This is a genomic window from Pseudoalteromonas sp. P1-8 (assembly GCF_001399985.1).
GTDB lineage: Bacteria > Pseudomonadota > Gammaproteobacteria > Enterobacterales > Alteromonadaceae > Pseudoalteromonas.
The window spans coordinates 230,686-288,356 of sequence record NZ_LJSO01000003.1 but is presented as its reverse complement, the minus strand read 5'-3'; the positions used below and the strand labels follow the sequence as shown (position 1 = coordinate 288,356).

53 protein-coding genes and 1 pseudogene (1 of these 54 running past the window's edge) are annotated in these 57,671 nt (G+C 41.6%); 20 read left to right on the top strand and 34 right to left on the bottom strand.

Annotated elements, in window-relative coordinates; translation table 11 throughout:
* Both smrB and AN213_RS06695 read left to right on the top strand, forming a co-directional pair.
* Window positions 1-491: the 3' portion of an endonuclease SmrB gene (gene smrB, locus AN213_RS06700; protein WP_054562116.1), read on the top strand. 67 nt of this gene lie to the left of the window's left edge; 491 of the gene's 558 nt are visible here — the last part of the coding sequence; its start codon lies beyond the left edge, outside the window; its stop codon occupies window positions 489-491.
* 24 nt (window positions 492-515) lie between these two features.
* Window positions 516-1,436, top strand: coding sequence for an AEC family transporter (locus AN213_RS06695; RefSeq protein ID WP_055198010.1), 921 nt, complete (start codon window positions 516-518; stop codon window positions 1,434-1,436).
* Here AN213_RS06695 and AN213_RS06690 read toward each other — a convergent pair.
* The 6 genes from AN213_RS06690 to sixA all read right to left on the bottom strand — a co-directional run bounded on the left by AN213_RS06690 (window position 1,428) and on the right by sixA (window position 9,065).
* Entirely contained in the window at window positions 1,428-4,670 is a 3,243-nt protein-coding gene (locus AN213_RS06690) for a toll/interleukin-1 receptor domain-containing protein (protein WP_055198008.1), read from the bottom strand. The two genes, AN213_RS06695 and AN213_RS06690, sit on opposite strands and share 9 nt — an antisense overlap.
* Window positions 4,671-4,673: 3 nt before the next feature.
* Window positions 4,674-6,920 carry an NAD-binding protein gene (locus AN213_RS06685; RefSeq protein ID WP_055198006.1) on the bottom strand — a complete coding sequence of 749 codons (2,247 nt, stop codon included), beginning with the start codon at window positions 6,918-6,920 and terminating at the stop codon, window positions 4,674-4,676.
* A gap of 77 nt (window positions 6,921-6,997) precedes the next feature.
* Window positions 6,998-7,732 carry an SDR family oxidoreductase gene (locus AN213_RS06680; protein WP_055198005.1) on the bottom strand — a complete coding sequence of 245 codons (735 nt, stop codon included), beginning with the start codon at window positions 7,730-7,732 and terminating at the stop codon, window positions 6,998-7,000.
* The gene (locus AN213_RS06675) at window positions 7,729-8,205 is read right to left on the bottom strand and encodes an ASCH domain-containing protein (protein WP_055198003.1); all 477 of its coding nucleotides are present in this window, start codon (window positions 8,203-8,205) and stop codon (window positions 7,729-7,731) included. The genes AN213_RS06680 and AN213_RS06675 overlap by 4 nt, the downstream gene beginning before the upstream one ends.
* The gene (locus AN213_RS06670; RefSeq protein ID WP_054562122.1) at window positions 8,189-8,539 is read right to left on the bottom strand and encodes a RidA family protein; all 351 of its coding nucleotides are present in this window, start codon (window positions 8,537-8,539) and stop codon (window positions 8,189-8,191) included. The genes AN213_RS06675 and AN213_RS06670 overlap by 17 nt, the downstream gene beginning before the upstream one ends.
* Before the next feature lie 49 nt (window positions 8,540-8,588).
* Window positions 8,589-9,065 carry a phosphohistidine phosphatase SixA gene (gene sixA, locus AN213_RS06665; protein ID WP_055020730.1) on the bottom strand — a complete coding sequence of 159 codons (477 nt, stop codon included), beginning with the start codon at window positions 9,063-9,065 and terminating at the stop codon, window positions 8,589-8,591.
* Between the two features lie 195 nt (window positions 9,066-9,260).
* On the opposite strand from sixA, the gene AN213_RS06660 reads away from it, so the two are divergent.
* Both AN213_RS06660 and AN213_RS06655 read left to right on the top strand, forming a co-directional pair.
* Window positions 9,261-11,981, top strand: coding sequence for an insulinase family protein (locus AN213_RS06660; RefSeq protein WP_055198001.1), 2,721 nt, complete (start codon window positions 9,261-9,263; stop codon window positions 11,979-11,981).
* Between the two features lie 176 nt (window positions 11,982-12,157).
* Complete coding sequence (locus AN213_RS06655; RefSeq protein WP_408002928.1) at window positions 12,158-14,272, top strand: EAL domain-containing protein; 2,115 nt, start codon at window positions 12,158-12,160, stop codon at window positions 14,270-14,272.
* Here the strand turns inward: AN213_RS06655 and AN213_RS06650 are convergent.
* Window positions 14,269-14,463: a hypothetical protein gene (locus tag AN213_RS06650; protein WP_055020727.1), complete on the bottom strand. Its 195-nt coding sequence runs from the start codon at window positions 14,461-14,463 to the stop codon at window positions 14,269-14,271. The genes AN213_RS06655 and AN213_RS06650 overlap by 4 nt on opposite strands.
* 221 nt (window positions 14,464-14,684) lie before the next feature.
* Between AN213_RS06650 and AN213_RS06645 the strand changes: the two genes are divergently transcribed.
* Window positions 14,685-15,161 (top strand): DUF4234 domain-containing protein, encoded by a 477-nt coding sequence (locus AN213_RS06645; protein ID WP_054562127.1) that lies wholly within the window; start codon window positions 14,685-14,687, stop codon window positions 15,159-15,161.
* 61 nt (window positions 15,162-15,222) lie between these two features.
* Here the strand turns inward: AN213_RS06645 and AN213_RS06640 are convergent, their stop codons facing one another.
* The 7 genes from AN213_RS06640 to yeiP form a co-directional block, all read right to left on the bottom strand.
* Complete coding sequence (locus AN213_RS06640; RefSeq protein WP_055197999.1) at window positions 15,223-16,542, bottom strand: DUF58 domain-containing protein; 1,320 nt, start codon at window positions 16,540-16,542, stop codon at window positions 15,223-15,225.
* Window positions 16,539-17,522: a MoxR family ATPase gene (locus AN213_RS06635; protein ID WP_054553208.1), complete on the bottom strand. Its 984-nt coding sequence runs from the start codon at window positions 17,520-17,522 to the stop codon at window positions 16,539-16,541. Before AN213_RS06635 ends, AN213_RS06640 begins: the two co-directional genes overlap by 4 nt.
* Window positions 17,519-18,667 (bottom strand): DUF4350 domain-containing protein, encoded by a 1,149-nt coding sequence (locus tag AN213_RS06630; RefSeq protein WP_055197996.1) that lies wholly within the window; start codon window positions 18,665-18,667, stop codon window positions 17,519-17,521. The genes AN213_RS06635 and AN213_RS06630 overlap by 4 nt, the downstream gene beginning before the upstream one ends.
* Window positions 18,657-20,117, bottom strand: coding sequence for a hypothetical protein (locus AN213_RS06625; RefSeq protein WP_055197994.1), 1,461 nt, complete (start codon window positions 20,115-20,117; stop codon window positions 18,657-18,659). The genes AN213_RS06630 and AN213_RS06625 overlap by 11 nt, the downstream gene beginning before the upstream one ends.
* Window positions 20,107-21,057, bottom strand: a complete 951-nt coding sequence (locus AN213_RS06620; protein ID WP_055197992.1) for a stage II sporulation protein M — start codon at window positions 21,055-21,057, stop codon at window positions 20,107-20,109. Before AN213_RS06620 ends, AN213_RS06625 begins: the two co-directional genes overlap by 11 nt.
* A complete protein-coding gene (locus AN213_RS06615; RefSeq protein ID WP_055197990.1) occupies window positions 21,054-21,782 on the bottom strand; it encodes an RDD family protein in 729 nt (242 codons plus the stop codon). The genes AN213_RS06620 and AN213_RS06615 overlap by 4 nt, the downstream gene beginning before the upstream one ends.
* Before the next feature lie 146 nt (window positions 21,783-21,928).
* A complete protein-coding gene (gene yeiP, locus AN213_RS06610; RefSeq protein ID WP_055020721.1) occupies window positions 21,929-22,501 on the bottom strand; it encodes an elongation factor P-like protein YeiP in 573 nt (190 codons plus the stop codon).
* Between the two features lie 190 nt (window positions 22,502-22,691).
* Between yeiP and AN213_RS06605 the strand changes: the two genes are divergently transcribed.
* On the top strand, window positions 22,692-23,078 hold the full coding sequence (locus tag AN213_RS06605) for an MmcQ/YjbR family DNA-binding protein (RefSeq protein WP_054553214.1): 387 nt from the start codon (window positions 22,692-22,694) through the stop codon (window positions 23,076-23,078).
* Between the two features lie 13 nt (window positions 23,079-23,091).
* Here the strand turns inward: AN213_RS06605 and AN213_RS06600 are convergent, their stop codons facing one another.
* The 3 genes from AN213_RS06600 to fadI all read right to left on the bottom strand — a co-directional run bounded on the left by AN213_RS06600 (window position 23,092) and on the right by fadI (window position 27,292).
* Window positions 23,092-23,622, bottom strand: coding sequence for a GNAT family N-acetyltransferase (locus AN213_RS06600; protein ID WP_054562135.1), 531 nt, complete (start codon window positions 23,620-23,622; stop codon window positions 23,092-23,094).
* Between the two features lie 134 nt (window positions 23,623-23,756).
* Window positions 23,757-25,982: a fatty acid oxidation complex subunit alpha FadJ gene (gene fadJ, locus AN213_RS06595; protein WP_055197988.1), complete on the bottom strand. Its 2,226-nt coding sequence runs from the start codon at window positions 25,980-25,982 to the stop codon at window positions 23,757-23,759.
* Entirely contained in the window at window positions 25,982-27,292 is a 1,311-nt protein-coding gene (fadI, locus tag AN213_RS06590) for an acetyl-CoA C-acyltransferase FadI (RefSeq protein ID WP_054553218.1), read from the bottom strand. Before fadI ends, fadJ begins: the two co-directional genes overlap by 1 nt.
* A 336-nt stretch (window positions 27,293-27,628) precedes the next feature.
* Here fadI and AN213_RS06585 point away from each other — a divergent pair, with 336 nt between their 5' ends.
* The 8 genes and pseudogenes from AN213_RS06585 to AN213_RS06550 all read left to right on the top strand — a co-directional run bounded on the left by AN213_RS06585 (window position 27,629) and on the right by AN213_RS06550 (window position 35,841).
* A complete protein-coding gene (locus AN213_RS06585; protein WP_055197986.1) occupies window positions 27,629-28,585 on the top strand; it encodes a MoxR family ATPase in 957 nt (318 codons plus the stop codon).
* A gap of 3 nt (window positions 28,586-28,588) precedes the next feature.
* On the top strand, window positions 28,589-29,533 hold the full coding sequence (locus tag AN213_RS06580; RefSeq protein WP_055197984.1) for a DUF58 domain-containing protein: 945 nt from the start codon (window positions 28,589-28,591) through the stop codon (window positions 29,531-29,533).
* A gap of 2 nt (window positions 29,534-29,535) precedes the next feature.
* Complete coding sequence (locus AN213_RS06575; protein ID WP_055197982.1) at window positions 29,536-29,976, top strand: DUF4381 domain-containing protein; 441 nt, start codon at window positions 29,536-29,538, stop codon at window positions 29,974-29,976.
* Complete coding sequence (locus AN213_RS06570; protein ID WP_055197980.1) at window positions 29,969-30,955, top strand: VWA domain-containing protein; 987 nt, start codon at window positions 29,969-29,971, stop codon at window positions 30,953-30,955. Before AN213_RS06575 ends, AN213_RS06570 begins: the two co-directional genes overlap by 8 nt.
* 1 nt (window position 30,956) lies before the next feature.
* A complete protein-coding gene (locus AN213_RS06565) occupies window positions 30,957-32,834 on the top strand; it encodes a VWA domain-containing protein (RefSeq protein WP_055197978.1) in 1,878 nt (625 codons plus the stop codon).
* Window positions 32,828-34,477, top strand: a complete 1,650-nt coding sequence (locus tag AN213_RS06560) for a BatD family protein (RefSeq protein ID WP_055197976.1) — start codon at window positions 32,828-32,830, stop codon at window positions 34,475-34,477. Before AN213_RS06565 ends, AN213_RS06560 begins: the two co-directional genes overlap by 7 nt.
* A gap of 66 nt (window positions 34,478-34,543) precedes the next feature.
* Window positions 34,544-35,092, top strand: a pseudogene (locus tag AN213_RS06555) (sigma-70 family RNA polymerase sigma factor); the annotation flags it as partial.
* On the top strand, window positions 35,092-35,841 hold the full coding sequence (locus AN213_RS06550; protein WP_055197974.1) for a DUF3379 family protein: 750 nt from the start codon (window positions 35,092-35,094) through the stop codon (window positions 35,839-35,841). The pseudogene AN213_RS06555 and the gene AN213_RS06550, both read left to right, overlap by 1 nt.
* Window positions 35,842-35,918: 77 nt before the next feature.
* On the opposite strand, the gene AN213_RS06545 is transcribed toward AN213_RS06550, so the two are convergent.
* The 4 genes from AN213_RS06545 to AN213_RS06530 all read right to left on the bottom strand — a co-directional run bounded on the left by AN213_RS06545 (window position 35,919) and on the right by AN213_RS06530 (window position 39,863).
* Window positions 35,919-37,109 (bottom strand): amino acid aminotransferase, encoded by a 1,191-nt coding sequence (locus AN213_RS06545; RefSeq protein WP_054553227.1) that lies wholly within the window; start codon window positions 37,107-37,109, stop codon window positions 35,919-35,921.
* A 73-nt stretch (window positions 37,110-37,182) separates the two neighbouring features.
* On the bottom strand, window positions 37,183-37,842 hold the full coding sequence (locus tag AN213_RS06540) for a GAF domain-containing protein (RefSeq protein ID WP_055197972.1): 660 nt from the start codon (window positions 37,840-37,842) through the stop codon (window positions 37,183-37,185).
* 45 nt (window positions 37,843-37,887) lie between these two features.
* Window positions 37,888-39,558 (bottom strand): fused response regulator/phosphatase, encoded by a 1,671-nt coding sequence (locus tag AN213_RS06535; RefSeq protein ID WP_055020715.1) that lies wholly within the window; start codon window positions 39,556-39,558, stop codon window positions 37,888-37,890.
* Window positions 39,558-39,863: an STAS domain-containing protein gene (locus AN213_RS06530; RefSeq protein ID WP_054562148.1), complete on the bottom strand. Its 306-nt coding sequence runs from the start codon at window positions 39,861-39,863 to the stop codon at window positions 39,558-39,560. Before AN213_RS06530 ends, AN213_RS06535 begins: the two co-directional genes overlap by 1 nt.
* A 133-nt stretch (window positions 39,864-39,996) precedes the next feature.
* On the opposite strand from AN213_RS06530, the gene AN213_RS06525 reads away from it, so the two are divergent.
* On the top strand, window positions 39,997-40,326 hold the full coding sequence (locus tag AN213_RS06525; RefSeq protein WP_055020714.1) for a translation initiation factor: 330 nt from the start codon (window positions 39,997-39,999) through the stop codon (window positions 40,324-40,326).
* A 30-nt stretch (window positions 40,327-40,356) separates the two neighbouring features.
* On the opposite strand, the gene AN213_RS06520 is transcribed toward AN213_RS06525, so the two are convergent.
* Window positions 40,357-43,356: an EAL domain-containing protein gene (locus AN213_RS06520; RefSeq protein ID WP_095209717.1), complete on the bottom strand. Its 3,000-nt coding sequence runs from the start codon at window positions 43,354-43,356 to the stop codon at window positions 40,357-40,359.
* Window positions 43,357-43,690: 334 nt separating this feature from the next.
* On the opposite strand from AN213_RS06520, the gene AN213_RS06515 reads away from it, so the two are divergent.
* The 3 genes from AN213_RS06515 (at window position 43,691) to AN213_RS06505 (ending at window position 45,792) form a co-directional block, all read left to right on the top strand.
* The gene (locus AN213_RS06515) at window positions 43,691-44,842 is read left to right on the top strand and encodes a chorismate mutase (RefSeq protein WP_054562150.1); all 1,152 of its coding nucleotides are present in this window, start codon (window positions 43,691-43,693) and stop codon (window positions 44,840-44,842) included.
* Between the two features lie 129 nt (window positions 44,843-44,971).
* A complete protein-coding gene (dsbB, locus tag AN213_RS06510) occupies window positions 44,972-45,490 on the top strand; it encodes a disulfide bond formation protein DsbB (RefSeq protein WP_054562151.1) in 519 nt (172 codons plus the stop codon).
* Entirely contained in the window at window positions 45,490-45,792 is a 303-nt protein-coding gene (locus tag AN213_RS06505) for a DUF6170 family protein (protein ID WP_055197970.1), read from the top strand. The genes dsbB and AN213_RS06505 overlap by 1 nt, the downstream gene beginning before the upstream one ends.
* Before the next feature lie 28 nt (window positions 45,793-45,820).
* Here AN213_RS06505 and AN213_RS06500 read toward each other — a convergent pair whose 3' ends face one another.
* Entirely contained in the window at window positions 45,821-46,114 is a 294-nt protein-coding gene (locus AN213_RS06500; RefSeq protein WP_054562153.1) for a helix-hairpin-helix domain-containing protein, read from the bottom strand.
* Window positions 46,115-46,360: 246 nt separating this feature from the next.
* On the opposite strand from AN213_RS06500, the gene AN213_RS06495 reads away from it, so the two are divergent.
* Window positions 46,361-46,663: a YebG family protein gene (locus AN213_RS06495; RefSeq protein ID WP_054553324.1), complete on the top strand. Its 303-nt coding sequence runs from the start codon at window positions 46,361-46,363 to the stop codon at window positions 46,661-46,663.
* A 62-nt stretch (window positions 46,664-46,725) separates the two neighbouring features.
* Here AN213_RS06495 and putP read toward each other — a convergent pair whose 3' ends face one another.
* A complete protein-coding gene (gene putP, locus AN213_RS06490) occupies window positions 46,726-48,237 on the bottom strand; it encodes a sodium/proline symporter PutP (RefSeq protein ID WP_054562154.1) in 1,512 nt (503 codons plus the stop codon).
* 371 nt (window positions 48,238-48,608) lie between these two features.
* On the opposite strand from putP, the gene AN213_RS06485 reads away from it, so the two are divergent.
* Complete coding sequence (locus AN213_RS06485; RefSeq protein ID WP_054562155.1) at window positions 48,609-49,832, top strand: EAL and HDOD domain-containing protein; 1,224 nt, start codon at window positions 48,609-48,611, stop codon at window positions 49,830-49,832.
* A gap of 65 nt (window positions 49,833-49,897) precedes the next feature.
* Here AN213_RS06485 and AN213_RS06480 read toward each other — a convergent pair whose 3' ends face one another.
* From AN213_RS06480 to ccmA, 10 genes are read right to left on the bottom strand one after another with little or no spacing between them, the layout of a single operon-like run.
* Window positions 49,898-50,629, bottom strand: a complete 732-nt coding sequence (locus tag AN213_RS06480) for a VacJ family lipoprotein (protein WP_054562156.1) — start codon at window positions 50,627-50,629, stop codon at window positions 49,898-49,900.
* 9 nt (window positions 50,630-50,638) lie between these two features.
* Window positions 50,639-51,901: a c-type cytochrome biogenesis protein CcmI gene (gene ccmI / locus AN213_RS06475; protein WP_054562157.1), complete on the bottom strand. Its 1,263-nt coding sequence runs from the start codon at window positions 51,899-51,901 to the stop codon at window positions 50,639-50,641.
* The gene (locus AN213_RS06470; RefSeq protein ID WP_054562158.1) at window positions 51,902-52,363 is read right to left on the bottom strand and encodes a cytochrome c-type biogenesis protein; all 462 of its coding nucleotides are present in this window, start codon (window positions 52,361-52,363) and stop codon (window positions 51,902-51,904) included.
* Window positions 52,363-52,932, bottom strand: coding sequence for a DsbE family thiol:disulfide interchange protein (locus tag AN213_RS06465; protein ID WP_054562159.1), 570 nt, complete (start codon window positions 52,930-52,932; stop codon window positions 52,363-52,365). Before AN213_RS06465 ends, AN213_RS06470 begins: the two co-directional genes overlap by 1 nt.
* The gene (locus AN213_RS06460; RefSeq protein ID WP_055020711.1) at window positions 52,929-54,884 is read right to left on the bottom strand and encodes a heme lyase CcmF/NrfE family subunit; all 1,956 of its coding nucleotides are present in this window, start codon (window positions 54,882-54,884) and stop codon (window positions 52,929-52,931) included. The genes AN213_RS06465 and AN213_RS06460 overlap by 4 nt, the downstream gene beginning before the upstream one ends.
* Before the next feature lies 1 nt (window position 54,885).
* The gene (gene ccmE, locus AN213_RS06455; protein WP_054562161.1) at window positions 54,886-55,365 is read right to left on the bottom strand and encodes a cytochrome c maturation protein CcmE; all 480 of its coding nucleotides are present in this window, start codon (window positions 55,363-55,365) and stop codon (window positions 54,886-54,888) included.
* Window positions 55,362-55,565, bottom strand: coding sequence for a heme exporter protein CcmD (gene ccmD, locus AN213_RS06450; RefSeq protein ID WP_054553244.1), 204 nt, complete (start codon window positions 55,563-55,565; stop codon window positions 55,362-55,364). Before ccmD ends, ccmE begins: the two co-directional genes overlap by 4 nt.
* Window positions 55,566-55,567: 2 nt before the next feature.
* Window positions 55,568-56,305 carry a heme ABC transporter permease gene (locus tag AN213_RS06445; protein WP_054553245.1) on the bottom strand — a complete coding sequence of 246 codons (738 nt, stop codon included), beginning with the start codon at window positions 56,303-56,305 and terminating at the stop codon, window positions 55,568-55,570.
* A gap of 1 nt (window position 56,306) precedes the next feature.
* Entirely contained in the window at window positions 56,307-56,993 is a 687-nt protein-coding gene (gene ccmB, locus AN213_RS06440; RefSeq protein WP_054553246.1) for a heme exporter protein CcmB, read from the bottom strand.
* Window positions 56,993-57,613 (bottom strand): cytochrome c biogenesis heme-transporting ATPase CcmA, encoded by a 621-nt coding sequence (gene ccmA / locus AN213_RS06435; protein ID WP_095209716.1) that lies wholly within the window; start codon window positions 57,611-57,613, stop codon window positions 56,993-56,995. Before ccmA ends, ccmB begins: the two co-directional genes overlap by 1 nt.
* Window positions 57,614-57,671: the final 58 nt, after the last annotated feature.

The following is a 57,671-nucleotide window of genomic DNA, read 5'->3' as shown; positions in this document are numbered from 1 at the left end:
TCAGTGGTGCCAAAGCATTTAAACAAGACACTATTCGATTCACCAATAAGCCTAAAGTGTCACAAGCGAAGCAATTTTCCCAGCAAAAAAAGCAACATCAGGCAGAATTTTTCTTTTCTGATGAATATGTACCAGACATCGACACTCATGGCACCGTAAGTTATGTCAAACCAGGTCACGATAGCTTTTTAGCAAAACAACTTCGCCGTGGAGATTACCCACCAGATTTAACCCTTGATTTACATGGCTTAAATAAAGAATTAGCCAAAGATGAGTTGGCAGGTTTAATTCATGAGTGTAAAAAACAGCATTACTATTGCGCTTGTGTTGTGCATGGCATTGGTGAGCGCATACTTAAACACAAGGTACCGCAATATTTAGTTCAACACCCTGATGTGATTGCTATGCACCAAGCGCCTCTTGAATTTGGTGGTAAAGGTGCAGTACTTATTTTAATTAATCTTCCACAAAGTGATGAGTTCAGACGATAACGTCTTCTTATCATAAGGCCTAAAGTGCATATTTTTTCGATTATCTTTCCACTGATTTTTATCGTGTTAAGTGGTTACATCAGCTCGCGAAGCAAGTTTTTATCGAAAGAGCATATAGCAGGTTTAAGTAAGTTTACTTTTTATATCAGTGTGCCTGCTTTTCTATTTTTAAATATGGCCCAAGCCGATTTACAAAATAGTGTGTCCATTGCGGGGTTTTTGAGCTTTTACATCCCGGTATTGGCCATTTACGCACTTGGCTATGTTCTTGACCGCTACCTTATTAGCAAGCAGTCTGCGCCGTCACGTCATGCTGTCTTTGCCCTTGGCAGTAGTTACTCAAATACGGTACTGGTAGGTTTACCTATAATTATTGCTGCACTTGGGCAACAGATGGTCGGCATTGTGTTTATGATCATCACTTTTCATAGCGCACTTTTGTTTACCCTTACCTTTTTGCTCAGTGCTAAGTCGCAGCAAACATTCTCTTGGCGAGCATTTGCTAAAAACATGCTGCTGAATCCAGTCGTGTTAAGCATCAGTACCGGCTTGGCTGTTAACTTACTTGGCTTTACACTTTTTGATAATTTAGCAAATGGCCTGAGTCTACTTGCCAAACCTGCCATTGCCTGTGCGTTGTTTGTATTAGGGGCGAACCTTGCGTTTTATAAAGTGGCCGACAACTTACAAGCCTCAATCATCGCAACCATCATCAAGCTAGTTGTATTACCGTGCGGGGTCTACTTTTTTGCAGGCAGCGTATTCAATCTAGAGCAATCATTACTGAACGTGTTAGTACTTTTAAGCGCCTCTCCTTTAGGGGTCAACGCTTATCTAATCGCCAATCAAATTAAGCAACACCAAGCGACACTGGCAAGTAGCGTCGTGCTTTCAACAGTATTGAGTGTGGTGAGCTTGAGCATCTGGTTAAGTATTTTACTTTAAACATCCTCGCACTTGTTTTTGCTGAACATTTAATGGCGAAATAAAGTTATCTTCACGCTGTTTTTGCGTTAAGCAGTTGCGTCTTTTTGGCAATGCATTTTTCGCAGCATCATTAATTTCACGACTCAATGCGGGTAAGCTAAACAACTTGCCTTGATTAGCTAATATAATTAAGCGGTCAGCATGCTCATCAAACGCTATTTTTTGCTGTTGATAATCATCAACCTGATAAAACAGCTGACCCGTGTCAAGATGATAAATACTAGGCTTGCCTTGATTAATTATTAAATATTCTGCTGATGCTGATAAGCTTAAATCCCCAGCTTCTTCAGTGGTGTTAAATCGATAAAGTTCTTGCAAGCTAACAGTGTCAACAACCACAACAGCTTTGTCTTTTAATCCAATAACCAGCTCACTCCCCTTAACAAGTAGGTCTGCAATATCAGACTGGAAGGTCAGTTGTTTTAAAACCTCACCGGTTTGCAAATCCAAGATACCCACTTTACGCTTGGCTGCTTTTATTACCAAACGGTTTGCTTGTGACACAAAGTAGGCATCAAGAACTCGGGCTATTTTAGTTGTATTAAACTGCGGCTTTTTCGCTTGTAAATCATAAAGCATCACCCCTTTTTTATTATTACCTAGCAATAAATAACGCCCATCAGCACTCAGCCTAGGCTCGGTCATTATGGTATCTTCACTAAGGGGGATTTCGGCGATGCTTTGTTCGCTCATCAAGTCAACTAAGTAAAGCGCTTTTTTGTTCCAAGAATCTTCAATAAATAAAACAAAATGCTGTGCTTCATTTAATAACACCACCGAAGACGAATCATATTTGTCACCAAACTCAATTAAGCTGTTCTTTTCTAGATCAAATACTTGGTGATTGCCATAACCACATTCCACACTTATAAAGCGTTTTGCATTGGCTACATCGGCGATATTAACACGATGTCGTTCACACAAATCTATGCGTCGAACAAGCTCACCACTCAAGCTACTAAACATATAAAGCTGGTTTTTATTATCAAGGCTCTGTGCTGTTAGAGTGTGCCCGTCAGTGCTAAATTCAGCGCCCCATAAATTAATTTTTTCGCTAAGTGCTATGCTAGGGCTATTTTTCAGTAATGACCAAATTGAAATACTTTTGTCATCACTCGAGGCGTTAACCAACTCACTGTTTGTTAAAACAAGCTTTGTGCGCTGATTAATTTTAAAGTTATTAACTTCAATACCAGTTGCGACATCCCACACACGCACATTTTTATACGCTAATGTGATCAAAAGCTTACCGTCTGGTGTAAATGCGCCATCTTCAACATTTGAAAAATGGCTAAGCTGACTACCTTGATTTGTTTTGATATTCCAAAGTGTCGGTGCCTTTTCTAAACTACGAATAAAATCAGCATTTTCGGTTGTCGATTGCACTTGGTTAACAGTGGCCATTGCATAAACGTATTCTCCATTTTTACTCATCAAGGTATGAATATGCGGAGTAACTCCTTGTTGCTCGCCACTTTCAACTGCTTCAACACGGGTACCATTTAGATCGTAAATAACTAAGCCTTGGCTATCATTGGTAAAGCCTGTTTGTCGAGCTAAGCTATTTTTAGCTGTAAAGTCATAAGCTAAATCCAATGAGCGTATTTCATTTCCATTTTGAGCGTTGAAGAGTTTAAGTGGCCCCACGAGCTCAGGAGTCGTTAAAATATAGTGACCATTTGGGCTAATTTGAATGTCTGCCAAGCCGTATTGTTGAGAATGTTTAACATCGTATAAAAGCGCATTATTAGTGACATCCCAAGCAATGAGCCGGTCAAAATGACTGCTCATATAAAGGGTTTTGTTATCAGGACTAAATACTAGGTTTTTTATCTCGGCTTTAATTTCGGTGCTTTGTTGTTTGGTTAAGGTATCACTATCCCAAACACTGACTTCGCCCTCTCGAGTCGCTATAGCAAGTTGTTTGTTATCACGGCTCAGACTAAAGCCTTGAACAAACTGTTCAGTTTTAAGCAGTTTATCTTCGTCACTGTCTGTTATTGATAAACGCTTAACTTTGCCATTTGAAAGTACAAACAGCTGTTCATTTTCAAAATATTGGTACTGTTCAATTTTTTCTTGTGCTTGATAATAAAAGTGTTTGTTATTGGCATAAATCGCCCGACGCAATTGCCCTATTCCACCGGGCATTGGACGCTCTCCGCCATATAAACCGGGTAGTGCATTGAGGCCTAATAGCAACGCAGTATCATGCTCTCCATCATCGTTAGCTTGACGGGCCCTATCAAGCAAAAAGCGACTTTGATTTAACAATGAAGCATCACGCTGCTCAGTTGCTATTTTAGTTTGCTGTTGCGCAAGCTGTTCATTTTTAATGGCTTGTTGCTGTTTAATATAAGCAAAAACACCCGCTACCACTGCAATAACAGCCAGCATAGCGACGGCGCTTAACCATTGGCGCAAACGCTTTGCCTTTTGCTTAGCAAGTTCTAATTGATAAGCTTGGTCGCGCTTAGTTAATGCCCCAAGTGGCACACCTAAAATGCCTGCGATAATTTTTAACAGCATCAATTTTTGTTGAGCTTGGTATTGCTCAACATATCGAGCTAAATCTTGGCTTGAAAATTCAGTGCGCGATTTTAAATACTGTTTATATGCTTCAATTGAGGTCCAGCCTTGTTCAAGCTTGCCATCATGATTAACCCGAAAATCAGCCGCTAGAGGCTCAGCTAATTGTGTTGTTGGGTTGCCCTGTGCGTCGTAAGCATATTGTAAGGGCTTTGGAAAACATTCATCCTCTGGCGCAACCCCTTGCGATTGCTTTGTTTTATCCCAGCTTGCATTTGGTTCCCCGTCGATCATCGCGGCAATAATTTGATCGCTTCGGCCTAACTTTTTGAAGTAATCGATTTCATCTGCAACATAAGTAGATGCCACTGCGTTAGGTGAACATAACACAATAAGCAGTTGAGTATTATCTAGTGCACGTGTAATTGCATTGCCAAGATCAGCATCGGCTGGGAGCTCTTCTTCATCGCGAAAAATGGGGAAAATACGCTCAGGGATCAACTCGCCACGGGCGTTTTTTTGACCCACTAAATCTTTTGGGATTTCATAGGTTTCGATTGCTTGATGCAACCAGGTTGCCCACTGCCGTCCAGTTTGCTTATTATCAGCGTGACGATATGAAATAAACGCCAAGTATTGATGCTTAACTAACTTCTCACTCATTAGCTAATCTCTCTTAAAGTCTACAATACGCACTTCACCATTAGCGCGCTGACTAGTAAACGGGGAACGGCACTTAAACTGTTCTGGCACACCATGCTGCCACCAGTTTACAACATCAGCTGTACCGCCAATTCCTCTACTAGGTTGAGAATCCCAGACAGCTATCAGCTCGTCGGCCATAGCAACCAAGTGCGCTGCTAAAGAGGCATATTGCAAAGCACGAGACTCATTAGCTGTATCTTCCATCTCGGCTAAACTTCGATAAACAGGGGGAATTTCTGCAAACCACTGTGCTTTGGCGAGCAACTGTTCAAACTCACTATCTTGTTTACTAAAATCCAATTTATACAGTTCGTAAGGCATGGGCAGTAGAGCAATAAAACTAGCGTCTAAACGGGTTAGCGCTCGCTCTATCACTAATCTATCAGCTCCTTCAGCAAGACCAGAAACAAACTGAAAATGACAATTTGGATGAGCCTGCTTAAGCGCATCTAACTGCTGATCAATATCTCGAACCAAAGTGTCATGTTGCTGGCTTTCAAGGTTTGTGAAGCGATGGCCTGTGACTGCCACGGTGACCACTTTTTCAATGCCAAAAGGTTGCGTTGTATCTTTTGCCAGTAACAGTAAATCGTTAACAGCTGCGGCAAAAAAATCACTATTACCTTGCTGCTGTTGTTGTGTTAAATCATGCCAAGGTTTTATCAGTGTATGTCGTTTTGCAATATTTGAGCGAGTACTAGAAAACTGCCAGCCATCAATTTTACGCTCAGCGCACCAGCGAGCATGTTCCATCGACGACATCATATTGAGCTCGTTATCTGATAATTCAATGCTGTTTGAGTGGCTGCTAAAACGTGCATTTACCATCGCCAGTTTTTCACGCCAACTCAGCGCAAAAGCTCTATTGGCTTCCTTTAAACTATAAGGTAGGTCTTGCCATGAAGTAACATTATCTTGATTTGCTTGATAGCTTTGTTCGTGAGCTCGCTTAGCTAACACTGAGCCACGAGGCTGAGTCACTGCGCTAATATTGATATCTTTACTGTTATCATTAAAAGCCACCAAGTTATCAGGTATTTGCCTTGTTTTAGCTTGTTGTTGTTCACTAAATTCGGTGTAGCTAGTCGCGTAGTAAATGGGTGCCATAAATAAGCATTCAACTAGCATCTTATTGCGAAGTGTCAAAGCGATTGAGAAACAGTTTAATTGCTGTGTATCGAAAATATAAATTTGCGTTGCATTAGAAATGATATCGAGCAGCAATTTATTATCTGCGAGTAACTCATGAACTTGCTTATTAATAACGTTAAGCTCAGCGGCAGCGTCAATAGCTGTAAGCTCTGCACTCAACTCTGCGTTAGATTCGGTAGTGATTAAAGTAATTTTTACCGGCTTTAAACTACTGTAGATAGCACTTTTCGCATAAGTTCTTGCTAAATCTAACGCCGCGTCATTACTACCAAAAATAACCAAATGAACTTGGTCTTTTCCTTGAATATTAAGCAGTGGTAACGGCGAATGCTTGGCAAAAAGCTGCTCTGCTAGTAACTGGCTTTTACGCCAAAAGCGTAGTTCGGTGCTGGTATTTTCAATAAATCGAGGGAGTTGTTTAAGTTGATCCGCTAATACCCGACTATGCAGATGTACAAAAACGGGCGCTTTCAAGTTGGGTAAGTTAGTAAGTACTTGCTGAGCAATAGTAATGTTATGGCTATCATCGCCACAACAGAAAAATACCGCCTCAGCATGCTGTAAGTGAAGCTTATCAGCAACTGATTGATTAATATCACCAACATGCACAATCGCACCTTTTTGTTTCAGTAAGGCAATATGACTATTTTCAGGGTTACTTTCGATTGCTATAACTGATTTATTCGCAGCCAATGCAGATAGAGCAATGGCAGAACCTTTATTTCCCAAACCCACAACAAGCTGAAAGTCAGAGCGAGGCCTCAGTAAATATACAATGAGCTGCTTTGCACCATCAAAAATTAGATAAAAGAAAATTAATGCTGTCGTTAAGGGGGCTGCAAATCGAGCAAATTCAATGAAAGGGTTCATTTGATTGGTTTTATAAAGCTCTTGTGTCCAATCACCACTAAAAGCAAACAGGCCCGCAATTGCATATATATTGTTAGCTAAAGGTTCACTCCAGCGTGTTGTTTGCGATACACCAAACAGCCCCACCAACATAATGAACATAAATAAGCCGAACAGAAATAAAGTCGATTTCTTTTGTGAATCCATGGGCTACCTTGGGTTATTTTTATGGTTTATATTAGGAAATAATAACCCCTCAAAGCAGTTACCACCAGCAAGGCTTACTAAAGCCCACCCGATACGTCTATAAAACTGCCCGTTGTGAATGAGGCTTGCTCACTTGCCAAAAAGTAAATCGCTGAGGCAACCTCGTCAGCTTCACCACCTCGCCCTAGCGGTAACTTAGATTTTAACCTATCAACTCGGTTTGCTTCACCGCCATCACGGTGCATATCGGTATAAATAAGGCCTGGCCTTACCGCGTTTACCCGAATACCTTTACTCGCAACTTCTTTGGCAAGGCCAATCGTGAAAGTATCAAGCGCTCCTTTAGATGCAGCATAATCTAAATATTCATTTGGCGAGCCTGTTCGCGACGCACCCGATGAAACATTGACAATACTGCCTTTGTCCATACGCTTTATTGCTTCTCGCGCGCACAAAAATGCCCCTGTAACATTACAACTTAAAATAGCGTTGATACGCTTAGCATCCATCTCTAATAACGGCATTTGCGGCATCATCATCGCTGCGTTATTAACTAACACATCTAACCGCGAAACCTGAGCATCTAATTTGGCGAACATGGCGAGTACTTGCTGCTCATCGGCAATATCGGCTTGCAACAAATAAGCATTCACGCCAAGCGCATTTATCTCATCAGCGACCTGCTCTGCACTTGCGTGATCTGACTTATAATTAATACACACATCATAGCCATGTTTAGCAAATAGTTTTGCTGTTGCTGCACCTATACCGCGGCCGCCTCCGGTAATAAGAACCACAGGATTCGTGCTCATTCTGACTCCTTGAAAACTAACTTAAACTGCTCACACACCAACGGCATCTCAGGGTGACATTGATACTCTGTGTCCGCGAGCTCTCGCTGATAATAATCCCAATGCACACGCTGCCAGTACTCAAGACTCTTGTCGCCCTCGCCTTCTAATGCGGCGTAATCGGCGCTTATTTGATTATATGGGGTAATAGTTACAGAGACGGTTTCAATTATGCCGAGTGGCTGTCCCTGCCAATTGGTAAAAATGGCTAAATCACCAACTTCAGGAAGGGCTTCATTATGGGCTTTAAACCAATAAAGTGAAGGGGTTGTTGCTTGTTTTACGCCATTTAAAACCAGCAATGCGCAGTCATTGGCATCTTGCTCATTGTCGCAAAAATGCCAATGTGGCAGTTCAATCAGTTCGCGCCCTGATTGCTCATTAAAGCGAGCAATCATCTGCGCGATACGCTGCTCGTTACTTAACGGCTGCAACGACAGAAATCTCAACTAATAATGCATCGCGCGCCATTTTTGCCTCAACACAAGCGCGAGCTGGTGCATGACCCTGTGGCACCCATGCATCCCAAACAGCGTTCATTTGTGCAAAGTATTCCATGCTCTTCAGGTAAATTGTGGCACTTAGCATGTGCTCTTTGCTACTACCTGCTTCAATAAGTAGCGCTTCGACCTTATCTAGCATGGTTTGAGTTTGTTCGGTGATATCTTTTTCGGCATCAGCACAAACTTGGCCGCATAGGTATACTGTGCCGTTATGCTTAACGATGCGGCTCATACGCGCACCGGTTTGTAAACGTTCGATTGTCATAGTAAGAACTTAAAAAATTAACAGTGGCGCTAATTTAGCAAATCCACTGTTAGATTTCGACGTTATTTGGCGAGTGAATACTGAGGTACTGACTGCGCTGTTTGTGTTCATCATATTCGATAACAGCAACCGCCCCTGTATTGAAGATTGGCATATGACCAGGGCTTAACTGATCAACTAAGTAGCTAACAATTGGCATATGGGCAACGACCAACCAGGTATTGCAGTCTGGATGCATAGCAATCAAGGTTTCTAGGTAATCAGCAGCAATTTGCGGTACACCATCGGGGGTAATATCACTGCAGGTTTCGTTAAATTGTAACGAAATATGTTGCGTCGCATCCATAGCAGTTTGTTGTGCGCGAATGTAAGGACTTACCAACAGAGCATCAGGTTTATGGTGTGTTGCTAACCACTGCCCCATTCGACTGGCTTCTTGGTGACCCGTCTCGGTCAGTTGTCTTGCTGCATCATCTGCTTGCATTGGCGTAGCTTCGCCATGGCGCATGATTAAGATTGTTTTCATAAAAAATCAACCGATTAAAGAATATAAAACAGTAGCCAGTTTGCTTGATTGTTCGCTATATTAGAATATCATCACTAGATACATTAAACATCCGCTTATGATATTCAGGTAGATTTTCGTAGCTCTGTCTTTTTTAGCTTTCCTGAAAATATCATCTGTTGTTAGGACATTAACGCACTCTTTCAGGAGCATCTTTTGAATATCAGCCGCAATGATAACAGAACATATCAACCCCTAACACTGGACAATGGTCTAAAAGTACTTTTAGTGCAAGACTTAGAGTCAACAAAATCAGCGGCTTCAATGGCTATTAACGCAGGCCATTTCGATGACCCCCTTGATAGGCAAGGTCTCGCGCACTTTTTAGAGCATATGCTTTTTTTAGGCACTGACCTGTACCCAGAATCGGGCGGGTTTTCTAATTTTGTATCGCAATCTGGTGGCAACACCAATGCCTGGACTGGCACTGAGCACACTTGCTACTTCTTTGATATTAATAACCAACAGTTTGCTGAGGCACTAGCACAATTCAGTCGTTTTTTTATTGCCCCACTCTTAAATCCTAAAGAGACAACTAAAGAACGTAATGCTATAGACGCAGAATTTAAACTAAAAATAAAAGATGACGGCCGCCGTATTTATCAGGCTCATAAAGAAACGGTTAACCCAGCGCACCCTTTTGCAAAGTTTTCGGTCGGTAACCAGCAAACCCTCGCGGATCGTGAGGGCTGTATCAGTGATGAGCTACGTGCTTTTTTCGATAGCCACTATCAGGCTCAGTGGATGACACTGGTGATATGTAGCAATGAAGATATTGCGACCATGACCACCTGGGTAAAACGGTTATTTAGCGAAATTAAAGGTCAGCCAAAAAGTAAAGAGATCATAGAGCAGCCACTTTACCGTAAACAAGACTTAGGTAAGGTGTTACACATTGAGCCACATAAACATATGCAAAAGCTCATTATTAGCTTTGCGATGCCAAATATAGATGACTTTTATCGTCACAAAACCGTTAGTTTTATTGCCCACTTACTCGGCTACGAAGGCAAAGGGTCGCTGTACTCTATTCTAAAAGAGCAAGGCTGGATCAATGCCCTTTCAGCGGGTGGTGGCATTAATGGCAGTAATTTCAAAGATTTTAACATCAGTATGGCGTTAACTGATGAAGGTATTGAATACTATGAAGATATCGTTGAAATGGTGTTTGAGTATATCTGCTTAATTAACCAAAACTGCGATAAATTGCCGCGTCTTTATCAAGACAAAAAGAACCTCTTGCAAATTGCCTTTGATAACCAAGAAAAAGCGCGCTTAATTGATTGGGTAAGTAACTTAAGCATTAATATGCAGCATTACGATGAAGCCAACTATGTGCAAGGCGATTATTTAATGGAAGGCTTTAACCGTTGTGCCCATGAAATTGCTATGCAATGGCTAACACCTGATAACATGCGCTTAGTACTCATTCATCCAGGTGTTGAGCCTGAGCACACCACTGCTTGGTACAACACCCCATATAAAGTAGAAGACATCTCAGCAAGTTGGTTAGAAGCGCTTAGTGAAATAAACACGCCATTACCACAGATGTGCTTACCAAGTGCTAACCCATACCTCACAAAAGATGTTGAACTATTACCATTAGACGAGCCAAATAAATCACCTGAGCTTTTAGTCACACGAGACGGCTTTGATTTTTGGTTTAAACAAGACGCAACTTTCAGAGTAGCTAAAGGGCATTTTTACTTAGCAATGGACTCAACCTTTGCAATTAAAGATGTTAAACACATGGCCCTTACCCGCTTATTTGCAGACCTGTTTATGGACAGTGTTGCTGAGCAATTTTATCCAGCAGAATTGGCTGGTCTTAGTTATCACTTAACCTCTCACCAAGGTGGCTTAACCCTACATACTGCGGGTCTTTCATCGAGTCAGTTAGAGCTGGTTAATGAGTTACTTGAAGCACTCTTTAATGTTGAAATCTGCGCAAAACGCTTTGCTGAATATAAAAAGCAGCTCGTTAGACACTGGCGAAACAGCAATCAAAACAAACCTGTTAGTGAGCTATTTAGTATTTTGGGTGCGCAAATCATGCCATGGAACCCAGAGCCTAATGCCTTAGCACAAGCTTTAAAGGATACTAGCTTCCATCAATTTAATTGCTTTAGAAATGAGTTTTTTAAAGCCTTGCACGTTGAGTCTTTTTTACATGGTAACTGGCAACGTAGTGATGCGCTTAAGTTCCAAAAGCAAGTGACTAAACACCTAGCTGACAGCACCACAATTATTGATTTAACGCGACCACTTAACGATATAACCGAAGTAGATCAACAGCGCTTCACGTTAAATTGTAGCGATCATGCGATGGTGCTGTACTATCAAGCACAAACGGATGACACTACCGAAAAGGTGCAAATGATGGTACTTAATCATTTAATAAACCAAGATTATTTTAATGAGTTAAGAACCAAGCAACAGCTCGGCTACTTAGTTGGTGCGGGCTATGCTCCTTTTAATACCCGTGCTGGTATTGCTTTTTACGTGCAGTCACCTATGCATAGTGCTGATGAGATACTTCAGCGTCACCAGCAATTTATTAATAATTATGTGGCACAAGTAAACAACATTTCTGAGCAGCAATGGCTCGATACCAAAGCAGGTCTTGTTACACACATTGCTGAAAAAGATAAAAATTTGCGCTTACGCTCACAGCGCCTATGGTTAGCTATTGGTAATCGCGATACTGAATTTAATATGCAACAACAGCTTTTAGAGGCACTTGATAAGTTAAGCCTTACTCAAATGCAGCAGTATATTACCGAAACGTTCAGTGAAAACAGGCCAAGAATAGAACTTTTAAGTGAGCCAAAGGCTAAAAAACAGCCAAAAGCAAGCCTTTCTTCGCATTCTCTTTGACTCGAACGCGAGCTTAGATTAGATTAATTGGTGCGAATTACGGTAATGCATTAATGATAAAAATAATAAAAATGATTTCTGCTTTTTTAACAATAAGTATGGCTGGGATTTTTTCAGCATCCGCCAGCCCCATAGAGCTTGAACAGAGCACATTGCTGCTTATTCCAAGTGCTATTATGATGCTGTTATTGCCGTACCTATTATTTATAATTTTCAAATTAAAGCGCTCTCGAAAACAACTGCGTATTTCAGAACATCGCTTAAAAAGTACCGTAGAAGGCAGTGGCGATACCCTCTGGGATTGGAATATTAAAACCGGAGAAGTGCTGCGAATTAACGATAAATACACCTCAGATACAAACAGTAGCAGCGGCTTTCCCCCTAACCGCGAATTGATTCACCCACACGACTTACAACACGTTGAAACAGCACTAAAAAAACACTTTGCCGAACACACCGCCTTTTTTGAAGCAAGTTACCGGATTAAAGACAGCCTCGGTCGTTGGCATTGGGTACTAGATCGCGGCAAAATCATCGAAAAAGACGCAAACCTCAACCCTTTGCGTATGACAGGCACTGTAAGAGATATTTCTCAGCTTAAATCAACAGAAGCCCGTTTAAACCTATTCGCTAAATGCGTTGAGTCGCTAACTGACGCCATCGCCATTTTCGATAAAAACTTTAAGCTGGTTGACTTAAACCCAAGCTTCTTAACGCTATTTGGTGGTACCCGAGAGCAATATTTAAAGAAAGATTTTACCTTAAATGGCTATGACCAAAGCTATGTGGATGAAATTAAAGCCACCGTAAAAGCCACAGAGCATTGGCAGCAAGAGGTTAAACTTCGCAATGCGAAAAGGCAGCTGTTACCGATTGAAATTTCAATTGATGAAATCAAAAATGAGCATAACCAAATATGTAACTATGTCGTTGTTTTTTCTGATCAAACTGAGCGTAAAAAAGCCGAATCACAATTACATAACTTATCGAACCGAGACCGCACAACGGGCTTACCTAACCGAAACTTATTTTTCACCAACCTGAAAAAGCTCGCTAAGCAAGATAACCATCACGCTTTATTAGTGTTTGACCTAGATAACTTTAAAAAAATTAACGACTCTCTGGGTCACCAACTTGGGGATAGCTTGCTATCTAAGCTTGCGATGCGCTTGAATAAGTTAACCCGTGAAAAAGATGTGTTTTATCGCCTGGGCGGTGATGAGTTTGCACTGGTCATGTCGGGTACCAACGATATTCATACCATTACTCGCATGGCAAAACTCTTTTTAGCCGCCATTGCCACACCTTTTAATATGGCGGGTCACGAACTAGTGATCACCTCAAGTGTCGGTATCGTGCTGTTCCCTGAAGATGGCAATACCCCAGAACTATTACTTAAAAATGCGGATACAGCCATGTATCACGCTAAGAAAAAAGGCAATAGCTATCTGTTCTTCAACGACACTATGAACCGTGAAGCAGTTAAACGCTTACAAATCGAAAACTTAATGCGTTACGGCTTAAAAGAAGATCACTTTGAAGTGTATTACCAACCGAAAATGAATATTCGTACAGGTAAACTCGATGGTATGGAAGCTCTTGTGCGCTTTATTACCCCGAAAAAAGGTGTGATCAGCCCAGGAGTGTTTATTCCTATCGCTGAAGAAACTGGGCAAATTATCGAAATTGGTGAAGTTGTTTTAAATAAAGCATGCCGCGATGTAAAAGCATGGATAGATCAAGGCTTATTCAACGGTCGTGTTGCTGTGAACTTATCGGCTAAGCAGTTTAGCTTACCTGATTTAACCACTCGTATTGATGTGATTTTGCAAAAGAATGAATTGCCCTCTTACTTCCTTGAACTGGAGATCACCGAAGGTACGGTTATGGACGACCCTAACGAAGCAATTGCAGTAATGCGTTCACTCAGTGCTCGGGGTATTCACCTTGCGATGGATGACTTTGGCACGGGTTACTCATCTTTAGCCTATCTTAAACAGTTCCCGCTTAATACCTTGAAAGTTGATAAAGCCTTTATTGACGACATGCAATCAGAGCGTGGCCGCAATATGGTTGACTCAATTGTGACTATTGCCCATAACCTTGATTTGCATGTGGTTGCAGAAGGGGTTGAACAAGCCGAACAGGTTGTGATGTTAGAGCAGTTAAAGTGCCAGACGGTTCAAGGCTACTACTACTCTAAGCCACTGTCTCAGCCTGAATTTACCGCCTTCCTACAAAAACAACTCGATAAATCTGCGCCGAGCCTGTTAAAAACAGCAAAAGTTTAAGGGCGCCAGCCACAAGATTGGCGGCCAACATGGCGCACAAATGCGCGGCGATAATGCACGTTAAATAAACACCAAGCGATAGGCCCAAGCATTCCACCTAGCAGCATCCAACGCTTTACCGGCATCCCTTTAGACAAAGACTCTAAATACATCACCAAAATAAATACACAGCTCAAAAATACAAATAACACACAGCACCTCATTAAAATCTGCGGCAGTGTACATAAATTCAGCAACCTTTAAAACTTCACTCATGCTATACCCTCTATAAGGCTTATTTATACTGACCTTTATGGTAGTTAACCTTACTTTCTAGGCTGTTGAAATGATGTACAAAAACCAGCCTCACTGCTATTATCGGTACGTGCAATTTGCACAAAGGAATATACAAAAATAATTATGAGGAATCGTTATGTCTGAAGAATCAGCTAACATCTATGAAGCGCCAGAAGCTGAGCTTACACAGCAAAATACCAGCGGTAATAAACCTATTTTAAACTTTGACCGCTTTTCTGCTTGGGGCGTGTTCTTTTTATGTCTTTTCACATTTGGTATCTACGCCGTATACTGGCTAGTAAGCCGAACCAATAAAGCCAATGCATTAGCAAAAAACCAGGTAAGCCAAGGCTTAGTTTATGGCTATGTTGCTTTGTACATTGTGAATATTGCGTTGTCTTTTACAGGAGTTTCACCTGAAATTGGTGGTATTGTGTCACTGATTTCGTTTGTTGTTGCCATTGTATTAATTTTCTCTCTTCGTACATCGATTAAAGAGTTGATTAATGAAGGCAGTAATGAACCAGTTCATTTAGGTGGTATTTTAACGTTTTTCTTTAACGTTATTTATTTCCAATACAAAATTAACGAAGCTATTGATAATCAAAAATAATCGTTTCGTTATTTAATAAAAAAGGCATTGAATTCAATGCCTTTTTTATTGCTAGCTGGTCTTACAATGCCCCGGAGTGCTTCACATTTAAATAGGTGTTAAGCACATGCGGTAGCAGCTGCTCAGGGTTACAGTCAATGGCTATTACACCTTGTTTTTTCAGCTTCGCCATATTGGCTTTATGTGAATTTAGTAGTGCTAATGCTGCACAGTAACTGGTTGCATCTTCGTACTTTTCAATAGGCTCATCGAGCACCTCATTTACAGCACGGTTATTAATATTAATAAGTGCCACTAAGTGGTGTTTTTGTAATAGCTTAATTGCAGGCATTAACTCATCAATGCTTTGCTCATCAAGGGTGGTAACTAATAACACTAAAGAACGTTTACTGCGTTTAGCGATTAATTGGTTCACAGCCACTAAATAGTCACTGCTGCTCTTATCTGGGTATAGATCATAAAAGTGATTCATTACCCGTGATACATTCTGCGCACCTTTTACATCAGGTAACCAACGCAGATTTTGGTTAAAGCTTTGCATGCTAAACCAATCACCTTGCTTTAAAACTGTGTGTGACAGCAGTAGCAATGCATTTAAAGCATGATCAAAGTGGCTGCCTTCATTGGCTTCTATGGCCATTTTTTTAGAAGCGTCTAGCATCACTATGACATGTTGGTTTTGCTCTTCTTGATACTCACGAGAAATGAGTTTTCGACGCTTACTGGTCGCCTGCCAGTCTATTTGCCTAACACTATCACCTTGGCGGTATTCGCGTAGTTGCTGAAATTCGATACCATCACCGCGCTTTTTAGTGAGCTTTAAGCCTGAAATAGGCTTATTCACTACGCCATTTAAATGCTGCTTTGAAGTAACCCGGCTAAAATCGGGATACACTTTTAATTGAATTGCTTGCTCAGCTAACCAGTTTGTTTGCCAAAGGCCAAATGGCGACCCTACCCTAAGTTCAATGGCACTGATCTGCGCATCACCTCGTTTGTGAGCGCGTAAGCTAAAGCTCTGCTTTGCTTGTTGCATTGCATCTATAAACACCGTTTGCTGTGGCTTTTGTAGCTCAATTGCATTACTTAAATGAACACTGACATCTAGCATGGTCGCATGCTTCGCTTTATTTTTAATCACTAGCTGCAATGCTTGGCGGCGATACAAAGCCATGTTGAGACTCGTTTGTGCACTTACTTCAAGTAAAGGCTCTGACTTCGATGCTATGTAATCTACAAATGCGAGCAATAAAGGCACTAAGAGCAAGGCCGTTAGCACTAAGCTGTCAACTGATGCAATGGCACAGACAAGCAACAATAACAACAACAAAGCTGTTAATTGTACTAAGCGTTTTGCAGGTCTATGCTTAATGCGATTCATGAGCGTGGTGCTTCAACACTGGCTAAAATGGCATTGATCACTTCATCAAATGACACCCCTTCCAGCTCCAAATCAGCCGATAAAATTAATCGGTGTCTTAAAATATTCACAGACACTGACTTCACATCATCAGGAGTTACAAAGTCACGGCCATTCATTAATGCCATTACTTTTGCCGCTTTAATGATATTAATTGAGGCACGTAACCCTGCGCCGTGCAATACGCCTTGCCAAGTTCGTGAACTACGCACGATATCGACGGCATAATTCAGTATTTGTTCGTCTACTAAAATATCTGCACAAAGCTGTTTAATTTCAGCAATTCGCTTAGCATCCAATACCGCAGGGAGCTGCTCTACTTTGGTTTCATTAGAGACAATTTGTGTATTCAGTTTTAAAAGCTCAACTTCCGATTCATGAGAAGGAAAACCAAGCTCCACTTTCATCATAAAACGGTCTAATTCAGCCTCAGGCAGTGGGTACGTCCCTTCTTGATCTAATGGGTTTTGAGTGGCTAATACCATAAACGGTGAATCAATAGATAATGACTCGCCATCAATGGTGATTTGTTGCTCTTGCATCACCTCAAGAAGAGCTGATTGCGTTTTAGCTGGTGCACGGTTGATTTCATCAGCCAGCAAAATATTAGTAAATGCTGGGCCTTTTTTGATATTAAATTCACCTGATTTCATATCATACAAACTATGACCAACAACATCTGAAGGCATTAAATCCGGTGTAAACTGCACTCGCGAAAAGTCTACATTTAAGCTTTTTGCTAAGGCTCTAACCAGTAGCGTTTTACCAAGCCCTGGAACCCCTTCAAGTAACACATGACCACCCGCAAAGAGCACCGTAAGCACATCTTCAACAATAGCATCTTGACCAACTAACACACGCGAAATGTTATGCTTTACTTGTTTTACTGCATCAGCTGCCTCAACTAAGCTCATGCGATTAGTGTCTAATTCCGTGCTCATAAGGCATTCCTTAATTGTTTAAATCGTTTTATATATTCTGTTCGTTGTTCTTTGGACTCAGGCAACTTGCTAGCAAGCAACTCAGCCACCTGTTGTTTTTCAAAATGAGTTAAATTAGCGATGATCTGCGCCTGCTTTTCAGCACTAAGCATCTTAAAGTTAGGCACTCGCGACTCTACTTTGGCGTAAAAATCTTTCTTGAGTGCTGTAAATAACACGGCTTCGTGACCATGCTCTGAATAAAAGTTTGCTACTGCTCGAATATGCTGATTAAAGCTGGTTTTTATATCGAAGTCAGGAGCATAAGAGCGGCCGATACGACTACTGATATGCCACACTGCAAGCACAATTAATAACAGCAACGTCACCACAAATTGCCAGCTCCAGTGCCATAATTTAGCAAACCAGTTTGGGTAAGTCAGATAAGGTACATACGTTACTTTTTCAGCCCCTTTACTTAACCAAAGCAATAAACTGCCATGATCCAGATGGCGAAGTCGGTAATTGGTAAAAGGTAACAGCGATGGCATCACAATGACCCTACCTTGACCAAATGCAAAGTCACACATCAAGGTATCGCCGTTATCATTATTTGTACTCACACCGGGGCAGTTTTCAATAAAAAAGGCACGGCTTAGCTCAAGGTCAAGCTGAGTGTTTTCATCAATTAATAAATTACTATTTTTATTCCCTTCTTTGAGCATCGCAAAATCATATTCAAAAACATCTTCTTGGCTTTGTACATTGATGCCAAGCTGACTAAAAAATACGGTGCTATCAATCGCCAGCTCATCACGTTGCCTGTTTAATACATAAATTAAACGTCCGCCATCAGCGACCCAATCAGCAAGCTGTACATCTAATTGGTAGGAGTCAGCAAGCACCGCCTCATCCAAAATTAAGATACTTTGTGGGTCTATGTTTAACTCATCACTTTGTGCTTGCTCTGCCAAGCGTTTGTTTTTATTCCAATCGATACCATTGGCTTTAAGTAGCCGCTTAGCCATCGTGAAGTTATCTTTTGCCACATCACTATGAAAGCCAATTTCTATTTCTTTTTTCTGCCAATCTAAAGAAGCAATACCAGCAATAACAAATAAGCTAAACACCACTAGCACCGCTATGAGCACAACCTTAAGCTTCATGGGCTTGCTCCTTAGTCTCTGTTGTCATTGCCGTAATTTGCTCTGTCAGCTCGATAAAGTCGATATCAGGGGTTTTATGGCCCCAAGCAACCGTGACCCACGCAGAAAATAAGCGGGCAAAAATTGCTTGTCCTTGATTTGGCACCCTAGCATCGATTGCACGTTTACATTCGCGCTCAGTCATCGAGCGGTGCAAGCGCACTTCATGTTGTTGCTGCGCCCAACTCAGCGCATGATGAAGTAAATACGCCAGCGCTAAGCGGTGCTCACCTTGCTCAAAACATTGCTTTGCAGCGGCAATTAAATCTGCTGGTAAATCCTTACTTTTAATTTCTGCAAATAAGGTTGGGATAACTGGCTCTTCATTTACTTTTGTACGTTCTGGTAAGCTTAAGTTGGCAAAAAAACCGCGTTTTTGCATTAGGTAATAAACCAACCAAATAACTAATAAACCGACCAATACCCAAACTAACACGCCAAACACTTCGCCAATGGCAGTAAACACATCGATAAGCCATGACCAGTCACTCTCTGATGAACTCGCTTTTGCTTCGATATTTGGCACCCATGTGGTCTCAGTTTCAATGACATTAGGCTCATTATAAAGAGCAGTAACTTGCTCTTTTACCGCTTGCTTATCGATTTGCTCTGCATAGCTTGTTGATGGTTGCAGCGTAAACGTTGTAAATATAAGTAGTGCTACAGCACTGACTACGCCTGCAAGACGGGTGCGAATATTTTTAAAAGCCAGCTCGATATCCCAGCCTTCTAGTTCAACTCGACGGTGTAAATAAGCAAGGAAACCACCTGTTACAAATAACGGTGCGACTAACGAGATACTGATGATATAAATAAAGTTAAACGCTATCTCACCCCAGATTGGCGCTTCGAATATTTGGTACATGGCTTCTTGTGCAGAGAATGAATGGGGCACAAGTGCAATTGTCAGTGCCGATATTCCCATCAATAAGATAAACTCAAAATGTACACAGAACAGCATCCACAATGTCTGCTTAGGCTTAGTTGAAGCAAACAACACCTGCTTACGCTTAGTTTTGCGCTCACCTGATAGTCGTTCAAGTTGTTCTACAGGGGCTAAAAATGCTCTGTTTGGGCTGAGCCTAAAAACGGTTAAATGCGCTAATATATCAGCGATTTTTAACTGCTTGAGTGACTTTAAGCTACTCATTATGTTGACTGGCTGATTGAAAACCGCTTTTGACATGTAATCGAGTAAAGGTCGCTCAAATACAGGTTTAAGCCACCAAACAACAAAGCCACCTATGCCCCAGCTTAATAAAAAGCCGACAATCAAAAATACGGGTACTGCCACCATCAAATACAAAGAAACCAACGCTAGAGCATGCTGCTTAACTAGCAACACTGTTAAATCAAAGGTTTCATAAGCACTGCGCTTGCGAGGATTGAAGCTAAGTCGATTAAGCTCCATAACGCATTCCCCTGTATAAGCGAAAAACGACATAAGCCCAACAACCGCTGCCAACTAAATATTTAACTTCGTTAGCAATATCACGGGGTGACCAAAATGCTTCGATAAAAGCGGCAATGACTAACATTAAAAATGCGCCAACAATCAGTGGAAGCGCTTTTTGTGCAGCCTGTTTCATCGCATATGCGCGAGTATACTGCCCAGGATTTAACAAGCCATAACCTATTTGACACCCGGCCGCTGAGGCAATGATGATAGCGGTTAACTCAAATGAGCCATGGGTTATTACAAACGAAAAAAACGGCCCTTCAAATCCAACATTCACAATGTGAGCTGCAACAGCACCAAAATAAAAACTATTGAACAATAGAAAAAAAGCAGCGCCAACACAGAACAATACGCCACCTGCAAACATCTGAAATGCGATACCAATGTTATTGTAGATATAGACCCCGAACATCATCAGATCTTGCGGTGCGCCGCGCTCCGCCGATTGAACGCTACCACTAGGGTTATACATTTGTTCGATATTAAGGACAGTGCCTTGCCCTAAAAATGTATACGCAGCATCAGGGTCGATAGTTACCCAAATAAAAGCAATTAAGGCCAATCCCCAAAATGCCAATAAGTTAATACCAAGCATTAAACGATTTTCATACAGTGCACGCGGAAATGCCGTGCGGGCCACATGCCATATTTCAGAAAATTGATTGCTTCGAGATAAATAAAGGCGCTTTTGTCCTAACTGTACCAACCTGTTTATTTGCTCAATCAACACCGGGCTGTATTGACGACTTTGCGCAATGGCTAAATCATTACAGACTTTGCGATACAAGTTAGGGAAATTAACAGGTAAAGACTCCGCACTACTTTGCTCGCAAAGCGCTTTAAACTCATCCCAACTGACGCTATTTGATTTTACAAATTGAGTTTGCTTCATTGCTTACCCTCCTGCTGCGGGTAATCGCTATCGTGTTGAACTTGACCTGCAAAGTGGCGTGCATAGCTAACGAGCTGCGCCTCAATCTCATACTCTTCAGCAAAAAACGGTGTGGCTAAAATAGCTGCCAACTCACGGCGCCTTGCATCAGATAATTCATCATGACGCTCTGCAAAAGCAAGCACCGCTAATTGCTCTTCGGTGGTTAAGCTAATGGTAGGAATATGCACTTCACCTTGAGATAATTCAGGGCGCGTAGCTAACTCATCGTCGTAAATAACCATGGTGCCTGCAGCCCAATCACCAATGCGTTTAAAACGGTTGTTAAACAACATAACCACAAGGCCTAAGAAATAGCCTATAGGTAGCATATCGGCTGGGCGTAGTAAGTTACGCACTACAATTTGCGAAAAGCTTGCCGGTAAACCATTGTCTTGCACAACACGGATTTTAAGGCGTTTTTTACCCGGCGTTTGGCCACTTTCCATTTCAAACAGGATGTTATAGCCCCATGAAATTAAAAAGTAAGCAATTAATATAAGTCCCTGCCCAGCATCGCCAAAAAAGGCAAATACAGTACCTACAGCAAGTAAAACCAAACTACGGATAATAAAATCGATAATGTAGGCATAGCTTCGGGCAACAACGCCAGCGGGAGTTATGGCGATATCAACGCCTTCGGGGAGTTTGATGTATTCTCTGTTTTCCAATCCGTGGTTCAACATTAATCTACTACTGGTATTTATTATTGTTTTCGTAAGCCAATAATAATGCGCGTTTTTCGTTCCTTTTTCAATGAATTTTGTTATGAGCGCGTTACAAATAAAACAAAAAAACCGGCTATAAGCCGGCTTTCAAAGGGGGTACAGAATTATTTTTCTGCGCGACCCATAAATTTATGCTCAACGGTATTAATACGAATACGGTCGCCTGTTGAAATATGCTCAGGAACTTGAATCGTTAAACCCGTTGTTAAACGTGCAGGCTTTGAACGTGCACTTGCTGAAGCGCCCTTGATTGAAGGGTCAGTTTCTTCAACTACAAGCTCAACACTCGATGGTAAATCTAAGCCAACTGGCGAGCCATCAATCACAATAACGTGAAGACCTTGAGTTTCTTCATTAACGAATAAAATCTCTTCGCTGATTGCTTCTTTATTTAGGTTATATGGCGTGTAGTCTTCGTTATCCATGAAAACATACTCTTCACCGTCAATGTAAGAGAACATAGCTTCACGACGAATGAGATCAGCAAGCTTTAGCATGTCGCTATCTTTAAATGTTTCATCAACTTTACCGCCTGTTACCACATCGTATAAACGCATACGGTATAAACTGCCACCAGCACGACCTTGTGGTACTGAACGTTGAATATCTTTAACTACTAAAACACGGCCGTTATGCTCGATAGCGGCGCCTTTTTTAACTTCACTTGCCTTAGGCATGGGTGTATTCCTATCGTTTTTTGATGACAGAAATTTACCACGTAATGGCTTTTGTTCAATAAAAATTTACAGTTTTGACTCGCAGCCGTTATTTATTCGATTTTTCAGCAAATTATGACAATAGTTGTCTCAAAACTACGAAAAAGCTGCTATGTTTATAACTACGAAAAATGACTTCAAGGATTGGATCATGAATCAACACACAGTACACGAGTATTTAATGAAAAAGCCATTGGTGATGATCACCCAACCATTTGGCCAAGATGTCGACGTTTACAAGGTGAATCATAAAATGTTTGCCACCCTTGCCGAGGGCAAAGAAGGCCAAACAGACGATGAGGGAAACCTTGTATGGTGGCTAAATCTGAAATGCGATCCAGATGAAGCCCAAGCACTGCGTGATATTTTCCCGTCGGTGATCCCGGGTTATCACATGAACAAACGTTTATGGAATACGGTTATTTTAGACGGCACCGTACCACAAGGAGAGATTGAACGAATGATTGATAATTCGTTTGATTTAGTGGTTGCGAATATGCCAGAAAAAGACAGAAAAGCGATTGAGCTTCATCTGTAAAATTGCGCACTGATCACGCTCTGTGATCAGTGCAACTTAAATGAAAATGATGATCGGTATACAAAACACCGCCAATAGCATACGCATCTAGCTGCCTATCGACTAACTGAAAACCACATTTCTCAAGTACTTTTTCTGAACCGATATTACCCTCGGTGACAACCGCTTTAAATTCACGTACAGCATGTTCTGATTTGGCGTAATCAAGCACTGCTTGCAAAGACTCTGTGGCATAGCCACGACCATGAAAATTAGGCAGCAACAAATAACCGACTTCTTGACTATCTGGCACTGTTGATGACGTAAATCCAGTTACCCCCACCTCTTTACCAGTACTGGTTTCAACAATAACTAAACAAAGTGGTGAATTCGAATTTGGCTGCCAAGGCTTTAAGCGTTCATTAAACTTAGCTCGCAGCTGCGCCTCTGAGGGCTTATCGAAGCATTTAGCTATCACTTCAGCATCATTATGCAAAGTATAAAACAATGGCCAATCATCGGCATTTAACAGCCGTAATGTTAATCGCGCAGTGGTGAGAGTCATGGTGATTAATCGCTTTGTAAATAAACCTAGTTATAACAAACTGATTTCGTGAGTTAAATACCACTTATGGCCAATATAGAAGAAAAAAGCCCCGCTCAATGAGCAGGGCTTTTAAAATTAACTAATTTAAAGAATTAGCTCTTAGTCGTTTCTGTATCAGCATCTTCTGACGCTTGCTCGTCTTCAACCACTTCTTTGGTTACTTCAACCGGATCGACAGGCGTAGCTTCAACTACTGCCGGCTCTTCGCTTTCTGCTTGGTAAAAACGACCACCTTTTTCAGCCATTGCTTTTAACGTATCGCAAGGTGTGAAAATTGGGTTGTAGTTAGCAAAAGTCGCCATTTCAGAGCTCACTTGTGCTGCACCCAGTTTATCCATATAGCTAAATGGACCGCCTAAGAATGGTGGGAAACCGATACCAAAAATAGCACCAATATCACCGTCACGTGGGCTTGCAATAATACCATCATCTAAACAGCGCACCGCTTCATTTAGCATTTGCGCAACACAACGCTTAGCAATTTCGCTCTTGTTTAAACGAGGTGATGGCGTAACACCCAGTAGCTCGTAAACTGACTCATCCACTTTTTTATCTTTCTTGTCGTAAAGATAAAAACCACGGCCAGTCTTACGACCTAAACGCTTAGAATCGATTAAGCGATTAAAGGCATCCGGGGCTTTAAAGCGCTCGCCCAATTCTTTTTCAAGGATTGGCGCAATTTTAGAACCGATATCAATCCCTACTTCATCAAGAAGCGCTAAAGGCCCTACCGGGAATCCAAACTCAACCAATGCTTGGTCAATCTTTTCAATTGGCTCACCTGCTAGCAGTAAATTAGCCGCTTCATTGACATAAGGCGCTAAGATACGGTTTACATAGAAACCAGCCATATCTTTAACCACAATTGGTGTTTTACCTTGCTTACGGGCGAAGTTAACAACGCGTGCGATAGTCTCTTCAGACGTACCTTCATGTGGAATGATCTCAACAAGTGGCATTTTCTCAACAGGTGAGAAGTAATGCAGACCAATTACATTTTCTGGGCGTGCTGCATCAGCAGCAATTTGTGCAATTGGTAATGATGAGGTATTACTTGCAAAAATCGTGTTGTCTTGGCACTCACGTTCTACATCAGCCACCATACCTTGCTTTAAAGCAAGATCTTCAAACACGGCTTCGATAACGATATCAATGTGTTTAAAGCCGCTGTAATCGGTGGTACCGGTAATGCGGTTCATGGTTTGTTGTAGATCAGCTTTAGATAAAATACGACGCTTTTGCTTTTTATCTAAAATCTTATAGCTGTAGTTCATTGCATTGCTGATGCCCTTTTCAGCCACATCTTTAATGCGCACTGGAACACCCGCTTTTACAGCACTAACATGGGCAATACCCGCGCCCATGAGGCCACCGCCTAATACTGCCGCTTTAGCGATTGCTGGCGCATCATCATTACGCCACTCTTTTTTCATTTCAGTGGTTGCAAAGAAAATACCGCGTAATGCTTTTGACTCATCACTCATTACCAGCGTGGCAAAGCCTTCAGCTTCAGTTTTGTATGCTTTTAACTGATCAAGTTCAACACTTGCACGAACAGCTTTAATAATGGCTAAAGGTGCCGGGTAGTGACCGCCTGTTTTCTTCAGCACGTTTTCTTGTGCTTTTTTGAAAATAATATTGCGACCAAATGGGTTTGACTCAAGTAATTGACTTAAACGGTCTAGCTTAGGTTTAGTAGCCTTCGCCTTACCTTTCAGAGCAAACTCTTTAGCAACGTCAAGTAATACACTGTGTGGTACACAGTCATTTACTAAGCCTGTTTTCTTCGCTTGCTTAGCACGCACTTGCTTACCTGTAAGCATCCACTCAAGTGATTTTTGCAAGCCAACTAATTTTGGTAAACGTTGAGTACCGCCACCACCAGGTAATAAGCCTAACTGTACTTCTGGCAAACCAAGCTTAGTGATATCGCTGTCTGAACACACGCGATAATCACACGCTAAAGCAAACTCTAAACCGCCACCCAATGCAGCACCATGAATAGCACTTACTGTTGGGAAAGGCAGCTTTTTCATATCGAAAAATGCTTGCTGACACATTTCGCTTAACGCTAATGCATCTTCACGGCTATTGGCGCTATCAAGCATTTTAATATCAGCACCGGCGATAAAGTTATCGCTTTTACCACTAATAAATACCATACCTTTTACCGCTTGCGCTTGTGCGTCTTTGAGTAAGGTTTTTAAATCTTCTGCAAAACTACTGCGCAGGGTGTTCATTTTCTCACCCGGCACATCAATGGTTACAACGGCTACGCCGTCATCAGCCACTGATAAACTAAATACTGAATCTGTCATTACGCACTCTCCAATACAAAGGCTGCGCCTAAGCCACCCGCTGCACACGCAGTCGTAAGCGCTAAGCCGCCACCGCGACGATTAAGTTCATGTAAGCTTTGCGTAATCAGGCGCGCACCTGTTGCCGCAAATGGGTGACCGTATGCAAGTGAGCCACCTAATACATTGAACTTGTCCATGTTAATTTCGCCGATCGCTTTGCTGCGACCTAGCTTTTCTTGTGCAAATTTATCTGACGCAAACATCTTCATATTAGCCAGTGTTTGCGCTGCAAATGCTTCATGCATTTCGATTAAATCTAAATCAGCTAATGTGATACCTGCTCTATCTAGGGCAATTGGCGTTGAGTGCGCCGGACCCATTAGCATATCTTCATGTACACCAATTGCTGAGAAAGCAAAACTGCGTACATAACCTAGAATGTCGTAACCCAATGCTTTGGCTTTACTCTCACTCATCATTAATACTGCAGCCGCCCCATCAGTTAATGGCGTTGCGTTAGCTGCAGTCACTGATCCGTGCTGACGGTCAAAAACTGGTTTTAATTTCGCGTAGCCTTCAACCGTTGAGTTATGACGAATGTTATTGTCTTGCTCAATAAAGCTCTTATAAGGTGCAACATGTGCAGTCATTACTTCATCTTTAAGTTTACCATCAGCCCACGCCTGACTTGCAAGGGTGTGCGAACGATGTGCTAAGGCATCTTGATCTTCACGGCTGATGCTATGTGTTTTCGCCATTTGCTCTGCTGTTTGACCCATAGATAAACCAGTAGAGTACTCAGCGACCGCAGGCGGAACAGGAAGTAAATCTTTTAGACGTAGTTTAGAGAAAATCTTTAATCGCTGACCAAGCGTACGTGCTTTGTTTAAATCAACAAGGCTACCCGCTAATTTTTTACTAACACCAATAGGTAATACAGACGATGAGTCAGCACCACCGGCAATACCTACTTGCACTGAGCCTGCCATAATTGACTCGGCTACGTTAGCAATGGCTTGGAAACTTGTTGCACACGCACGCGAAACAGAATATGCATCAACAGAAACAGGCATACCCGTACCTAATACGATTTCACGGGCAATGTTTGGCGCTTCTGGCATTTGCACTACTTGTCCAAATACAAGTTGGTCAATTTCAGATTTATCAAAGTTAAGTCGTTCAAGCATTTCGTTGACAACTAACTTACCCATATCAAGGGCTGGTACATGATGGAATGCTGTGGCTTGCTTTGCGAATGGCGTTCGCAGGCCGCTAACGATAGCGATACGATCGCCTTTTGCTGTTTTAAGTATATTTTGCTCAGACATTTATGCTCTCCCGCTGACAGGTCTGACCTGTTTGTTTTTCCTGATTCTAAAACAACCCGTGTACGAATGCCAATAGTAAGTTTTCAACCATAGGCTTTTTTCGGCCTATTTACAAAAAAACACCGTATTTATATGGTAGGCTAAAAATCCTTAAAAAATAACGAACTATTTGAGGATTTTGTGTCTAACACTTGTGTTATAACTTTTGAATCCTTATAACTTGTTAATAGCGCCCCACCACGGTACCGCGCAAATAATTTATCGGTACTGAATATAACGCATTGGCGCATAACAAAAACAATTTTTGACTCACGCTTTTAGGACAGTCTTTTTATTATGGCAGTTAACGCATTTTCACAATTAAAATCATATCTAGACACGCAAATTATCGGCCAACCACAATTAACTCAAGCACTGTTAATCGCAATTTTGGCAGATGGCCACTTATTAGTTGAAGGCCCTCCGGGTCTTGCGAAAACGCGTGCAGTCAATGCCTTAGCGAAAGGCGTTGAAGGCAGTTTCCAACGTGTACAATTCACCCCAGACTTATTACCTGCAGATGTAACTGGTACCGATATTTATCGCCAGCAAACCAGTGAGTTCGTATTTGAAAAAGGCCCATTATTTCATAACCTAATTTTGGCAGATGAAATAAACCGTGCTCCTGCTAAAGTGCAATCAGCCCTACTAGAAGCCATGGCTGAACGCCAAGTAACGGTAGGTAAAAACACCTATCCACTGTCTGATCTATTTATGGTTATGGCAACCCAAAACCCGCTAGAACAAGAAGGCACTTACCCACTTCCAGAAGCTCAGCTTGACCGCTTCTTATTGCATTTGAGCATTGATTACCCGGGTGCTGAACACGAATTAGATATCCTACGACTAACCCGTGGCGAGGCTATCTCTGACAATCAAGCAACGACACAGCAAATTAGTCAAAGTGAGCTATTTGCTGCCCGTAAAGCGATATTAGGTTTGTATTTAGCTGAGCCGCTTGAGAAATACCTAGTACAGTTAATTGTTGCCACTCGTGAAGCAGCAGAGCTTGATGAACAACTTGGACGCTGGATTGAATATGGCGCAAGCCCACGTGCAACGATTGCCCTTGATAAGTGTGCCCGCGCGCATGCTTGGCTAGAAGGCCGTGACTTTGTTGCCCCAGATGATATTCAAGCAGTGCTGCATAATGTATTGCGTCACCGTATTATCTTAAGTTACGAAGCACAGGCCGATGGCATCAGTAAAGACGATGTGATCAGCCGTATTTTAGAATTGGTGGCAGTGCCATAAGCTATGTCGAGCCAATTTGATACAGCGGCGTGGTTAGCATCGAGTCATAGTCAAGGCGTTAATTTATCACTCAAAGAGTTGATGTATTACAAAGCCAAAGCTCGTTTGCTAGAACTTGCGCCCAAAGTAAAAATCAAAAACAGCTTAGCTGGGCAATACCTTGCACCTCATAAAGGGCGCGGTATGGAGTTTGCCGAGGTGCGCCATTACCAAGCCGGTGATGACATACGTTCTATCGACTGGCGTGTTACCGCACGCACTGGCGAAACCCACACTAAGCTGTTTCAAGAAGAAAAAGAACGCCCTGTTTTTGTCTTTACCGACTTTTCTAACTCGATGCTGTTTGGCTCAAAGTTACTGTTAAAGTCGGTGCAAGCAGCGCACATTAGCGCACTGGTTGCTTGGTCGGCGTGTCAACGAGGTGATCGCATTGGTGGCTTGGTGTTTAATCAGCAAGGTCATCACGAATTAAAACCGACCTCACGAGAGAAAGCAGTGTTAAAGCTTTGTCACAACTTATGTGATATTCACAGCCAAGCTCTGACTAATATCGATCAAACAGCCACCAGCTTATTCAGCGAAAACCTTAAACGTCTTAATCATTTAGCAAAACCAGGGAGCTTGGTTTATATCGTCTCTGATTTTAGCGCCCTTGATGAAGCAAGTTTCAAACAACTTGAAATGCTGAGCAGGCACTGTGAATTGATTGGCTGCCATATAAGCGATCCGTTCGAGCACCAGCTACCTGCTTTTAAACAAACGGTGACTGTATCAGCAAATGGCCAAGAGCTTGCTTTACCACTAATGGATAAGCAATTTCGCGACCGCTTTGCTAAGTCGGCCGAAGAGTCGTTTTCTAACAGATTAAAACGCTTACAAAAATCTGGGCTTAGTTTAATTTCATTCAGTGCAGCCACTCCTCTTGAGCTGCAATTAGTGAGAAAGTAACAATGCAAAAAAATCCGCTAGATGGCTTACATGATGTCATTGCACCGACCGAGGTTGCATGGTGGCCACTTGCTCCAATTTGGTGGCTAATTATCGCCTTAGTTGGTTCGTTAATAATTTTCGGCTTAGTGCTTTTATATAAAAACCAGCAATTTAAAAAAGCCAAAAAACAAGCCATTAAGATAAGTAAAACCCTTAGTGATAATGACGCGCAAGAGCTGCACATTATTTTAAAACGCTTAACTCGTCATTATTACAGCAGTCAGCTTGCTTCTCAGCCTTTGGCTAAGTGGTCAGAAAGTTTATCTAAACTCAGTGGCGACAACTTTAGTTACGACGAGTTGATGCCGCTTTATCAACAACAAAGTAATAATGCTGAGCTCGGGGCTAAATTACGCAGTGCTATTAGCAACTTTAAACTCAAGGAGCCAATTAATGTTTGAGTTTAGTTGGCCATGGTGTTTTGTGCTTTTACCCTTACCTTGGTTATTAAGCCGCTTTATGCCGTTAAAGCAACAAGGGCAGTTACGTATACGTATTCCTGGCTTTGCTAAGCTTGGCTTAAATAATCAAGCAGTACAGCAACACAGCCGAAAAGTTTCATTGCTTGAATGGGCTGTTTGGATCTCTTTAGTTGTCGCTATTGCAAATCCAACTTGGCTTGATGAACCTATCACACTGCCTAATGAAGGCCGCGATATTATGCTGGCGGTGGATTTATCTGGCTCGATGACAGAGCAAGATATGGCCTACCAGAATCAGTATGTTGATAGGCTTACCATGGTAAAAGCCGTACTCAGTGACTTTATTGAACAGCGTCAAGGTGACCGCCTTGGTCTTATCTTATTTGGTGATACCGCATTTTTACAAACACCTCTTACTCGTGATGTTAAAACCGTAAGCCAAATGCTCAGCGAAGCGCAAATTGGTCTAGTAGGTAGAGCAACAGCCATTGGTGATGCATTAGGTTTATCTGTAAAGCGTTTCGCTAATAAGGATGAAAGTAACCGTATCGTTGTACTATTAACCGATGGCCAAAACACCGCCGGTAACCTTGATCCAGAAGATGCCCTGCTGTTAGCCCGCGAAGAAGGCATTAAGGTATATACCATAGGTGTTGGCTCTGATAACCCTCGTGGTTTCAGCCTATTTAATATGGGGGGTATGAGTGGCGGTAACTTAGATGAAAACCTACTCAAGCGCATTGCCGAGCAAACTGGCGGCTTATACTTTAGAGCAAAAGATGTGGCTGGTTTACAGCAAATTTATCAAGAGCTCGATAAGCTTGAGCCAATTAGTAGCGATGAACAAACGTTCCGCCCACAAATATCCTTGTTTTATATTCCACTGCTTGTGGCGCTAGGCTCAATAAGCTTAGCAATGCTCGTGAGTGTTATTCGCCAATTTAAGCAGGAGAGCTAGTATGGATTTTGAATTTATTCGCCCTGCCCTACTTTGGTTATTAATCCCCGCGCTAATTATTTTTAGTGTGCTGTTGGTACGCAACAAAAAAAGCGCCCCCGCTGATTTAATTGCCCCCCATTTGGCACAATTTGTAATGAGCGATAACCATAAAAAACAAAGCCAACCGCTTTGGTTAGTTGCGGTGTTTATCCTGTTAGCCATCGTTTTTTCAGCAGGTCCAAGCTTTGAGAAAAAACAAGTTCCCGTGTTTCAAGCAAAAAATGCGCGGGTCATTGTGATGGATATGTCGTACTCCATGTTCAGTACCGACATCGCACCAAGCCGATTAGTGCAGGCTCGCTTTAAAGCACTTGATATGATTGAGCTTTTCAAAGAAGGTGATACGGCATTAGTGGCTTATGCAGGCTCTGCATTTACTATTTCGCCGCTGACCAATGACGCTAGCACTTTGGCTAACCTTATCCCAAGCCTAAGCCCTGATATCATGCCCAGCAAAGGTTCAAATGTTATTGAAGGCCTGGAAAAAGCAGACGATTTACTTAAACAAGCTGGCTATTTAGATGGTGATATTATTTTAGTCACCGATGGAGTTGATAGCCTAGATCAAGAAGATATTAGCCGCTTTACCGCTCAGTCTAATTATCGTTTAAATGTCTACGGAGTTGGCACAGAGCAAGGTGCACCGATTAAGCTACCTGAAGGAGGCTTTTTAAAAGACATACAAGGGCAGATTGTGATTCCAACGCTTAATGTTAGCCGTTTAAGCTCGCTTGCGCGCAACAGCGGTGGCAAATTTGCACTGTATCAAACCAGTAATCAAGATATCCAAACATTTGCCCCAACAGCCAATGCTGAAGTACTCAAAGATGAGAAACAAAGCCAAGCGTTATGGCGTGTTGATGCTGGTATTTACGGCCTGATTATTTTATTGCCGTTAGCGCTCTTTTTAATTCGCCGTAGTAGCCTAGTAGTTGGCTTTTTGTTTGTTATGCTGTTACCTCAACAACAGGTTAACGCCGCAGAATTACCTGAGGTGTTTAAAAACCAAGACCAACGTGCTCTTGATGCCTATCAGCAAAATCAATTTGAACAAGCCGCAAAAGCACAAAATACACAACTTAAAGGCGCAGCTCTTTATCAGCAAGGTAATTACCAAGCGGCCATGGATGCGTTTAGTGAAGATAAATCTGCAACGGGTTTGTACAACTACGGTAATGCCCTTGCTAAGGCAGGAGAGCTAGAACAAGCCATAGAAGCGTATAAGCAAGCCCAACAGCTTAAAAATGACTTCACTGAGGCAAAAGAAAACCAAGCCCTCGTAGAACAGTTATTGCAGCAGCAAGAGCAACAGCAGCAGCAACAAGATCAACAGCAAAACAATGATCAACAAAACTCTGATGGCCAGCAAGATAACCAGCAAAAGCAACAGGGTGAAAATTCACAGCAAGGCGAAAACTCTGAGCAGAGTGAGCAGCAAGATGGCCAACAACCTTCAGACCAAGGTGAGCAATCAGATCAAAAAGGTGAACAAAGCGAGTCTGAAAGTGACCAGCAAAACAAACCTGAAATGCAATCTGAAAAAGACACGTCGTCACAATCAGGAGAACAACAGCCAGAACAAGCTCCTGAGCAACAAGAGGCCCAGCCACAGCCATCGCAAAACGACGAACAAGCTAAACAGCAAGCAGAGCAACAAGCCATGCAGGCACAAGCTGCTGAACTGACTAATGAAGAGAAAGAGAAAGCCCAGCAACTTAACCAGCTGCTGCGCAAAGTTCCCGATGATCCTGCGATCTTATTAAGAAATAAAATGCAATTAGAAGCACAAAAACGAAACTATCAACGTCGTCCACGAGGAGCCGAAAAATCATGGTAATGCGATTATTATGTTGTTTATTGCTAATCGCGGCAGCGCCGCTTTGGGCTGCCACCCAGCTACAGGCAAGTGTTGATAAAAACCCTGTCCTTGCCGGTGAGTTTTTTGTTTTAACCATCTCAGCAGACGACTCTATTAACAGCGAACAACCAGACACTTCGGTGCTATTAAAAGACTTTGTTGTTGGGCCGACCAGTGTTAGCTCGCGCACTAATATTATTAATGGTGAAATCAGTAAGCAAACTAACTGGTCTGTAAAGCTGATGACCCGCAAAGAAGGCACTTATACCATCCCTGCAATTACTGTAGCTGGTGTCAGTTCAAAACCCATTGAGCTAACGGTAGCTAAGCGCAGTCAAACCTCAGAGCAAAATAAAGAAGCCTTCATTAAAACAAGCATCAAGCCAACTAGCTTATACGTGCAAGAAGCCGGTGTTTATACAGTTAAATTGTATTTAGACAACAACAAAGAATTGCTTGATGGCAACTTAACTACGCCAGAAATGGAAAACGCTGAGCTAACCCCAATTAACAAGCAATCTGAAGACTATGAGTTAATTGATGGCAAACGCTATTTAGTTATCACCCGTGAGTACTTAGTGCAGCCACAAAAAAGTGGCGTAAATACTATTACGGCACCTGTGTTCAACGGCCGTATTCGTCAAAACTATCGCCAAATGGCTGTGTCAGCGATGGGCGAAGATGTTGATGTTGAAATCAAGCCAATTCCAGATAACTACACAGGTGCATGGCTACCAAGTGAACTGGTTAACCTTGATGAGCAATGGCAACCAAAAGACGACACCGTTGAAGTTGGCACGCCAATCACTCGAACTATCACCTTAACCGCATTGGGGGTTACTAAAGAGCAACTTCCTGATATCGATATGCCGCAGGTGCAAGGTTTTAGAAGTTACCCTGATGAAAAAGAGAGTAACCACCTGGTACGTGATGGCCGCGTTATTTCACAGCAAACTGCTTCTTATGCTTTATTACCGCAAACACCGGGCACTTACACATTGCCTGAAATAAAGCTGCCTTGGTTTAATACTAAAATCAATCGTATTAGCTATGCGACCATACCTTCACGCACACTAACCGTTGTGCCAAGTACAAATCCACTCACACCAACAGCTCCAGCTATCGCAGAGCCGCAAACCGCAAGCTCTAATGAGCTGAGTGATACGCCAACTAATGTAGAAACCGTTACGCAAGTTACGACCCCTGTGTGGCTTATTATCGTGGCAATTGTCGGCTATGGACTTTGGTTAATCACCTTAGTGCTTTACATTAAAAAGCGCCCTCAACAGTCGACAGCGGAGCCATTACCTACCAGTGGTTCATCAGTATCGTTAAATGAGCTTAAGCAGTTTGCAAAGCAAAACAATAGCTCAGGGTTTTATAACGCATTGAACCTTTATGCAAAACAGCAAACAGGTAAAAATGCAGCCGCCATCGAGTGTTTACTAGCATCGCTGAAAAACACACAACTTAATGATGAAATTGCTAAATTACGCACTAAACTTTATAGTTCAGCAGATGAACAGGTTGATTTAAGCTTAATCGTCAGTTTGCTAAGCCAAGCAACAAAGCACACTAGATCGACAAGTAATGATACTGAATTAAAAAATCTTTACGATTAACTATTAGAAAATAAACGGCTAATCTTGAATTAGCCGTTTTTTTAAGAAAAAAATAATAATCTCAGAAAGTTTTTTTCTGATAGGCAGGTCTTAGTTACTATGACAGAAAAACAAAAGCGATATGAAGCGCTGGTTCATGTCTACCACAGTGAGCTTTTTCGCTTTGCGTATTGGTTGTGTCGTGATCAGAACATTGCTGAAGACTTAGTGCAGGAAACCTTCCTGAGGTCTTGGCGTGCCTTGGATTCACTGCAAGATCAACAAGCAGTCAAACCTTGGCTGTTAACTATTTTGCGCCGCGAGAACGCACGCCGCTTTGAACGTAAACAATTTGATTACGCCGATGTTGAAAACGACACCCTTGTAGATGAACAAAGTACAACCCTTGATGCTGAAATGGAACAAACAGTGATTCAACGACAAATAGGAAAGTTATCACAAGAGTATCGAGAGCCATTGCTATTACAAGTAGTAATGGGTTGCTCTGGCGATGAAATCGCCCAGATCCTCGATTTAAATAAAAATACTGTCATGACACGACTTTTCCGTGCCAGAAACCAGCTTAAAGAGGCTTTAAGCAGTGATGATGATCAACTTAGAGGAGCATCAAATTAATGGATGAACTCGAGTTTCGCCGCCGCATCCTCGCCGAGCCAAGCACTATTGATAAGGAACTTGAAGCGTTTGCCGAGCAGGACACAGATAAACAGGCGTTTATTGATGATGTGCGCGCTTTAGATGATGAACTAAGTAATGCGCTTAACATCCCCGTGCCTGAAAATTTAGCAAAGCGAATTATTGATAATACCTATGCCGCAGAAGAAGCGCCTTCAGAGCAGCCGCTAGACACCATTATTGAGGCTAAGTCGCGCTTTGCCTTTAATCGCTTGTATTTAGCCGCTGCAGCATCGTTTTTAGTAGCAATTAGTGTGTTCTTTGTCACTAACAAACAACATACGTTATACAGCGTGGGTGAGCATGCCTTTGCGCACCTATACCATGAGATAGGCTCGCTAGATAAACATGAAGCGATAGATCTTGCCTATGTGAACGAAAAGTTTGCCACCATTGGTGGGCACTTAGATGAGCTACCAGGTAAAGTAACCTATTTAATGTTTTGTGACTTTCAAGGCAAAAAAGGTCTGCACTTGGTATTTGAGTCTGATTTTGGCCCGATGACGGTATTCATCGTGCCTTCTGACGAGCAACCATTTGGCACTGGCTCTGACGATTTCAATGATGAGCGTTTCGCTGGCCACATCAACCGTGGTGAGCGAGCGGATACTATCTTAATAGCGAGTATTGGCGCTCCACTTGATAGCTACAACAGTATGATCAATGACGCCATTCGCTGGCTGCATTAATACCTACTCGTAGTAACACATATTACAGGCATAAAAAAACCGCAGTCACTGCGGTTTTTTTATCGCTATAAAGCAGGTTACTTACAAACGTCTGCTACTGCATTTGCAAAGTAATCAATGTTTGCATCACTGATACCAGCAACGTTTACACGGCTAGAACCCACAATGTAGATAGAGTACTCTTTTTGTAAGCGCTCGATTTGCTCTTTATTAATACCTAGGAATGAGAACATACCATTTTGACGGTCAATAAATGAGAAGTCTTGCTCAATGCCTTTCGCAGCTAAGCTTTCTTTAATTAAAGTACGCAAACCATTAATGCGATTACGCATTTCATCAAGCTCGTCATGCCACATTTGCGTCAGCTCAGTGCTGCCTAAAATCGTGCTAACAATATCAGCACCATGTGCAGGCGGCATTGAATAGATGCTACGTACAACACTTAATAATACAGAGTTAGAGATATCAGCAGTTGCTGCATCTTTAGCAATGATTGAACATGCACCGATACGCTCGCGGTATAAGCCGAAGTTTTTCGAACAAGAAGAACAGATGATTAACTCATCTACCGCTGCAGCTAATTTACGAAGACCCGCTGCGTCTTCTTCAAGGCTTGAACCAAAACCTTGGTAAGCAATATCAACCAGTGGCGTGAAACCAACTTCAACAGCAAGATCAGCAACGGTGCTCCATTGCTCAGCATTTAAATCCATACCGCTTGGGTTGTGACAACATGCGTGGAATAACACAACATCACCTTTAGGCACTTGCTTAAGGGTATTAATCATGTCATCAAATAAAAGGTCTTTATTTTCGTAATCGTAGTAAGGGTATTCTTTTACTGTTAAGCCCGCCGCTTCAAATAAGCTGATGTGGTTTGCCCACGTTGGCGTAGTTACCCATACAGTCGCATCTTTGTTGCAACGCTTGATGAATTCAGCTGCAACACGTAATGCACCTGTACCACCTGGTGCTTGTGCAGTGCGAACACGGTTAGCTAAAAGTGCTGGATGCTCACCCAGTAATAAGTTTTCCATTTTTTGACAGTAATCTAGGTTACCTGCCAAGCCAATGTACGATTTACTGGTTTCGTTTTCTAAACGAAACGCTTCCGCTTTTTTAACCGCTTTTAATACAGGCGTATTGCCCTGCTCATCCTTATAAACACCTACACCCAAATCGATTTTCTTTGGGTTTGTATCTTGTTTAAAGGCCGCCATTAGGCCAAGAATAGGATCTGTTGGTAATGGTTTTAATTCTGAGAACATTGACTATCTCTTTTTATAGGGGTTAGCGTTGCCACTAGCTTAACATAAAAACCCAGCCTGATTACTAGTTAAATTAGACCAAGAGTTGAGGAATTTTAATACAACAAGCCACAAGTAATGCAAGGGTTTGCTGATCAAAGAAATCATTATTAAATGCTTCTGCATCTATAATACCTAAGCATTCATTTTTGTCTGATAATAATGGTAAACAAGTCTCAGCTTTCACCTTCGGGTCGCAAGTATAATACTCACCACCTTGTGCGAGGTAATCGGCTACGTTATTGATCACACGCCCTTGCTTAGAAAGTGCAACTTGAACATTGTTACTACCTTTAGCAAATGCTTCTGTTAGCGGGAATAATGGACGGCTCGGTGCACCATGATAAACCAGCTTTAATAACTGAGAACCTTCATTAGTCTCTGTCGCTTGATAAATACCAAACCAATCAACTTGAGTTTGGGCAACAACAAAATCGATAATTTGTTGAAGCTTAGCCAGTTTTTCAGTATTGGTAGCATCATCGGCAACATAATCATTTAATTTGAATGGTTCATCTTGTAAGTAGCCAAACAAGCTACACGCACCACCCTCGCCTAGCTCAGGAATTTGATACTCCCAACGCACTGCTGGTAAAGCTGACTCTGCAAGATAATGTTCAAGGTTTGATAATTGCTCAGCAACCAAATTTTCTGGTAATTTAAGCTGAGCTGTCGATAAGTAGTTAGAAATCATTTAGCCATCCAAACATCTATAATGCCAGAATGATAACATGCGATTTTAGTGTGAGCTAGTACTGCTTGCTGTTAATTGATAATAAATTTCGACTTGGTTGCCTGCACTATTGAAGGTCACTTTTGAAGCTACTTCCCCAAGCAAGCACAAGCCTCTACCATGCTCTCTTGCAAGGCTTTGTTGATTTGCCTGTTCTTTACTAAAACCATTTCCTGAGTCGCAAACAGTAAAATATAAAGCAAGTTCTTCTGGGCAATAACGAATATCAATAATGATTAAGGCATCGGTTAAATTTGCGAGGGCCTCTTCACGTTGTTGATAATAAATTAAAAAGCCATCTTCCTGATTTTTGACCTCTGAGTCGAGACCTAACACCCCATGATCTAAAGCGTTGTTATACGCTTCTGAGAGTATCAAAAAGATATTAGCGCGATGTGCATTTAACCCCGCTACTTTGCTTATTACATCAACAACTTCCAGCACCGGATCGGTACTTTTGATTTGCTTTGAGTTCAAGCTCAATGAAAAATTAAAAGGTAATGCGGATAGCGGCTCTGATTTTTGCTCAGGCTCGCGCATTGGTAAGCAATTTAATAATACGAGGCTCAAGTCGTCTTGTTGTTTACTACCACGGGCAAATTTATTGACTCGTTCAAGTACTTGCTCAGTAGAAATAGCAGGTTTTGAGGCTAGCACTTTTTTAAAGCGATGCTCACCAAAGTACTCGTCATGTGGACTAGTCGTTTCAATGATACCATCGGTTGCCATGACAATACGGCATGTGTCTTCTACTTCAATGTGAATAAGTGCACGCTCGAATTCATCTTCTTCTAAAATACCCAGTGCCATGTGTTGAGATTCAAGGGTACGAATAACTTCACCGCTTTGATTGATGATATAGGTATCGGGTAAGCCCCCTAGCCATGCCGAGATACTTTTTCCGGTACTGCTAAGCTCTATGATGGTTGCAGCACAAAACATGTGGCCTGGTAATAACTTACCTAATACTGAATTGATTTCTGCGGCAATATCACTCACAGACATGCCCTTACTCACCATGGTATAAAATACTCTTGAAGCAGGGAGAGCTCCGACTGCAGCGGCTAAACCATGACCAGTAAAATCACCAAGCATGCAATATAAGCTACCTAATGGGCTTTGTGCGACCAAAAACATATCGCCATTAAACATAGCCGCAGGCGATAAATGAAAATCTAAATGCTTAGGAAAAGATTGTTGGTTCTCAAGAGCATTATTAAAAATATGTTCGACAATTTCATGTTCACGCTCAACTTGATTTTGATGATATTCAAGTTGTAGATTTTGCTCTCTTGCCTTTTGGCTTAAATTACGGATCCGGCTATGCGCTTTAATTTTCGCGTTAAGAATCACTTCTTGAAACGGCTTATGTAAAAAGTCATCGCCGCCAACCGCTAAGCAACGCTCAAAACTCGCTTCGTCTTCTAAAGAGGTAATAAAAATAATCGGTAAGTAAACTTGGCTAAAGCGCTCTTTGATAATAGCAGCGGTTTCAAAGCCGTCCATCACAGGCATAATGACATCGAGTAACACAATATCAATGGTGTGTTCTTCGAGCAGGTTTAAAGCAACAAGACCGTTTTCAGCGCTATAAACACGGTAGCCCTGCTGCTCTAACATCACGGTTAATAAGCGACGATTTAAGGCAAGATCGTCTACAACCAGAATATTAAGCATCAATCAATATCGAACTTTTTATCAAAACGTGATATTTGCAGGATTTTTTTCAGTTGCGGTTGGCAGTTACTAATTTGAATTGTTTCAACTTTGCCTGTTAGGTTTTTTTTCATGTTCAGCAACATACCTAACGCTGAGCTGTCCATGTAATCTGTTTCTCTGAGATCTATAACCACTTTATCGATATTGTCGTTGAGATCGGCGTACGCCTGACGAAAAGATTGCACCAAATTAAAATCAAATTTTCCTTTGATTTGTACGGTTAATATAGCGCCATCAGCAGAAGTGCTGCGCGTTAAACTCATAATAAACTCCTAATAAACAAATCTTTCCTGATACTTAACTAAATATAACCGCTTAAAACAAATAAGCCAAAAATTAAAACACTTAGGATGAAATTTGTTATCATTTAGCCAAGCTTTTATAAAGAGATCTACCATGAGCGAAAATAATCTAGTTTATTCAACTGCTACGGGTCGCATTGAGCAACCTAAAGAAAGTAAACCAAGCCAAGGTAAAATTTTTAAAGACGGCTTTTTACGCATTGAACGTCAAACCAAAGGACGCAAAGGTAAGGGCGTGATGTTAGTTGTTGGTATCGACAGCGAGCAGCATGACTTAAAAAAATTAGCCAAAACCATTAAAAGTAAAATGGGCCAAGGCGGTGCAGTAAAAGACGGTATCATCGAAGTACAAGGTGATGACAGAGATAAGCTAAAAGCGATTCTCGAAGGACTAAAATTTAAAGTTAAAATTGCAGGGGGCTAATCACCCCCCTTATTTTTTGATTTCTGTATTTTATGAATTCAATGAGTTGAGCTGTTCATAAAGTGTTGGCAACTCTTCTTCTGGGATAGGCTTACTATAGTAGTAACCTTGCACAATATAACAGTTGTTGTTTTGTAAAAACTCAATCTGCTCGATGGTTTCTACCCCTTCGGCAACAACGTTAAGCTTCAGCTTTTGTGCCATAGCAATAATCGCAGCGGTAATTTCCATATCATTACTATCTTGTGGAATATCTTTCACAAACGAGCGATCAACCTTCAAAATATCGACAGGGAAACGTTTAAGGTAACTCAGTGAAGAGTAGCCTGTACCAAAGTCATCGATTGAAATTGACACGCCCAAAGCTTTTAGCTGATGCAGTTGTAGAATAGCTGCTTCAACATGCCCCATCAGCATACTTTCTGTTAGCTCAAGGTGTAAGCGTTTAGGCTCAACTCCTGTTTGTTTGATGATCTTATCCAGTGTCGACACTAAATTCGCATCTTTAAACTGACGTGCCGATAAATTAATTGAAATATTATTCTTTAAATCTTGGCTAGCTAAACGCGCTGCAAATTCACACGCCTCTTGCAGTATCCACGCACCTAACTCAACAATTAAGCCCGTTGCCTCAGCAATAGGAATAAACTTGGTCGGTGGGATCATCCCTTCTCTAGGGTGGAACCAGCGAATAAGTGCTTCGTAGCCAACCACTTGGTTATTTCTACAATCAACTTGTGGTTGATAATAAACTCTAAACTGCCCTTCGCGAATACCAGTACGAAGCTCATTTTCAATAAATAAGCGTTCGTTTGCTGCCGCATTAAGCTCTTGGCTATAGAAGTGGAAAGTATTACGTCCTTTCGCTTTTGCTTCATACATCGCAAGGTCGGCATGTTTAAGTAACTGATCTTCTTCTTGGCTATCAAATGGTGCCATTGTGATACCAATACTGGCACTGATGATCACTTCATTGTTACCTAATTTGATTGGCTCATTAAGCGTGCGCTGAATCGTATTGGCCACTTCCATGGCATGTGTTTGGTGCTCAATACCACTTAATAATACCGCGAATTCATCACCACCTAAACGCGCTATTGTATCTTCCGTACGCAAACGCTTTTTCAAACGGTTAGCCACTTCTACTAATAACTGATCCCCAGCATCATGCCCTAGTGTATCGTTGATACGTTTAAATTCATCTAAGTCAAAATAGAATAAGGCAAATGCATAATGACCACGTTCAGCCAGTGCCATTGATTTACGCAGCTGCATTCTGAAGAAAGTACGGTTAGCAAGCCCCGTTAAGGTATCAAAGTAAGCCAATTGCTCCATCTTACGCTGGCTTTCTTTTACAAACGAAATATCTTGAGCTGATGCCACGTAACTGGTGATCTCACCACCATCTTCACGAATTGGTGAAATACTTAACGAAACCCAAACTGATTGGCGTTCATTCCCTTGTAATAAGGTATCCCCGCGCCAATAATTACGGCTACGCAAATCGATATCAATATCATCGACTAAAATCGCCATTTCTTGTGAAATGATATTCAGCAGCGGCGAGCCAATAAAGTGACGCTCCTCAAAACCGGTCATTTCAACCATTTTCGGATTCACGTATTTGATCTCAAAGTCTTGATTGGTGATCACCACACCGGTACCAGAGAAAGCCACAGCTTTAGATAAACGATTCGCCGCTTTTTCAGCTATTTCTTTTTCACTAATGCGCTGGTTTAAACCATCGATCAACTTACGAATTTCAATAGCCATGTCTCTAAACGAGCCATTTAGCGTGCCAATTTCATCTTTATTAGCCTTTGGAAACTCAGTTTGTAATTGCCCTTTGCCAAAACTAACTACCGCATTAACTAACGAGTGAATGCGACGCAGTACTAGTTGATAAAGTGCTTGATGCAATAATAAGGCAACTAAAATAGCGTACAAGATAAACAAGCCGAAGAATTTTACTTTTAACTCTTCAAGCGCAGAAAGTGCAGACGAGCGCTTTTTATAAATTCCAATATACCAGTTTAGGTTCTCGACTTTACGAATATTGATAATATGTGTTTCACCATCTTGTACGAATGAGTTTGCCGACTCAGGTAACTTTAAACGAATGGTTTCAGACACTAGTTTTTGCAGATCAGGGTTTACAAAATCTTCGGTGAGTAATTTTTTACCTTCACGACCATATTGCTCAAGCGTGGTTTTATCTAAATCAGGGTGAGCTAACAGCTGACCTTTTGCATCAAACACTAACAGATGCTGCTCACGGTCACCGATAGGCAACTGTGCCAATAAGGTTTCAAGCGCGATATCACTGCCCGTGACACCAAAAAAATCGTTATCAAGGTAGATTGGCACAAGCACACTCACCACCCACTTATGCCAAATAGTATCGTAATACACTTTTGACCACACCGCTTCTCGGCTTGGGTTAGTTGCAGCCTGAGCGTAATTGAAGGTTTCGCCTTTAGTAAAATCAAAGTCACCAGGTACATTGAGTGCCCAGTTTGGTGGCGCGATTCGAATAAAGTTATCTTTGGTGACAAGGTAAAAATTAAAGAAATCTTGAATTAAGGTCGGTGAAACGATTTTCCATAGCGATTCAGAATCGTTTATAAGCTGTTTATAAAATTCAGAATATTTATCTTGAGGGAGAAACGCAGCCGATAAGCCATCTTCTGAGGTACTACGGATACTGCCATCGAGGGCAAATTTGAGTTCTGCGCTGCGTTTACTTTGTAAATGCGATTCGTTGTGAAGGAGTTGGCTGCTTACGACGTTATTCGCCTGCTCAGCAATATTGATTTTGGTTTTGATCAAGCGGTTAAATTGACGACTCAAGCGTTCACTAGAGTGTTTTAAAAGTTCGTGCTCTTCAAACACAAGCTGTTTTTCTTCAGATTTAAGCATCAAAGCCGCAGCACATATACCTGCAATCAAACAAATCGCAGAGATCAGCAGCGACAATTTCATACTTAATGAATTCACACCAAAACGTGATGGCGGTCGTCGATACACCACAGGACTACCTTATTAATAATTGTTATTATTTATTGTGCAAAAACAAATATACCAGATTCATTTTTATATTTATAAATTTTTTATAAATATAAATGAATTTTCTGAGTAAACACCGATGTTTTCTAAATTAGCTGCGATAGGCAGTTGACTTTACATACAAGTGTTTTTACATTAGTCCAATGAAACAAATTATCTCTCGCACTTTTTTTTCTTTTTTTAGCTTCTTTAGATAGAGGAGGCTTAACTGTTTGCGAGATAAATTCACCGAATAGCTAAAGCCTCCCACTTGGGAGGCTTTTTTGTTTGTGCACTGTTTTGGAATGAGGAAACCAACATGAGCATTGATACATTAAATGCGTTACGACACGATATTAATGAAATAGATTCCGACTTATTGGTGTTACTGGCTAAAAGACGCCGTATTAGCCACAGCGTAGTTGAATATAAAATTGCCAATAACAAACCAATTCGCGATGAAGCCCGCGAACAAGCATTACTCGAAAAGCTTATTAATTATGGTAAGTCGCTAGGTCTAGATGCGTACTACATCAATAATGTGTTCCAAACTATTCTTGAAGATTCTGTTTTGAATCAACAAGCAATGCTACAAAAGAATCTAAACCCTGAAGCAATGAGCGAAAGTCATCGTGTTGCTTACTTAGGTGGTCAAGGCTCTTATAGCCAATTAGCCTGCCATAAATATTTTAGCCGTCGCCCAGGTAAGCTGATTGAGATGGGCTGTTCGAGCTTTGATCAAATCACTGGCAAAGTTGAAAGTGGCCAAGCTGATTTCGGCTTACTGCCAATTGAAAACACCAGCTCAGGTAGTATCAATGAAGTGTTCGATTTATTACAACATGCACAAGTATCAATTGTCGGTGAGGTCACTCACAGCGTTGAGCACTGTTTATTAGCAATGCCAGGTACTGAGCTTTCTCACATTAATAAAATCTTTGCTCACCCACAGCCTTTTGCTCAATGTAGCCGCTTCATTCAGGGTTTAGGTGATATTCAACATGAAACCTGTGACTCAACCTTCCATGCATTACAATCAGCGGTTGAAACTACAAACAGCGCCGCTATCGGCTCAGCACAAGCAGGTAAAAATGTAGGGTTAGAAGTCGTTAAATCAGGCCTTGCAAACCAAAGCGAAAACCATAGCCGCTTCATTGTCGTCGCGCGTAACCCGTTGCAAGTATCTAAGCAAATTCCAACAAAAACCAGTTTGATTATGGCGACCAAACAACAAGCGGGTTCATTGGCTGATGCCTTGATGATTTTTAAACAACATCAAATTAACCTAGTAAAATTGGAATCTCGTCCAGTACCTGGAAACCCATGGGAAGAGGTGTTTTATGTTGACCTTGAAGCAAACCTTGATGACTTACATGTTAAGCAAGCGCTTGAAGAGCTAAAAGAACACACCCAATACACCCGTGTATTAGGCTGCTATCAAAGTGAGTCTTTGCAAGCTGTTAGTGTGTAACAGCCAGCCTAGATATGATTAATAAAAAGGAGTCAGTCGGCTCCTTTTTCGTATAATTTCATCTTAGATACTTGCACCTACTGCCCTGTCTAAGCATAATCTTGAAAACAATTTGAAATTGGAACTTTCATGAATTGGTTAGCAGAATTAGCAACTAAAAGAACACCTTGGTTATTATTAGCCGTTATTTCACTCGCCTTTGAAATCACTGCGTTATTTTTTCAATACAACATGGGCCTTGAGCCATGCATCATGTGTATATATCAACGTACTGCTGTTTTAGGCTTACTTGCAGCGGGTGTGATTGGTGCAATTAACCCACAAAATATGGTTGTTCGCTTAGTCGCATTTGCCACTTGGGGTGTCTCTGCAATTTGGGGTTACTTTATTGCCAAAGAACACATTGCAATGCAAAACAATACTGACCCTTTTGCATTTAGCTGTGCATTTGAACCTAACTTCCCAAGTTTTATGCCTTTGCATGAATGGATCCCTAGCTTCTTTGCCGCTACTGGTGATTGCGGAAATATCGATTGGCAGTTTGCTTCTATGAGTATGCCAGCATGGATGGAAGTGATTTTTGCAGCATTTTCAGTGGTATTTGTGGCTGTTTTAGTTAGCCGATTAGTGAGCAAAAAGTCGCTATAATGATTTATTTTTTTACTAGCCAAATCCCTGCTTTAAAAAGCTTTAAAGTAAGGCAACGCCAGCAAATTATTGCCCTTGCTTTGGCTCATTTAAGCCCAAGCAAAAAGATCATTTTATCAGTATGTAAGCTTGCCTTTTTAGCACCCTTATTTTTAGGCTTGGCCTACTTTGAAGGCTGGATGCTTATTCCTTGGTTATTGTTAGCGGGCTTAAGTTACCCACTCATCACAACACCTATCGAAAACATGTTCGCATTAGCGCATTTAGACAAAGCTATCGATGAATTTAAACAGGGCGAATAACGCCCTGTTTAGGTATATAGCCCGCTATTTATAATGTAATTTTCCCCTCAAGTTTAGCAAATAGCTTATCGCCAATTCCTTTTACTTCTTTTAATTGCTCTACCGACTTAAACGGACCTTGCTTTTTACGGTGCTCAACAATCGCTTTGGCTTTTGACTCTCCAATACCCGGTAATTGAGTAAGTTGATCTATGCTAGCTTTGTTTATACTGAGCTTTTGCATTTTAACTTGTGTTGCTTCGGTTGGTTTAACGGCGAATGCCGATGTAGCAGGTAGTAACGCAATGCTTGTGGCAAGTAAAATACTTGATAGTAATTTCATAATTTCCTCCATGATGTCCATCTTGGACAGGTAGTTAGCTATTACCCAACACTCACTCCATCGCTTGTGTTTAACTTTGGGTAACAATTTAAATAAAGCTAATGTCCCTATTATTGTCAAATTTGCTGAATAAAATTTTTCTCAAGTTACTTGCAAAGTAAGCCCCGAAGCATTACTGTATATAAAAACAGTAATCAAAGTAGCGGTATTACGCTGCAAATGCCACGCTTAAATGCAGGAGAAATCATGGCTGTTGTTGTTAAATATGTTGTAGAAAGAAACGGAGTCGAGCGCATGACGTTTACTACTAAGAAAGAAGCTGATGCGTATGACAAAATGCTCGACATTGCTGAGTCATTAGAACTAATGCTTGAAAAAGTTGATGTACCATTAAGCGAGCAACAAATTGAGTCACTGGCGCTTGAAATGGCAAAAGAAAAAGACCAATTTATGGCGGTACTTAAAGGTGCAAAAGACGCCCCAGCTAAGCCTAAAAAAGCAAAGTCAGACGACAACGTTGCTGATATAAAAGAAAAAGCGGCAAGCTAAACGCAAATTTAGATCATAAAAAAGGGCAACAGATGTTGCCCTTTTTTGTGTTTAATCAAAAACTACAGTGACGACTCAACTTCATCAAATAAGTCTGTAATTTCTTTTTTCGGCTCAGCAGTTGTAAGGCTAACAACAACAATAGCAATTGTTGATAAAATAAAGCCTGGGACAATCTCATAAATGATTGCACTTAATGCTTGGCCATCAATTGTAATTGGCGCGTAAATCCAAAATAGTACTGTTGCAGCACCAACAACCATACCACTAATAGCGCCTTGTAAGTTCATGCGCTTCCAGTAAAGGCTCAGTAATACGAGTGGACCAAATGCAGCACCAAAACCTGCCCATGCATTACTCACTAAATCTAAGATAGAGCTATCGCGGTCATAGGCTAAGTAAATAGCAAATAGAGCCACCAAAATAACACTAATACGACCTACTAAAACCAGCTCTTTTTGAGATGCACTACGGTTTAAGTAAATCTTATAAAAATCTTCGGTTAGTGAGCTTGAACACACTAATAACTGTGATGAAATAGTACTCATAATCGCCGCTAAAATAGCTGCCAATAAGAAGCCAGCAATTAAAGGATGGAAGATAAGCTCAGACAACACTAGGAAAATCGTTTCTTTATCATCAATTGGCATTTGGTTTTCAAGCATATAAGCAGCACCAAATAGACCTGTTAGCACAGCACCAATAGCTGAAAGCGTCATCCACGACATACCCACACGGCGCATAGTCGGCATATCTTTCACAGAGCGCACAGACATAAAACGCACAATAATATGTGGTTGACCAAAATAACCAAGGCCCCATGCCATTGCAGAAATAATCGCTATCGTTGAACCACCTGCAAACCAATCCATCATATTAAGTGCATGAATTTCTGATTCTTTTGGTGAGCTTAATAATAAGTCATAGCGTGCATTTGCAAGTGTATCCATAACTGGCTGATCAAGCATGGTAAACGTTGCAATTGGCACAGCCAGCAACGAGATAAACATGATACAGCCTTGTACAAAGTCAGTCAGGCTCACTGCTAAGAAGCCACCAAACAAGGTATATAACACGACGACACCGGTTGTGATGTACAGACCCATTTCGTAGCTCATATTAAATGAGTTTTCGAACAACTTGCCGCCTGCAACAACACCTGACGAGGTATACAAGGTGAAGAAAACAATGATTACAATCGCAGAGATCACACGCAGAATATTTTTATTATCATCAAAGCGGTTCGCGAAGTAATCTGGAATGGTGATTGAGTCATTCGCCTTTTCTGTGTAAACACGTAAACGAGGCGCGACTAGGAAGTAGTTAGCCCAAGCACCGAGTACTAAACCTATGGCAATCCAAACCTTGCTTAAACCAAACAAATACATTGCACCCGGTAGACCCATTAGCAGCCAACCACTCATGTCTGATGCGCCAGCTGAAAGCGCAGCAACACTTGGTGATAAATTACGACCACCTAGCATATAGCCTGATACATCGTCGGTAGATTGCTTATAAGCATACAGCCCAATCCCCAGCATGACGATGAAGTACATTGCTAACGAAATTATCATTCCTGTTTCCAAATTAGCCTCCAAAAGTTGTTTAATGTTGGCTTTTAATCCGAATAATGACTCGCAAGTTATTTAATTTTAAGACATTATTGGGGTAAAAACCGATATCACCCATGACTATAACATGCTTCCCCCCTTCAACTCCAATCAAGCAGTTCAATGACAGGGTTTACAATTTCAACCTTTTCATAACAAAAATATGATATTTAATCTCAAGTTATAGAATTCAATTGCAATTTATCCTAGTCTTAAGATCAGAATAAAATCAGTATTTATCCTCAAATACTCGCATTTAATTAATGCTATTTCAGGCACAATGACATATATTGCTGATGGATAAATGAATTAACCGAAGTGGACATGCCAGGACTATGTATTTTTACGCTGCACGCCAACCTATTTTAGATAAGGAAAAGAAACTTGTCGGCTACGAACTCCTTTTTAGGGATGGCGTAGATAACGTGTTTCCAGACATTGATGGCGATGAAGCAACATCACGACTCATTGAAGGTAGTCAGTTCAATTTTGGTTTAGAAGATTTAACGGATAACAAACCAGCTTACATTAATTTCACTTTAGAGACACTCCAAAAAGGCTACCCTTTATTACTGGGTAAAGAACAAGTCGTTGTCGAAATTCTTGAAACTATTCAACCAGGTAAACGTTTACTTGCTCTGGTTAAAGATTTAAAAGAGCGTGGTTACACACTGGCCCTTGATGATTACATTCATCAACCTGTCTGGCGTCATTTTTATCCGTATATCGATATGATCAAAATTGACTTTTTAACCACAGACAAAGAGTCGATTGAAGCGGTTATTGAAGCGATAAAACCTCACCCGCACATCAAGTTGCTTGCCGAAAAAGTCGAAACTTACGAGAAATACCAACTTGCCCTAGAAATGGGTTTTAGTTACTTTCAAGGCTTTTTCTTTTCAAAACCGGAGATGGTACAAAGTAAAACTTTGCCACCTTCTGAGATGGCTCTTGCCGAGCTCCTATACGAAACATCAAGTATTGATTTAAACCTTAGAAAAATCACTGAGGTGTTTGAACGTGACGTTAACTTATCTTATAAGCTATTACGCTATTCAAACTCCGCGGCATTTAAACGCCGTGCCGAAATCAGCACAATCAAGCAAGCGCTTATCGTATTAGGAAGCGAAGAAATTAAACGTTTCTTGTCGCTGTTATTTGCAGCTCAAGTATCTGCAGATAAACCTGCTGAACTGATCCGCCTGTCGCTAACCCGAGCACGGTTTGCTGAATTACTGGCAATTAGTCATGGTAAGTTACGCGATACAGGTATGGCTTTCTTAACAGGCATGATGTCATTAATGGATGCTATCTTAGATGAAGATATGCCAAGCGTTATGAATAAGTTACCGCTGACCAACGAAATTAAAGACGCTCTACTTAAAGATGAAGGCTTACTCGCTACCTATCTAAACCTTGTAAAATTCTATGAGCAAGCAAATTGGGAAAAAGCGAAAGAAATCCAACAACAGTTGGGCCTTAAGCCAGAAGAAGTACCGGACGCTTACCACGACGCATTAAGTTGGTCTAATGACCAAATGAGTGTGTTTGGAGACTGATGAATATCAATCTATTAATGCTATAAAAAATGCCAGCAATTGCTGGCATTTTTATTTGAATAATCTTAAAGATTTTCTAAGAAGTCTTCGTCAAAATCATCCGTTTCTTTTTCAACTGGCGGATTACCATCATGTAGCTCATATAATTGACGCTGGAAGTAAATATCCTTCACGAAAATATATGGGTCTAACGACTCATTTAATAGGCTCTCTTGTGGCATTAATGAAGCACGGGCTTCAACCGCTTTAAGCGCAAACACCAAAATAGTCTGCGGTGTTGTTAACGTGATTTCAGGTAACACAAAGTTATCTACCACATCACCTGTTAGGTTTCGTGCTGTACTTGGCCCCATACCTGGGATCATCAAATAAGCGCCATCTCCTACACCCCATACACCTAAGGTTTGACCAAAGTCTTCATCGACAATTTCTAAACCCAGCGATGAAGCGACATCAAAAAAGCCGAGTAAACCTACCGTAGAGTTCACTAAAAAGCGCGCTAGGCTAATACCCATATTACCAGGTTTACCTTGCAGGCCAGCATTGACCATATCCGTTGGTGCAGTGATGTTATCGGTAAAATTAACAATGCTACGTCTTACCGGTGTTGGCGTGACAGTAACGTAGCCAACAGCTGCTGGGCGAAGAATATAAGCGTCAAGCACGTCCATATTAAAATCATACATAGGACGGTTAAACGACTGTAATGGGTCTCGCTCATCCGCTTTTTCTTCAGGTATTTGTGCGCACCCTGCAAGCACTACAAAAAAGATAAAAAATATACTGTGCCTAAACATCGGCTATCCTTAAGGTATTAACTCATTAATTAGCAACGAATATTCTTTTACGTTTGCACGCTCTAAAACATCCGACTTGCCTTCCAACTCGCCGCTAGAAGTTACCACAGTTGCATCTTTTGATAAACGCGCAGTTAAAATAATTTTATCGACACTTGATAGGTTCAAGCCTTCTACCATGGCATTGCTATCACTCAACGTCACGGTTAGAGGAAAGCTATATTCGGTCATTTTTACCACAGCTAATGGCATTTGTGGACCACTGGCAGCTTTTGCAAAAACAAATAACGTGCCGTTTTGTGGCTGCGAATCTGCAAGTGCAGAGTCTAAATCAACCGTGATGCTAATTTCACTGTTTGAAGCTTCTGCGAGTTTTGTATTTGTAACTTGCTGCTCATTATTTAAATGGGCATCAATTTCAGCAATTCGCTCTGCAATCATGCTATAACGCGGGTCGTTTTGCTGCATACTTGCAAGCAGTACTTCAAACGCAGTTTTTGCTTGCAGCCAATCTTTACGCTCATAAGCAATTAGGGCTAGCAATGAGATAGCATCAATATTGGTCGGCTCTGCTTTTAACACTCTCGATAACATAGTCGCCGCACGAGACATATTCGCATCACTGCCTTCCATTAGCAGGACTTGCGAGTAGCTGATCAGCACTTGCTTGTTATCTGGGTTCATTTTAAGAACCTTATCAAATGACTGCATTGCCATATCAAATTCATTTAATGACATCGCAACACGACCTAGCAGCATCCACGCTACTTCATCATCACCACTTTGATCAAGCTTGGTACGCAATGCTAAAGCAAATGCTTGCAGCTCATTCGGTGTTAATGGCTCACCATCTTGCATTACGGCACGTTCACCATACGACTTAAGGTTTGCCATCGCGTCATGCCAGCCTTTAATTTGCTGCTGACTACCCGTGTAACCGTAAAAGATAGCCGTTAAAACAATTAAAAAGCCAGCGCCAGTAAGGGCAAAAATACGGTTGTTACCTTTACTATTTAGCGCTTTTTCCGGAGACAGCTCATTGAGTAAACGACGCTTTTGCTCGTTAACTGACTCATCAAACATTTGTGCATCAATACGCTGGTTATCTAAGTCAGCTTTAAGCTCGTCTAAACGTTGATGATAAATTCGGATTAACTCCGAGTTTGCATTGTGATCAAGGCGTTGAATACGTTCGCGTTTAAAAAACGGAACGACAACAAATAGCAATGCAACCAGTGTGAGTAAAACAAAAGAAGCCCACATTAATGCCATCTAGCTTTGCTCCTGACGTTGATTTTGTTCAATTAACTTTGCAAGCAGTGCCTCGTCTTGCTCTGTCCATGTTTGTTTTACAGATGCCTTACGTTGGCGTAAAACAATAAAGCCAAAGCCAAGTACCACAATTAATACTGGCAATACCCATAACACTAAGGTTGCTGGTGTTACTGGTGGATCGTAATGTACGAAGTAACCGTAACGGTCAATCATATAATCGATGACTTCATCTTTGCTTTTGCCATCTTTTACCAGCGTTAATACTTTGTCACGTAAGTCTTTGGCTACAACGGCGTCTGAATCGGCAATGTTCTGGTTTTGACATTTAGGGCAACGCAGCTCTTTGGTAAGTTCACTAAAGCGAACAGCTTGCTCTTTATCATCAAATTGATACTTGTCTTGCTCTGCAAATGCGCTAAACGTGATAAGCAAACTTGCTAAAAAAATCACGAGTCTCATTACTGTAACTCCTGCATTAACGGTGCGAATTTGGCTCGCCACACACGCGGATTAATATCGCCGGTATGGTGCAGCAAAATAGTGCCTTGTTTATCGACTAAAAAGGTCTCTGGTGCGCCAGACACACCTAAATCAAGGGCTAATGTGCGTTTTAAATCTAAGATATTAAATTGATATGGGTCGCCAGCACGATTAAGCATGCTAGTGACATCTTCGCGTAGTGCGTTAATATCAAACTGGCCATCAAAGTCAGGGTCGTAGCCTTGCTCGTAGTATAAGCCAACAATCTTAACGCCCTGCTCTCTAAGCTCGGTTAAATAGCCTAACTCAGCTAAACAGGTCGGGCACCATGTGCCCCACACATTAAGTAAGTAAACTTCACCTTTTAAATCTGCATCAGTCCAACGCTTTGACTCATCCATCAAATCTGGCAGGTTAAAAGCTGGCATAGCCTGCCCAATACGCCCTGTTTGCAGCTCACGCGGGTTAGCAAACAAACCTTGATATAAAAATACACACAGTAAAACGAAAACCAGTAAAGGTGCTAGTGCGAGTAGTTTACGGTTCATGCTGAAGCCTCCTGCTTAGTCGATTTTTGGCGATAGCGTTTATCACCAAGTACTAAAAAGCCTGCCAGTGAAATCAAGATACCACCGAGCCACATCCAACGAACATAAGGCTTATGGTAAATACGTAACGACCACGCACCTTGGCTTAATTGCTCACCTAGCGCTAGATACAAGTCACGCGTAAAGCCTGCATCAACAGCCGCTTCAGTCATAAACTGCATACCAATGTCATAACGGCGTTTTTCAGCATGTAAAACGGTTACTTGTTTATCGTTTTTCAGAACAGTGACAACACCAGCATGGCCGCTATAGTTTGCGCCGCGGATAGACTTAACACCATCAAAGCGGTACTGGTATTCATTTAAAGCCACAATATCACCCGGCTTCATTGAAACATCTCGCTCTACTGAATAAGCAGAGGTGAGCGTTACACCTGCAATCACGAACGCTAAACCAACGTGGCCTAAAACCATCGCCCAATAGCTTAGCCCTAAACGTTTAAAGCCTTCGCCTAAGGTTTTGTGAATAGTTACTTTTGCCGCTAAATCAACCACTGTAGTAACAACAATCCATACCGCTAGCGCAGTTGCAATAAAGGTAATTGGCGCAATTACATCGTAACTTGAATATAACCACGCTGCCGTAGCCACGAGACTGACGACAGCCGATAGTGCAAACTTATTTTGCAACATCGACCACTTGTTTTGTTTCCAGCGTAACAGCGGACCCATACCCATTAAAATGGCAAACGGTACCAGTAAAATAGCAAACATCTTATTGAAGAACGGCTCACCAATCGAAATGCTACCTAAGCCAAGTTCTTTGTGGATCATTGGCAGTAATGTACCTAGCAATACAATCAGCGTTGCCACAACTAAGAAAATATTATTTAGCCAAAGCGCGACTTCACGTGAGGCAAACTTATAACGGCCTTCACTTTTCACCTGCGAAACACGCAGTGCATAAAGCGATAAACCACCACCAACTACAATGGCTAAGAAAGCTAAAATAAACATACCGCGGTTAGGATCTGAGGCAAAAGCATGCACAGATACAATGATACCCGAGCGAACAATAAAGGTACCCAGTAAGCTTAACGAGAATGCTGCAATAGCCAGTAATACGGTCCACGACTTAAATACACCACGCTTTTCGGTGGTTGATAATGAGTGCAGCAATGCGGTTGCCACAAGCCATGGCATTAATGATGCGTTCTCAACTGGATCCCAGAACCACCAGCCACCCCAGCCAAGTTCTGAATATGCCCACCAACTACCAATGGTAATACCGAGTGTTAAAAAGCCCCATGCTGTCATAGTCCAAGGACGAGACCACTTAGCCCAAGTATTATCAAGCTTACCTGTAAGTAACGCTGCAATAGCAAATGAGAACGACACAGATAAACCCACATAGCCCATATAGAGCAATGGCGGGTGAATAATCATACCTGGGTCTTGCAATAACGGATTTAAATCGCGACCTTCAACTGGGAAATACGGTAATAGGCGCTCAAATGGGCTCGACATTAATAAGGTGTACAGCATAAAGCCAACACCTAAAAAGCCTAATACACCCAGTACACGAGCACGTAATACCCAAGGTAATGATTGCGAACGCATAGCGACAACTGCTGTCCAACCCGCTTGCATTACTAACCAGAGTAAAATTGCCCCTTCATGACCACCCCATGTCGAGGTTATTTTGTAGTACCAAGGTAAGGTGCTACTTGAGTGATAAGCAACATACGAAACAGTAAAGTCGTCGGTTAAACTGGCATAAACAAGTGCAGCAAAAGACAAAAGTACAAATACGAATTGTCCAATTGCCAGTGATGGGGCTGCACGCATTAAACGTAAATTGCCGGTATGCGCGCCCCACAAAGGAAAAATACACAATAGAACACTGAGCACCATGGCCAGTGTTAAAGAAAAATAACCGAGTTCTGGGATCATATTAATTGCCGTTATCTAAGTTATACGTCGGTTTTTCGTGTTTGATACCCTTCACAGCTTCAGCAACTTCTGCAGGCATGTATTCTTCATCATGCTTTGCAAGTACTTCAAAGGCATCAATTTCATTGGCTTTAACTAACACACCCTGCGCAACAATCCCTTGGCCTTCACGGAATAAATCCGGCAAAATCCCTTGATAATTAATTGTCACCATAGGGCCTTTATCAATCAGTTTAAAGCTTACCTTTAAGCTTGATTCGTCACGAACAACTGAACCAGGTACAACCATGCCACCAATACGTAACTTTTGGCCAATATGCGGTTTTTCTTTGTTTGGTCCTTTCCCCTCAACAAGTTCACTTGGGGTATAGAATAAATTAATGTTTTCTTGCAGTGCGTACAGCACTAAACCAATGGTTGCACCCACACCAAAAATAATGGCTACAACTGCTAATAAACGTTTTTTACGTCTTGGATTCATTGCCCTGCCTCTTGCTTCGCTTTCTTAATGCGCTCTTCACGTTGTGCTTGCTGCTTTACTGAAGAGAAAATACGTTTTGTATCGTTTAACGAACTAAATAAAATACCGAGTAAAATTAATGCACAGCTACCAAAAGACAACCATACATAAAAGCCATAGCCACCCATGGCAATAAAATCTGCAAAAGAATCAAACTGCATGATTAACCTCGCTCAACCATATCACGCACCCAAGGGCGATGCTTTTCACGTTGGAGAATTTCGTTTTTAAGGCGGATTAACGTCACCACACCAACAAAACCTGCAAACGCAACAATGTTAACCATTAATGGCCAAAACATGCTTGGATCAATGGCTTTAGTATCAAACTTTGTAATGGTTGCACCTTGATGCAAGGTATTCCACCACTCCACCGAGAAGTGAATAATCGGTAAGTTGATAACCCCAACAATGGCTAAGATACAAGCAGCACGCCCCGCTGCTTTTTTATCTTCAAAAGCATGATAAAGCGATAACACACCAAGGTATAAAAATAACAGAATTAATTCAGAGGTAAGACGTGCATCCCACACCCACCATGCACCCCACATAGGTTTACCCCATGCTGCACCGGTGATTAATGCTATCGCTGTCACACATGCCCCGACAGGTGCAATTGCAATCACTGCAAGTTCTGCATTACGTAATTGCCATACTAGTGCGATCACTGCTGCAATCGCCATAGAAGAGTAAGCGCCCATAGATAAAATAGCTGAAGGCACATGGATAAAAATAATTCGGTAGCTGTCTTTTTGTTGGTAATCGGCTGGAGCATAAGCAAGCCCCCAGACCCATCCAACAATCATACAAACCACCGTAACGACGGCGAAATAAGGCAGTAAGGTGTTACACAATTGGTAAGCACGATCTGCTTTTGCGTAGGGATGTAACCACTTCCACATATTAACTTACACTCACTTTCAATGCTGACGATATGGCAATTGGCGCCGCTATAATCGCTACGATTAGCATGGCACCAAGGATTGCAAGCTGTCCGCTATAGGCAAGCTCCATAGAGCTGGTATCAATAGCCGAGGTTGCAAAAATTAGTACAGGGATATACAAAGGCAAAACAAGCAAACTCATTAAAATGCCGCCTTTTTGTAGCCCCACAGTGAGTCCAGCGCCAATTGCGCCAATGAAGCTAAGCAATGGCGTACCTAACAATAAGGTCAGAACGGTTGCTAAAAGCGCTGAACTTTCTAAATTCAATAACAAAGCAAATACCGGAGTCATTAACACTAAAGGCAACCCCGTGATCACCCAATGCGCTGCCACTTTTGCAAGGACAGTTAACGGTAATGGGTATGATGAAGCAATTAATTGCTCTAGTGTTCCGTCGTGATAATCATCACGAAATAGCTTATCTAGGCCTAACATGGTCGACAGTAACGCAGCGACCCAAATAATGCCCGGAGCCATACGAGCAAGTAGACCGGGTTCAGGGCCAATTGCTAACGGAAAAAGTGTAATAACAATAAGAAAAAACAAGATAGGGTTAACGATTTCAGCACGCTGACGAAACGCTAATTTAAGATCTTTAGAAAAAACCGCAGAGAATAATTGCCAATACGAATGCTGTTTTACCATCAGTGGCGATACTCCAAAGTCACTGTTTGTAAGTCACTAAAATGTGTCGTTAAATCTTGGTGGGTAGTTAAAAGAATCGCGCCGCCAGCATTTAGGTGCTCAACAAAGCGTTCTTGTAAAAATGCCACACCGCTTTTATCAAGGGCTGTAAATGGCTCATCAAGGATCCATAGTTTGGCGCTGTTTAACCACAGTCTTACTAGGGCGACACGACGCTGTTGCCCTGCTGACAACATACGAACAGGCACATCCTCAAGACCCACCAAGCCTATTTTTGCTAAGATCGGATACAAGTCTTGTTTGCTATCGTAGCCATTAATTTTTAGCCAAAATGCGACATTCTCAAGGGCAGTAAGTTGTGTATTTACCCCTGTTTTATGGCCGATGAATAATAACTCTTGTGCATATTCATCATAGTATTTCGTAATCGAGCGTTCTTGGAACAAAACATCGCCTTCATCCGCCATAGCGAAACCCGCGATAATACGCAATAATGATGTTTTACCAGCCCCATTCGGACCAGCTAACTGCATAATTTGTCCCGATTTCAAGCTGAAATTAAGATCCGCAAACAAACAACGATCTTGCTTGATGCAGGTGACGGCCTTAATGTGTAACAAGATGACGATTCTCTATACCCAAAATTAGGCGTTAGTCTACCATAATGATAGGGTAATA

Coding starts and splice junctions, on each gene's coding strand:
- AN213_RS06690 (WP_055198008.1), bottom strand. CDS start 4,670: ATGAGTGAGAAGTTAGTTAAGCATCAATACTTGGCGTTTATTTCATAT.
- AN213_RS06685 (WP_055198006.1), bottom strand. CDS start 6,920: ATGGATTCACAAAAGAAATCGACTTTATTTCTGTTCGGCTTATTTATG.
- AN213_RS06680 (WP_055198005.1), bottom strand. CDS start 7,732: ATGAGCACGAATCCTGTGGTTCTTATTACCGGAGGCGGCCGCGGTATA.
- AN213_RS06670 (WP_054562122.1), bottom strand. CDS start 8,539: ATGACAATCGAACGTTTACAAACCGGTGCGCGTATGAGCCGCATCGTT.
- sixA (WP_055020730.1), bottom strand. CDS start 9,065: ATGAAAACAATCTTAATCATGCGCCATGGCGAAGCTACGCCAATGCAA.
- AN213_RS06655 (WP_408002928.1), top strand. CDS start 12,158: ATGATGCTGTTATTGCCGTACCTATTATTTATAATTTTCAAATTAAAG.
- AN213_RS06645 (WP_054562127.1), top strand. CDS start 14,685: ATGTCTGAAGAATCAGCTAACATCTATGAAGCGCCAGAAGCTGAGCTT.
- AN213_RS06640 (WP_055197999.1), bottom strand. CDS start 16,542: ATGAATCGCATTAAGCATAGACCTGCAAAACGCTTAGTACAATTAACA.
- AN213_RS06635 (WP_054553208.1), bottom strand. CDS start 17,522: ATGAGCACGGAATTAGACACTAATCGCATGAGCTTAGTTGAGGCAGCT.
- AN213_RS06630 (WP_055197996.1), bottom strand. CDS start 18,667: ATGAAGCTTAAGGTTGTGCTCATAGCGGTGCTAGTGGTGTTTAGCTTA.
- AN213_RS06625 (WP_055197994.1), bottom strand. CDS start 20,117: ATGGAGCTTAATCGACTTAGCTTCAATCCTCGCAAGCGCAGTGCTTAT.
- AN213_RS06620 (WP_055197992.1), bottom strand. CDS start 21,057: ATGAAGCAAACTCAATTTGTAAAATCAAATAGCGTCAGTTGGGATGAG.
- AN213_RS06615 (WP_055197990.1), bottom strand. CDS start 21,782: ATGTTGAACCACGGATTGGAAAACAGAGAATACATCAAACTCCCCGAA.
- yeiP (WP_055020721.1), bottom strand. CDS start 22,501: ATGCCTAAGGCAAGTGAAGTTAAAAAAGGCGCCGCTATCGAGCATAAC.
- AN213_RS06605 (WP_054553214.1), top strand. CDS start 22,692: ATGAATCAACACACAGTACACGAGTATTTAATGAAAAAGCCATTGGTG.
- AN213_RS06600 (WP_054562135.1), bottom strand. CDS start 23,622: ATGACTCTCACCACTGCGCGATTAACATTACGGCTGTTAAATGCCGAT.
- fadJ (WP_055197988.1), bottom strand. CDS start 25,982: ATGACAGATTCAGTATTTAGTTTATCAGTGGCTGATGACGGCGTAGCC.
- fadI (WP_054553218.1), bottom strand. CDS start 27,292: ATGTCTGAGCAAAATATACTTAAAACAGCAAAAGGCGATCGTATCGCT.
- AN213_RS06585 (WP_055197986.1), top strand. CDS start 27,629: ATGGCAGTTAACGCATTTTCACAATTAAAATCATATCTAGACACGCAA.
- AN213_RS06580 (WP_055197984.1), top strand. CDS start 28,589: ATGTCGAGCCAATTTGATACAGCGGCGTGGTTAGCATCGAGTCATAGT.
- AN213_RS06575 (WP_055197982.1), top strand. CDS start 29,536: ATGCAAAAAAATCCGCTAGATGGCTTACATGATGTCATTGCACCGACC.
- AN213_RS06570 (WP_055197980.1), top strand. CDS start 29,969: ATGTTTGAGTTTAGTTGGCCATGGTGTTTTGTGCTTTTACCCTTACCT.
- AN213_RS06565 (WP_055197978.1), top strand. CDS start 30,957: ATGGATTTTGAATTTATTCGCCCTGCCCTACTTTGGTTATTAATCCCC.
- AN213_RS06560 (WP_055197976.1), top strand. CDS start 32,828: ATGGTAATGCGATTATTATGTTGTTTATTGCTAATCGCGGCAGCGCCG.
- AN213_RS06550 (WP_055197974.1), top strand. CDS start 35,092: ATGGATGAACTCGAGTTTCGCCGCCGCATCCTCGCCGAGCCAAGCACT.
- AN213_RS06545 (WP_054553227.1), bottom strand. CDS start 37,109: ATGTTCTCAGAATTAAAACCATTACCAACAGATCCTATTCTTGGCCTA.
- AN213_RS06540 (WP_055197972.1), bottom strand. CDS start 37,842: ATGATTTCTAACTACTTATCGACAGCTCAGCTTAAATTACCAGAAAAT.
- AN213_RS06535 (WP_055020715.1), bottom strand. CDS start 39,558: ATGCTTAATATTCTGGTTGTAGACGATCTTGCCTTAAATCGTCGCTTA.
- AN213_RS06530 (WP_054562148.1), bottom strand. CDS start 39,863: ATGAGTTTAACGCGCAGCACTTCTGCTGATGGCGCTATATTAACCGTA.
- AN213_RS06525 (WP_055020714.1), top strand. CDS start 39,997: ATGAGCGAAAATAATCTAGTTTATTCAACTGCTACGGGTCGCATTGAG.
- AN213_RS06515 (WP_054562150.1), top strand. CDS start 43,691: ATGAGCATTGATACATTAAATGCGTTACGACACGATATTAATGAAATA.
- dsbB (WP_054562151.1), top strand. CDS start 44,972: ATGAATTGGTTAGCAGAATTAGCAACTAAAAGAACACCTTGGTTATTA.
- AN213_RS06505 (WP_055197970.1), top strand. CDS start 45,490: ATGATTTATTTTTTTACTAGCCAAATCCCTGCTTTAAAAAGCTTTAAA.
- AN213_RS06500 (WP_054562153.1), bottom strand. CDS start 46,114: ATGAAATTACTATCAAGTATTTTACTTGCCACAAGCATTGCGTTACTA.
- AN213_RS06495 (WP_054553324.1), top strand. CDS start 46,361: ATGGCTGTTGTTGTTAAATATGTTGTAGAAAGAAACGGAGTCGAGCGC.
- putP (WP_054562154.1), bottom strand. CDS start 48,237: ATGATAATTTCGTTAGCAATGTACTTCATCGTCATGCTGGGGATTGGG.
- AN213_RS06485 (WP_054562155.1), top strand. CDS start 48,609: ATGTATTTTTACGCTGCACGCCAACCTATTTTAGATAAGGAAAAGAAA.
- AN213_RS06480 (WP_054562156.1), bottom strand. CDS start 50,629: ATGTTTAGGCACAGTATATTTTTTATCTTTTTTGTAGTGCTTGCAGGG.
- ccmI (WP_054562157.1), bottom strand. CDS start 51,901: ATGGCATTAATGTGGGCTTCTTTTGTTTTACTCACACTGGTTGCATTG.
- AN213_RS06470 (WP_054562158.1), bottom strand. CDS start 52,363: ATGAGACTCGTGATTTTTTTAGCAAGTTTGCTTATCACGTTTAGCGCA.
- AN213_RS06465 (WP_054562159.1), bottom strand. CDS start 52,932: ATGAACCGTAAACTACTCGCACTAGCACCTTTACTGGTTTTCGTTTTA.
- AN213_RS06460 (WP_055020711.1), bottom strand. CDS start 54,884: ATGATCCCAGAACTCGGTTATTTTTCTTTAACACTGGCCATGGTGCTC.
- ccmE (WP_054562161.1), bottom strand. CDS start 55,365: ATGAATCCAAGACGTAAAAAACGTTTATTAGCAGTTGTAGCCATTATT.
- ccmD (WP_054553244.1), bottom strand. CDS start 55,565: ATGCAGTTTGATTCTTTTGCAGATTTTATTGCCATGGGTGGCTATGGC.
- AN213_RS06445 (WP_054553245.1), bottom strand. CDS start 56,305: ATGTGGAAGTGGTTACATCCCTACGCAAAAGCAGATCGTGCTTACCAA.
- ccmB (WP_054553246.1), bottom strand. CDS start 56,993: ATGGTAAAACAGCATTCGTATTGGCAATTATTCTCTGCGGTTTTTTCT.